Source organism: Streptomyces massasporeus (genome assembly GCF_014648995.1).
GTDB lineage: Bacteria > Actinomycetota > Actinomycetes > Streptomycetales > Streptomycetaceae > Streptomyces > Streptomyces massasporeus.
Genome location: NZ_BMSE01000007.1, coordinates 57,672 through 115,121, shown reverse-complemented (window position 1 = coordinate 115,121; position 57,450 = coordinate 57,672). Strand labels below are relative to the sequence as shown.

The following is a 57,450-nucleotide window of genomic DNA, read 5'->3' as shown; positions in this document are numbered from 1 at the left end:
ACCAGCTTCGACGCCGTCGGCTCCGGCACCCACGCGCCGTCGATCGACCCGGACTTGTAGGCGTCCGGGGTGACCTTGTTGTCGCTGCGGACGACCGTGACGTCACCCTTGCCGCTCTGCGGGTCGACCTTCCAGCCCTGCTCCGCGGCCCAGTTGAGGAACGCCACGTCCTGCGTGTTGCCGAGCTGCGGGGTCGCGATCCGCTTGCCCTTGACGTCCTTCAGCGACTTGATCTTGTCCGGGTTCACCACGAGCTTCACGCCGCCGGAGGCCGATCCGCCGATGATGCGCAGGTTCTTGCCGGCGGACTTGGTGTAGCCGTTGATGGCGGGGGAGGGGCCGATCCAGCCGATGTCGATGGACTTGGAGTTGAGCGCCTCGATCTCCGAGGGACCGGCGTTGAAGATGGCCGGCTTGACCTCGGTGGCGCCGAGCGCCTTCTGGAAGATGCCCTTCTGCACACCCACCAGCGCGGTGCCATGGGTCAGGTTGCCGAAGTAGCCGATCTTGACGGAGTCGAGTCCGTCGATCTTCTTCGCCCCGGCGGCGACCTTGGCGGCACCGTCGTCGTCCTTGGCCTCGGAGCCGTAACCGCAGGCGGCCAGCGTGAGCAGGGGAAGTGCGGCGATGACCGCGAGACTGCGGCGAAGAGCGGAGGAAGCAGGCACGGGAGGTGGTCCTCTCGGAGGCCCGGCGGTCACGGTCTCTCAGGTCGTGGCCGGGAGGTCGGCAGGTTTTCGTCTACGGCGGTGGGGGGTGAGGGCGCGCAGGCAGTGCGCGTACGTCAGCGCACACATCGCGCCACTCCGCCCTGCCCGCTGCCGAGAGCACCGCTGCCGACGCGGCCGCCCTCCTTGGCGAACATCGAGTAGAAGTCGGGGGAGTTCATGTCAGAAGTCCCACCCGTCGTCCTCGGACTCGTCCTTGACCGGCTCGGGGGCCGCGAAGGACTCGCCGACCATGCCGGCGGTGAGGGTGGTGCCGTCGTTCGGGTCGATCAGGATGAACGAGCCGGTGCGGCGGGAGTCGGCGTAGGAGTCGACCGGCAGCGGCTCGGCGGTACGGATCTTCACCCGGCCGATGTCGTTGGCGACGAGCTGTCCCGGGTGCGGGTGCAGGGACAGGTCGTCGAGCGTGAGGCGGGACGGGATGTCCTTGACGATCGCCTTGACCGTGCGGGTGCCGTGCTTGAGCAGCACCCGGTGCCCCACCGTCAGCGGGGCGTCGGCGACATGGCAGACGGTCGCCTCGATGTCCTGCGTGGTCGCGGGCGCGTCCTTGCTCGGCACGATCAGGTCGCCGCGCGAGATGTCGATGTCGTCCTCCAGCAGGAGGGTCACCGACTGCGTCGTCCAGGCGACGTCGACCGGCTCGCCCAGCAGGTCGATGCCGGAGATCTTCGAGGCCCGGCCCGACGGCAGCACCGTGACGGACTCGCCGACGTGGAAGGAACCCGCCGCGATCTGACCGGCGTAACCCCGGTAGTCCGGGTGGTCCGGGCCCTGGGGCCGGATCACGTACTGCACGGGCAGCCTTGCGTGGCAGTGGCGCAGATCGTGCGCGACCGGGACCGTCTCCAGGTGCTCCAGCACGGTCGGGCCGCCGTACCAGTCCATGTTGGCGGAGGGCTCCACCACGTTGTCGCCGACGAGCGCCGAGATCGGGATCGCGGTGACCTCGGGGACGCCCAGCTCGGTCGCGTACGCCGTGAACTCCTCGGCGATGGCGGCGAACACCTTCTCCTCGTAGCCGGCGAGGTCCATCTTGTTGACCGCGAGGACCACGTGCGGCACGCGCAGCAGGGCGGCGATGGCCGCGTGCCGGCGGGTCTGCTCGACCACGCCGTTGCGGGCGTCGACCAGGATCACCGTCAGCTCGGCGGTGGAGGCGCCGGTGACCATGTTCCGCGTGTACTGCACGTGGCCGGGGGTGTCGGCGAGGATGAACCGCCGCCGGGGCGTGGCGAAGTAGCGGTACGCCACGTCGATCGTGATGCCCTGCTCCCGCTCGGCCCGCAGGCCGTCCGTCAGCAGCGCGAGGTCCGGCGCCTCCTGGCCGCGGCTCGCCGAGACGCGCTCCACGGCCTCCAGCTGGTCGGTGAGGACCGACTTGGAGTCGTGCAGCAGCCGCCCGACGAGGGTGGACTTGCCGTCGTCGACGGAACCGGCGGTGGCGAACCGCAGAAGCGTCGTTTCCGCGAGTTCCTCGGTGGTGATGGTGCTCATCTCTAGAAGTACCCCTCGCGCTTGCGGTCTTCCATCGCGGCCTCGGACATCTTGTCGTCGGCGCGGGTGGCGCCGCGCTCGGTGAGCCGGGAGGCGGCGATCTCCACGATCACCTTCTCGATCGTGTCGGCGTCGGAGTCCACCGCGCCGGTGCAGGACATGTCACCCACGGTCCGGTACCGCACGAGCCGCTTCTCGACGGTCTCGCCGTCCTTCGGCCCGCCCCACTCGCCGGCGGTCAGCCACATGCCGCTGCGGGAGAAGACCTCGCGCTCGTGCGCGTAGTAGATCTGCGGCAGCTCGATGCCCTCGCGGGCGATGTACTGCCACACGTCCAGCTCGGTCCAGTTGGACAGCGGGAACACACGGACGTGCTCACCGGGCGCGTGCCGGCCGTTGTACAGGTTCCACAGCTCCGGGCGCTGCCGGCGCGGGTCCCACTGGGAGAACTCGTCGCGCAGGGAGAACACCCGCTCCTTGGCCCGGGCCTTCTCCTCGTCGCGGCGGCCGCCGCCGAAGACCGCGTCGAACCGCTCCTGCTGGATCTTCTCGGTCAACGGCAGCGTCTGCAGCGGGTTGCGGGTGCCGTCCGGGCGCTCCTTGAGCACCCCGCGGTCGATGTAGTCCTGCACGGAGGCGACGTGCAGCCGCAGCCCGTGCTTCTCGACCGTGCGGTCGCGGTAGTCGAGGACCTCGGGGAAGTTGTGCCCGGTGTCCACGTGCAGCAGCGAGAACGGCACCGACGCCGGCCGGAAGGCCTTCAGCGCCAGGTGCAGCATGACGATGGAGTCCTTGCCGCCGGAGAAGAGGATCACCGGCCGCTCGAACTCGCCCGCCACCTCGCGGAAGATGTGCACCGCCTCGGACTCGAGGGCGTCGAGGTGCGACAGCGCGTACGGGCTGCCGGTCTCCTCGGAAACGGTGGCGACGGTCGTCATGCCAGTCCCCTTTCGGTCAGCAGGGCGAACACGGAAGCCGCGGACTCCTGCACGGTCTGGTTCTGCGACTCGATGCGCAGATCGGGCGACTCGGGGGCCTCGTAGGGGTCGTCGACCCCGGTGAGCCCGGTGAGCTCACCGGCGGCCTGCTTGGCGTACAGACCCTTCACGTCCCGCTCGCTGCACACCTCGACGGGCGTCGCGACATGCACCTCGACGTACGCGGTGCCGTTCGCTTGGTGGCGCTTGCGCACCGCCTCCCGGCTGTCCTGGTAGGGCGCGATGACCGGGACGAGGGCCAGCACGCCGTTGCGTGCGAGCAGTTCGGCGACGAAGCCGATGCGCTGCACGTTGGTGTGCCGGTCCTCGCGGCTGAAGCCGAGGCCCGCCGAGAGGAACTCGCGGATCTCGTCGCCGTCGAGCACCTCGACCCGGTGGCCCTCCTCGCGGAGCCGGCCGGCCAGTTCGTGGGCGATCGTGGTCTTGCCGGCGCTCGGCAGACCCGTGAGCCAGACGGTGGCTCCGGTCGTCACGTCACTCTCCTGAATCGTCGTCGTCATCCGTGCAGTCCGCACTCGGTCTTGCTCCGGCCCGCCCAGCGCCCGGCGCGCGCGTCATCGCCCTCCAGGACGCGGCGGGTGCAGGGGGCGCAGCCGACGGACGCGTAGCCGTCCATCAGCAGCGGGTTCGTCAGGACGCCGTGCTCGGTGACGTACGCGTCCACGTCGTCCTGGGTCCAGCGGGCGATCGGCGAGATCTTGACCTTCTGCCGCTTCTCGTCCCAGCCGACCACCGGGGTGTTCGCCCGGGTCGGGGACTCGTCGCGCCGCAGACCGGTCGCCCAGGCCCGGTAGTCCTTCAGGCCCTGCTCCAGCGGCTGCACCTTGCGCAGCTTGCAGCACAGGTCGGGGTCGCGGTCGTGCAGTTTCGGTCCGTACTGCGCGTCCTGCTCGGCGACGCTCTGGCGCGGGGTGAGCGTGATGAGGTTGACGTCCATCACGGCCTCGACCGCGTCGCGGGTGCCGATGGTCTCCTCGAAGTGGTAGCCGGTGTCGAGGAAGACCACGTCGACGCCCGGCATGGCGCGGGCGGCGAGGTGGGCGACCACCGCGTCCTCCATCGAGGAGGTCACGCAGAACTGCTTGCCGAACGTCTTCGCCGCCCACTGGAGGATCTCCAGCGCGGAGGCGTCCTCGAGATCGCGGCCCGCCTGCTCGGCGAGCTGCTTCAGGTCCTCGGTGGTGCGCTCTTCCTGAGCGGTCGTCATATCTGTGCCCCTCCGGAATCGGATCGCTTCAGTCCCTGAGCCAGCAGCCCGAGGAACTTCAGCTGAAAGGCCCGGTTGCACGCCGCGCATTCCCACGCGCCGTGCCTGCCCTCCGCGGCCTCGCTCGGACGCAGGTCCTCGTCGCCGCAGTAGGGGCAGTAGAACGGTGCCGCGCGCTCGCTCACGACAGGGCCTCCTCGCCGGCCCGCGCCGCCCAGGTGGCGAACCGCTCGCCGTCCTCGCGCTCGGCCTGGAACCGCTTCAGGACGCGCTCGATGTAGTCCGGCAGTTCGTCGGAGGTGACCTTCAACCCGCGCACCTTGCGGCCGAAGCCGGCCTCCAGGCCCAGGGCGCCGCCCAGGTGCACCTGGTAGCCCTCGACCTGCTCACCCTGGTCGTTGAGCATGAGCTGGCCCTTGAGACCGATGTCCGCGACCTGGATACGGGCGCAGGCGTTCGGGCAGCCGTTGAGGTTGATGGTGAGCGGCTCGTCGAAGTCCGGCAGGCGGCGCTCCAGTTCGTCGATCAGCTGCGAACCGCGCTGCTTGGTCTCGACGATCGCCAGCTTGCAGAACTCGATGCCGGTGCAGGCCATGGTGCCGCGCCGGAACGAGGAGGGCCGGGCGGTCAGGTCGAGCGCCTCGAGGCCCTCGACGAGCGACTCGACCTGGTTCTCCTCGACGTCGAGGACGATCATCTTCTGCTCGACGGTGGTGCGCACCCGGCCCGAGCCGTGGGCCTCCGCGAGGTCGGCGATCTTCGTGATCGTCGCGCCGTCGACGCGTCCCACGCGCGGGGCGAAGCCGACGTAGAACCGGCCGTCCCTCTGCCGGTGCACACCGATGTGGTCGCGCCACAGCTGGGACGGCTGCTCGGGGGCCGGGCCGTCGGTCAGCTTGCGCTTCAGGTACTCGTCCTCCAGCACCTGCCGGAACTTCTCCGGGCCCCAGTCGGCGACGAGGAACTTCAGCCGGGCGCGGTTGCGCAGCCGGCGGTAGCCGTAGTCGCGGAAGATCGAGATGACGCCCTCGTAGACGTCCGGCACCTCGTCGATCGACACCCAGGTGCCCAGGCGTACGCCCAGCTTGGGGTTGGTGGACAGGCCGCCGCCGACCCACACGTCGAAGCCGGGACCGTGCTCGGGGTGGACGACACCGACGAACGCGACGTCGTTGATCTCGTGCACCACGTCCAGCACCGGCGAGCCCGAGATCGCGGTCTTGAACTTCCGGGGGAGGTTCGAGTACGCCGGGTTGTTCAGGACCCGGCGCTTCATCTCCTCCAGGGCCGGTGTGGCGTCGATGATCTCGTCCTCGGCGATGCCCGCCACCGGGGAGCCGATCATCACACGCGGGGTGTCGCCGCAGGCGGTGACCGTCGACAGGCCCACGCCCTCCAGCCGGTTCCAGATCTCGGGCACGTCCTCGATCCGGATCCAGTGGTACTGGACGTTCTGCCGGTCCGTGATGTCGGCGGTGCCGCGCGCGAACTCCTGCGAGATCTCACCGATGACCCGCAGCTGCCGCGTGGTCAGCGCCCCGCCGTCGATCCGGACGCGCAGCATGAAGTACTCGTCGTCCAGCTCCTCCGGCTCCAGGACGGCCGTCTTGCCGCCGTCGATACCGGGCTTGCGCTGGGTGTACAGACCCCACCAGCGCATGCGGCCACGCAGGTCGTTCGGGTCGATCGAGTCGAAGCCCCGCTTGGAGTAGATCGTCTCAATGCGTGTCCGCACATTGAGACCATCGTCGTCCTTCTTGAACTGCTCGTTGCCGTTCAGTGGGGTGTGGTGCCCCACGGCCCACTGACCCTCACCGCGGTGACGGCTCACCTTGCGGCGGGGAGTCGCGGCAGCAGGGTTCTGCGGGGTGGCGGCCATGGTTGATACGTCCTTCGGGACAGGCGAAAATGCGGCTCTGACCTGCGCATGCGTGCGCATGGGCATAGGGCGCGTCATTGCGCAGGGGTGAGGCAGGAAAGGAAGATGTCGGGCGTGGGCTGAGTACGCTCAGTGCGCCGGACAGATGGCGCTGGACATGCGGCCGAGGTCGACGTGCCGCCGACTCACCAAGGCAATTCCAGTTCCAGACATGACGGAAGCGTGTCACGGCGATCTGGACACAGTCCAGCTTCGTCCAAGATGCGGACACCCTTGTCTCGCAGAGCAAGACAAGGGTGTTGTTGGTCACATCACGTGCGTCCTAGGTGTCCGTCCAGGTCAGACGGGGAACGCCCCAGGCCACGGTCCCGGAGCGGCGGCGTCCGCCTCCTCCTCGACCTTGGTGTCGAACAGCTTGAAGCCCCGCCGCTGGTAGTTGTCCATCGCGTGCTCGCCGTCCTTGCTGCAGGTGTGCAGCCAGACCCGCTTCGTCGGGGTCAGCCCCGCCCACCGGTCGGCGAGGTCCCAGGCCCGGGCCGCGCCGTACGACAGCAGGTGCCCGCCGATGCGCCGGCCCCGGAAGGCGGGCAGCAGCCCGAAGTAGACGATCTCCACCACCGCGTCGTCCTGCGCCTCCAGCTCCACGTACCCGGCGGGCGTGCCCCGGTCGTACGCCACCCACGTCTCCACGCCGGGCCGCTCCAGGTGCTCCACCCACCGCGCGTACGACCAGCCGAGCCGGTCCGTCCAGCGGATGTCGCCGCCCACCGACGCGTACAGGAACCGGCTGAACTCGGGCGAGGGCACCTCGGAGCGCACGACCCGGACGTCCCCGTCCGGCGCGACGGCCGGCAGCAGGTCGGTCGGGGCGGTCTGCTCCAGGGACCAGGTGGTCACGGCGATGGTGGTCATACGGGCCAGAAAATCATCTGACCACCTGGTCTGTCGATCGGCCCCGGGCCGTGCGCGGGGCTCCGGTCAGTCCAGCGCCCGGTCGATCGACGTCAGCGGCAGCGCGAACAGCATCCGCCCCGACTGGGACCAGACCTCGCCGGTCGCCTCCCAGTAGGACAGGGAACCCGACCCGCCGCTCCAGCAGTGCCGTGTCCCGTCCGTGCCGCACTCCGTGGCCCCCGCGCCCTCGGTGTCCTGGCGCCACAGCGTCCCGTGCCCGCCCGGGCTGCCCGCCGCGCGGTCCAGGTACCAGCCCGAGCGGTGGGCCAGCACACCCCGCACGTCGGCCGTCTTCGTCTCGTAGGCCTCGACCGGCGCCGCCTCGCCGGAGAAGTCGGTGGTGAGCAGACCGGTCCGGGCCGGATCCCGGCTCAGCGCGTAACGCCACAGTCGGGTGTGCCGGTCACCGTCCGCGGGCACCCACTCGCTCGCGACCAGACTGTCGGGGGAGGTGCTGCGGTCCAGGGAGATGGTGGCCGGGCGGGACGTGTCGTCCCCGCGGGGCAGGGTGTACGAGCCGACGGCGGGCAGCACGAACCGGTGACCGTGCGCGGCCCAGCCGCCCCGGACCCGGCCGACCGCGTCGGACTCGACGGTGGCGCGCTGGATGCGGTCCATGTCGTACACGTACAACGCGTCCCGGTCGCCCTCGCGGGTCGTCACCAGCAGCTTGTCCTGGTACCAGACCATGCCGGACAGCGGGGAGACCAGCCCCCGGTAGTCCCGCCCGCCGTCCACCGGCACGGCCAGCAGGGCCCAGGTGTAGCGCAGCGCGCCGGGGTCGTTCGCGTCGACGAAGGCGACCTTGGCCAGCCCCTGCTCGGGGGCCGGGCCGTCCATGGAGCCGCCCGCGGCGCCCCGGGTCCAGCCGGAGAGGATCACGCGGTTGCCGCCCCAGAGGCCGTCGTCGTCCGCGTCGCCCGAGGTCGTGACCGCGCCGGCCCGCCAGCCCTGGGTGTCGGAGCCACCGAAGCAGTACGCGCGCGTGGCCGCCGGCTCCACCGGCAGGCTGTGCTTCTCCGCCGTCGAGCAGCCGCCCGCGTTCCGCAGCGGCAGATCGGCGCCCTCCAGGACCGCGCCGACGCCGACGGGGCGGCCCATCTTCGACGCGAGCCGGTCCAGCCACCGCCCGGGCACCCGGTGCTCGGCCAGCGGCAGCCGCCCCGCCTCGTCGGACGCGGCGACCGGCTTCAGAGCCCCGGGGGCGTCGGCGACGGTGGCCTGCGAGGCGCTGATCAGAGTGGCGGCGGCGGTGAGCGCGAGGGCCGTCCCGGCCAGGGTCGCGCGCAGCGCCCTGCCCCGCCTGCGCCGCCGGTGTCTGCCGCGATGCTTCATAACGTCCTCCCGAGACGGACCAACTGCTCCTGTTGATCCGCACGTTGACGGAGGAGCAGGTGGGGCGGTCCGTAGAGGGATGCTACGGCAGGCAAGGGGGTCGGCGGACGAAGACCCCGCAAATATGCGAAAGATGCACCCCTCGGGGCGGCTTGTACACCACGCGCCGTGAACCTCAGGGCGTTGCCGGGGACCTGCGCTGCCTGCTCACCGCCGGTGCGCTCGAGTGCGGCAGCAGATCCCGCGGGTCGTCCGGAAGCAGCACCTCGACCTCGGCCGCCTCGGCGAACCGGTACGGCCGGTGCTCCAGGAACGCCCCCAGATACCGCCGCACCCGCGACATCTCGGCACGCACCGTCACCGTGCGGGCCGGGTCGCCGAACACGTCCCCGGCCAGGCCCGAGGCGCTGCGGCCGGAGCGGTGGACCGCCAGGAGGTACAGCAACTCCGCGTGCCGGGGACTCAGTTCCCGGGTCCAGGAGCCCGCCCCGCCGAGCACCTCCACCGACCAGCGCCGCGCCTGCCTGAGGTCCAGCACGATCCTGGCCGGGCCGCGCCGGCCCGGCTCGTCGTCGGCCACCCGCAACAGCCAGCCCCCGGCCAGCGGCTCCACCGAGCACAGCCCGAGCGCCGGCAGCCATCTCGGCCCCGCCGACAGCGACTTCGGCAGCGCCACGCGCCGCGCGTACGGCATCCCGCCGACCGCGGCGGTCCAGCCGTCCGGGTCGACCACCAGGGCACGGCCGCCGAGCCGGGCCAGCACCGGCGCCGCCACCGCCCGCAGCCGCTCCAGCGACTCCGTGTGCATCTCCCGCAGCCGGGCCTCGGCGAGTTTGGCCACCGAACCGACCCAGGAGAGCGTGGCCGGGTGCATCGTCTCCAGCGGGCCGCTCACGTCCACCACGCCGAGCAGCCGGCCGTCCCGCGGATCCGTCAGCGGAGCGCCCGCACAGGTCCAGCCGGCCTGGGAGCGCACGAAGTGCTCGGAGGCGAAGACCTGCACGGGCCGGCGCACCACCGCCGGGGTGCCCAGACCGTTCGTGCCGACGACGTCCTCACGCCAGTCCGCGCCGAGTTCGAAGCCCAGCCCGTCCGCCCTGCGCAGCACCGGCGGACTGCCCTCGCGCCACAGCACCCGGCCGTCCTCGTCGGCCACGACCATGATGTGGTGCGCCACGTCCGCCGCCGCCAGCAGCCCCTCCCTCAGCACCGGCAGCACATGGCGCAATACCGACGTCTCGCGCCGCCGCTGCACCTCCTCGCGGGGGAGCGGATCCGCCCGGACGTCGTGGTCGGGATCGACACCGCTGCGCATCATCCGCTCCCAGGACCGCTCGATCACCGGACGCGGCGCCACCGGAGCGGGCTGCCCCGCCAGCCGGGCGGAACGGACCTGGCTGAGGACCCGGGCCGCACGCGTGCTGTCCACGGCGGCCAAGTGCGTGACGTCCATCCGCGTGCGCCCCCCGGAGTCGCTTTTGACTGTGCGTCTCATAGTGCCGTCTGCCCCGCCGGTGCGTGCACAGTCCGCACACAGTCAGCAGCAAGTTGCAACCCCCTGCAACCCTGGTGGACGGCCCGGCCGTGTCCGAAACTTGAGCGGCGCCGTCCCGAGCGGCGTTCAGTGGCTCGAACGGGCCAGTGCTGCGGGGGTGGTGCCGTGTCGGCGCAGCACCACCCTCGCTTTTCACGCACGCGGAACAGCGGACCGGTTCAGGACACCGGACGCGCCCGTTCCACCACCGACGCCAGGTCCAGCGTGTGCGGCAGCGTCCCGAACGCCGCGCCCGCGTCGCTGCCCAGCCGCCCCGCGCAGAACGCGTCGGCGACCTGCGGTGGCGCGAAACGCACCAGCAGCGAACCCTGGAGCACCAGCGCGAGCCGCTCCGTCAGCCGCCGCGCCCGCCCCTCCACACCCTCCAGGTCGGCCAGTTCGGTCAGGAGGTTCTTGATGGCCGCGTCGAGACGGTGATCGGCGCCGCGCGCCTGCCCGACCTCCCGCAGATACGCGTCCAGCGCGCCCGGCTCCCGCTGCAACGCCCGCAGCACGTCCAGCGCCTGCACATTGCCCGCGCCCTCCCAGACCGAGTTCAGCGGCGACTCGCGCACCAGCCGCGGCATCTGGGATTCCTCCACGTACCCGTTGCCGCCGAGACACTCCGCCGCCTCTACGGCAACGGGCGGGCACCGCTTGGTCACCCAGTACTTGGCGGCAGGCACCGCGATCCGCAGCAGCGCCCGCTCCTGCTCCCCGCCGTCGTCCCAGGCGGCTGCGAGCCGCAGCGCCAGGGTCGTCGCCGCCTCCGACTCCAGCGCCAGATCGGCCAGCACGTTGCGCATCAGTGGCTTGTCGACGAGCTTCCCGCCGAACGCCTCGCGGTACGTGCAGTGGTGCACCGCCTGCGCCACGGCCTGCCGCATCAGCCCGGCCGAGCCGAGCACGCAGTCGAGCCGGGTCGCCGCGACCATCTCGATGATGGTGCGCACCCCGCGCCCCTCCTCGCCGACCCGGCGCGCCCACGTCCCGTCGAACTCGACCTCGCTCGAGGCGTTCGACCGGTTGCCGAGCTTGTCCTTGAGCCGCTGGATCCGGAACACGTTGCGCGCGCCGTCCCCGAGCACCCGCGGCACCAGGAAGCAGGTCAGCCCGCCCGGAGCCTGCGCCAGCACCAGGAAACCGTCGGACATCGGCGCCGAGCAGAACCACTTGTGCCCGGTCAGCTCGTACGTCCCGTCCTCCGCGAGGGGCCGCGCCGCCGTGGTGTTCGCCCGGACGTCGCTGCCGCCCTGCTTCTCCGTCATGCCCATCCCGAACAGCGCCCCGGCCTTGAGGTGCGCGGGCCGCAGCTCACGGTCGTAGATCATGGACGTCAGCCGCGGCTCCCACTCGGCGGCCAGGTCCGGGTCGGTGCGCAGGGCGGGCACCGCCGCGTGCGTCATCGACAGCGGGCAGCCGTTGCCGGCCTCGACCTGTGTCCACACCAGGAAGGCGGCGGCCCGCCGCACATGCCCGGCCGGCCGGTCCCACGCGGCCGTCAGACCCGCCGAGACGCCCTTGCCGAGCAGCCGGTGCCAGGAGGGATGGAACTCGACCTCGTCCACGCGGTTGCCGTACCGGTCGTGCGTGAGCAGCCGCGGCGGGTTCTCGTTGGCCAGCCTCCCCCACTCCTGCACCTGCGCCGAGCCGGAGGTCCGGCCGAGTGCCGCCAGCTCGCCGAGGACCTCCTCGCGCAGGTCCGGTTCCAGATGCCGCTCGACCGCGGCGGCCAGGGCCCGGTCGGCGGAGAAGACGTCGTACCCGACCAGCGGCGGGACCTGGTTCGTCACGGTGTGGGTGCTGCCTGCCATGGTGCGAACGTACCCCGGGGTAGCACCTTGGCACCCGGTGAACCCGGACCGGTCCGCGAAGACCCGGCCTGTGGGTGAGTGGGGCAGGGCACGACGGATACCGTTAGGGGGTGCAGCCAGCAAGTGAAACCCCCGACACGCCCTCCGGGCGCCTCCACCGGGCGCGGGCCCTCTACCGGAACGTCTCCAAACGCAGGACCGCCTGGCTGTTGGTCAAGGACACCGTCAACTCCTGCGTCGAGTACCGCATCCTCGGCCTCGCGGCCGAGGCCGCGTTCTTCACTCTGCTGTCGGTTCCGCCGCTGCTGCTGAGCATGATCGGACTGCTCGGCTACGTCGACGCCTGGACCGGCGCCGACACCATCCAGAGCCTCCAGACCAACCTCCTGGAGGCCTCCCGCACGGTCCTGTCCGACCAGGGCGTCCGCGAGATCGCCCAGCCGATCCTGCACGACGTGATGAAGGGCGGCAGGCCCGACGTCATCTCCATCGGCTTCCTGTTCGCCCTGTGGTCGGGCTCCCGCGCGGTGAACGTCTTCATCGACACCATCACCGTGATGTACGGCCTGGACGGCGTCCGGGGCATCGTCAAGACCCGTCTGATGGCCTTCCTGCTGTTCATCGTGGCCCTGCTGATCGGCTCGGTCGCGCTGCCGCTGATGGTGGCGGGGCCGGACGCCGTGGTGCGGATCGTGCCGTGGTCGACGACGGTCGTCCAGGTCCTCTACTGGCCCACGGTGATCCTCCTGTCGATCGCCTTCCTGACGACGCTGTACCACGTGTCCGTGCCGGTCCGCTCCCCGTGGATCGAGGACGTGCCCGGCGCGCTGGTCGCCCTCGGCATGTGGGTGCTCGGCAGCTTCCTGCTGCGGATCTACCTGACCAGCACGGTCGAGGGCCCCACGATCTACGGCTCCCTCGCCGCGCCCGTCGCGGTGCTGCTGTGGATCGGTGTGTCCGCGTTCGCCGTGCTCGTCGGGGCCGCGGTGAACGCCGCCATCGACCGGGTCTGGCCGGCCGCCGCCACGGCCGCGGCCCGCGAGGCCAACGAGCGGCTGCGGCAGGCGCAGGTCGCCGAGTACGTGGCCCGCGCCACGGCCACGGGCGAAGGCGACCCGGACATGCCCTCCGAGTTCCCGGAACGCTGGTCCCGCTTCCTGCCGCCGGAGGACGTGTCGGCCCGCCTGCGCACCCACGTGAAGAGCACCCACGTCAAGAACAGCCACGTCAAGAACACCCACGTGAAGAGCACGCAGGTCAACGGGGAAGGGCAGCCCCCCGAGGAGAAGTGACGGACGCCGCGATCTCCCCTTTCAGGCCTTCCAGGTCCCCGCCGCGGCCTCCTCGCGCACGAAGTCGCCGAAGTCCCGGGGCGCACGGCCCAGGACCTCCCGCACGCCGTTCGACAGGTGCGCGTTGCGGCCGTCGAGGAGCGTGTCGAAGATCGCCGTCATGCCCGCCACCTCCTCCGGCGGCACACCGAAACCGACCAGCGCCTCTCCGTAGTCCCGCGTCGAGACGGCCCGGTACGCCAGCGGCCGCCCCGTCGCCCCGGCGATCTCCGCGACCGCCTCCCCGAAGGTCAGCAGCCGCGCCCCGGAGAGCGTGAGGGTCCGCCCCACGTACTGGTCGCCGGACGTCAGCGCGGCCACCACCACGTCCGCGATGTCCCGCACGTCGAGGAACGGCTCCCGCACCTCGTCGGCCGGGAAGACCAGCTCACCGCGCTCCCGCAGCTCCGCCACCAGCGGCCCCTCGCTGAAGTTCTGCGCGAACCACGCGGCCCGTACGACCGTCCAGTCCGACCCCGAGGCGTGCAGTGCCTCCTCGGTGGGCAGGGCCTGGTCCTCGCCCCGCGCGGACAGCAGCACCAGCCGCCGCACCCCGAGACCGACCGCCTCCCGCGCGAGCGCGCCGACCGCTTCGGCGGCGCCCGGGGCGCCGACGTCCGAGGGGTGGGCGAGATACGCCGCGTCGGCGCCGCGCAGGGTGTCCGCCCAGGTCGAGCGGTCCCACCAGTCGAAGCCCGTCGCCCGCGACGCCGCCCGCACCGTGAGCCCGGCCGCCTCCGCGGCCCGCGCCACCCGGCTCCCGGTACGCCCCGAGGCGCCCGTCACCACCACCGTCATGCCGCCCTGTGTGTTCCGTGCCGCGTTCTGTGTCGTGTTGTCCGCCGTGTTCGTCATGCCGTCGAGTCAACTGCCGTACGCCGCACGGAACCATCGCTGAACGGCTCATTCCCATACGATCGCGTCTACGCTGGCCGCATGGACCCGCCCCCACGCTCGAACACGCTCACGCGGGGGGACCCCCTTGCCGGTCTGCTGGAGGGGCCCCGCGCCCGGGGTGCGTTCATGATCAGGGCCTGCTTCGACCCGCCGTGGGCGGTCCGCATCGAGGACCGGGCCCCGCTCACCGTGATGCTCGTCGTCCGCGGCGAGGCCTGGATCGTGCCCGACCGGGGCGAGAGGGCGCGGCTCACGGTAGGAGACCTCGCCATCGCCCGCGGCCCGGACCCGTACACGTGCGCCGACGCCCCCGGCACGGAACCGCAGGCGGTGATCCTGCCGCACCAGGAGTGCCGCTACCCCGACGGACGGCCCCTCAACGGCTCCATGGACCTGGGGGTGCGCACCTGGGGCGACCGGCTCGACGGCGACACCGTGATGCTGATCGGCACCTACCCGATGCAGGGCGAGGTCGGCGGACGGCTGCTGGACGCCCTGCCGCCCCTGCTCACCCTCACGTCCGACGTGTGGGACTGCCCGCTCACGCCCTACCTCACCGAGGAGATCACCCGCGACCAGCCGGGGCAGGAGGTCGTCCTGGACCGGCTGCTGGACCTGCTGGTCATCGCGGCGCTGAGGGCCTGGTTCGCCCGCCCGGAGGCGGAGGCACCGGCCTGGTACCGGGCCCTGGCCGACCCCGTCGTCGGCGGTGTCCTGCGCCTGCTCCAGGACGACCCGGCCCACCCCTGGACCGTCGCCACGCTCGCCGCGAAGGCCGGAGTGTCCCGGGCGGCGCTGGCCCGCCGCTTCACCGGCCTGGTGGGCGAGCCCCCGATGAGCTACCTCACCGGCTGGCGCCTCGCCCTCGCCGCCGACCGCCTGCGCGACTCCACCGACACCCTCGACGCGGTGGCGCGCAGGGTGGGCTACGGCAGCGCGTTTGCCCTGTCGACGGCGTTCAAGCGGGTGTACGGGGTGAGCCCGGTGGAGTATCGGGGGCGGGTGGCGTAGGGGCGGGCACGGGGGCCCTTGCCTGGTGTGGGGTCGGCGCGAGTGCTTGGTGCTTGGTGCCTGGTGTCGGGTGCCTGGTGCCTGGTGCCTGGTGCCTGGGTGCCCAGTGCCTGTTGCCGGCCTGGTGCCCAGTGCCTGTTGCCGGCCTGGTGCCCAGTGCCTGTTGCCGGCCTGGTGCCTGTCGCCGGGGCGGTCCTCGTGCCTGCTGTCGGGCCGGCCGCCGGGCGGGCCCTCGTGCCTGCGCTGTCCGGCCGGCCCCGTGCCTGTCGCCCGCCCGCGGCGTAGCGTGGCCCACGTGTACGTGGAGCGGGCGTCACGGCTGCCCGGGGCGGTCGTGTGGACCAACACCCCGTCCCGGCCCGGGGTGGGGCGGGTCCTGCCCGACGGGTGCATGGATCTGCTCTGGCACGACGGGCGGCTGATGGTCGCCGGGCCCGACACCCGCGCGTACCTCCCGGGCGGGGGGAGCGGCCCCTGGGCCGGAGTCCGCTTCTACCCGGGCACGGCACCCGCGCTGCTGGGCGTGCCGGCGCACGAGCTGCGCGACCGGCGCGTCGAGCTCACGGACCTGTGGCCGGTCTCGCGGGTGCGGCGCCTGGCCGACCGGGTGAACGCGGCCCCCGACCCGGCGAGCGGCCTGGAGGAGCTGGCGCTGCGGCAGGCCGCCGGTGTCGAACCCCCGGATCCGCTGCTCCGGCAGGTCGTCACCGCCCTGGACGCCGGCCGTCCCGTCGCCGCCACCGCCGATGAACTCGGTCTCGGAGCACGCCAGTTGCACCGCCGCTCGCTGTCCGCCTTCGGCTACGGCCCCAAGACCCTGGCCCGCATCCTCCGGCTACGGCGCGCCCTCGAACTGGCCCGGGCCGGTGTGCCCTTCGCGCAGACGGCCACCCGGGCCGGTTATGCCGACCAGGCCCATCTGGCCCGCGACGTGAGGGAGTTGGCGGGGCTGCCGCTGGGGGAGCTACTCGGCGGTGGTGGCTAGCGGCGCGTACAGGTCCACTCCGTTGCCGTCCGGGTCGTGGACGACGGCGTACCGCTGCCCCCAGAAGGCGTCCCACGGCTTGAGCTCGCCGTGGTACCCCGAGCCGACCAGTTCCCCGTACAGCGCGTCCACCTCCTCCGGCCCGTCGCAGCGCAGGGCCAGCGAGGCCCGGCCCCCGCCCACGGGCGGCTGCCACTCGGGCAGGAAGGAGAGGACCGTCTCCTCGGTGTCGAACATCAGCCGCAGCCCGCCGGGCAGTCCGGCCTCGGTGTGCGGCTGGTCCTCGGCACCGTCCGGGAAGGCGAACCCGAGCCGGCGGTAGAACGTGACGGATGCGGCCATGTCGGAGACGACCAGGCCGATGGCATCGAATCGTGCAGTCATGGGGCCACCGTAGGCAGGCCCGCGACGCCCGGTCTTGAACGAATCGGACACCTGAGCCGGCGCCGAAGCGGACACCGAAGCGCACCCCCGGTCCGGACGCGACGGGCGAAATTTTCGGTCGCCGCAGCGGCATCCCCCACGGCCTCCCGTGTCCTGGGTTCGTATGCCATGGCACCTCGACTGCTCGTCCACACCCGCACCATCGGCTACCGGCGCGACTCCATCCCGGCCGGTATCGCCGCCCTGCGCACGCTCGGGGACTTCGAGGTCCACGCCACCGAGGACCCGGCGGCCCTCGAACAGTCCCTGGACGACCACGCGGCCGTGGTGTTCCTCTCCACCAGCGGCGAGATCCTCACCCCGGCCGGGAGGGAGCGGCTCGCCGCGTACGTGGAGGCGGGCGGCGGCTTCGTGGGCGTGCACGCGGCGGCCTGCACGGAGTACGACTGGCCGTACTACGGCGAACTGCTGGGCGCGCGGTTCGCCCGCCACCCGCTCCACCAGCCCGGCAAGGCCGTCGTCGAGGACCACGACCATCCGGCGACCCGACGCCTGCCCGCCGTCTGGGAGTTCACCGACGAGTGGTACGACTTCCACACCAACCCCCGCGGCAGCGTCCGTGTCCTGGCCACCGCCGACGAGTCCTCCTACGAGGGCGGTGGCATGGGCGCCGACCACCCCCTGGTCTGGTGCCGCGACCACGGCCGGGGCCGCGTTTACTGCACGGCCCTCGGCCACGCCCGCGAGGCCTACGAGGATCCGGCCTTCCGCGCCCACCTCCTGGGCGGCATCACCTGGGCCGCCCGGCTTCCGTCGGCCCGAGCCTCGCGCGGACACCCTCGCCGCGCCCACCACCGCCGGCCACCCGACCCGGGCGGGCCCCGGGCGACCCGCCCCCGGGTGGGACGCCCGCCGTCCCGCGCGTGAACCGACCCTGGGCGGTCCGGGTCCGCGGGCAGGGCTCGCCGGGAGTGCCGTCCGCCCATGACGCTGTGCGGGCCAGACGAGACGAGCCGCCCCAGGGGAAACCCGCCGGGGGACGGCGGTTCGGAAAGGACAACCGCATGAGCATGCGCAATCGGGCCGTGGCGATGGTGACGACGGCCGTGATGCTGGGGGCCGGGGGGACCGGCATCGCCCTGGCGCCGGCGGCGAGCGCCGCGCCCGCCTACTTCGGCATCGACGGCAAGGGCGCCGTCACCAACGACTGGGAGGACGAGGAGAACCTCGGCGTCGACGCCTACGCCAGGGGCAACGCCATCGCCCTGTGGGAGACGGTGCTGTGGGCCGACGGCGCCGAGTGGGAGGACGACGAGGGCGAGTGGCAGCCCTTCAGGAAGAGCCGGATCGACGGATCGTTCGGGCCGGAGACCGAGTCGGCGACGCAGTGGTGGCAGAGCCGGCACAACCTCCCCGAGACCGACGGCACCGTCGACAGCGAGAGCTGGGACTTCGCCCAGACCCGGCTGCAGAGCCTGCCGGGCAACATCGTCCAGTACAAGGGCCTCGTGCGGAACGTCAACTTCAAGCGCGTGGGCGGCAAGTACCAGGTGAAGCTGAAGAACGTGGGGCCGTGGAAGTACGCCCACTACCGCACGCTCGGCTGAGCGACACCGTCGCCGGGGAGCGGAGGGCCGTGGGCCGTCACGGTCACCCGCTCCCCACCGGCAGCACCCACAGCAACCCGGCCAGCAGCACCACGATGACCCCGAACGACACCAGGGCCGCCGCCCGCCAACGCCGGTACTCGGCACCGGGCGGCCGCTCGTCCGTCATCGGCTCCGCCGGCCCGGCCGCCACCGCCGCCCCGTTCGGCCATGCCTGGTCGGCCAGATCCCACAGCGCCAGCAGCCGGGCCTGCTCCGCCCCCGCCATCCGGCACAGCGCCTGCACCGCTCCCCGCGGCGGCTGCTTCGCCCCGCTGAGATACCGCTGCCACGACGACTTGCTGTAGGCGGTCCGCCGGGCCAGCTCGGCGAGGCTCAGACCCGTACGGTCCTTCAGCGCCCGCAGCTGCTCGACCAGGTGCCGCGCCTCCCTCGGCAGTACGTCCGGAAGCGGCCGCCAGCGTGTCATGGTCGTCCCCCCACTGCTCGCCGCCGCCCCGCCCCCGGGCACCGGCCCCTCTCCACCGCATCGTTCGACGCCGGCCCGTCCCGGCCAGTTCCCCCCAATGGCGGGCGCGCGGCGCGCACGAGGGGTGTGCGGCGGACACCCGCACGACCACGGACCGGCGCCCGCACGCCGGTTTCCGTTCACTGGGGGCGACTCGACGGGGGGAGGGCGACGCACTGACGGAGAGGGCGACTCGACGGGGGAGAGGGCCACGCACCGAGGGAGGGGGCAACCGCTGTGGCGTCGGCCGGGAGCACCCCCTGGGCGCTATGCGGGCGGCGGCGCCGTGCTCGCCCGCTCCACCAGCCGCGTCGACAGCTCCGTCCGCGTACTCTCCGGGTGATGGCCGTCCATCATGCGCAGCAGCGACCGCAGGGCCGTCGCGGCCATCTCGGACAGCGGCTGGCGCACGGTGGTCAGCGCGGGGGAGGCCCAGCGCGCCTCGGGCAGATCGTCGAAGCCCACCACACTGAAGTCGTCCGGAACCCTCAACCCCCTTTCGGCCAGGGTCTCGTAGACCCCCAGCGCCATCCGGTCCGAGCAGACGAAGACGGCGGTCGGCGGCTCGGGCAGATCGAGGAGCTCCAGCATGCGGCGGTGGGCCACGCTCTCGTCGAATCCGGCGTGCCGGACGTACTCGGCGCGGTGCCGGACCCCGGCCGACGCCAGCGCCGAGCGGTACCCGGCGACCCGGGCGCTGCTGCACATCGTGCGCCGGGGACCGGCGATGACGGCGACCCGCTCGTGGCCCAGGGACAGCAGGTGCTCCGTGGCCGTCAGCCCGCCCTGCCAGTTCGCCGCCCCCACCGAGACGACGCCCTCCGGCGGTTCCTGCACCGGGTCGATCATCACGAACGGGATGCGGTGCTGCTCCAGCCACGCGTACTGCGAGTCGCTCAGCTCGGCCAGGTTGAACAGGACCCCGGAGGAACCCCGGGCGACCAGCTTGTCCAGCCAGCCGCGTTCCGGGCGGCCGACCCGGGAGCGGATCAGCGCCGCCGACACCACGACCTCCAGGCCCGCGTCGTGCGCCGCCTCCTCCACACCGTGCAGCACCGCCCCCGACCAGGAGCTCTCCAGCGAATGCACGACCAGGTCGACCAGCCGGGGTGCCTTCGCCGCGTCGAACCGGGGTCTGCGCACGTACCCGAGCCGGTCGAGCGCCTCGGTCACGCGGCGGCGGGTCTCGGGTGCCACGTCCTCACGGCCGTTGACGACCTTCGACGCGGTCGGCACCGACACCCCCGCCTCGCGCGCCACGACCGCCAGTGTCGGACCGGCCGCCACGCTCGCACTCGCCGTACGGACCATCGGGGAACCCACCTCTCCGGCCCGCCCGTGGGCCGTGGAAAGTTTCGACCAGCGCTGCCCACGGCGGTCACGAGGTCCGGCCGGGCAGAAAGCGCTTCCTACTTTAGGTGCGGCGCAGGACGGCGGGAAGGGAAAGTGAATTCACCGCTTCACGCCGGTCAAAACTTTCGAAACCCCGAACAGTCGCCTCACCCGGGTGCGCAGGTCAGTCGAAACCCGGTGAAGTCCGCCGTGAACGCCGCGTCCACGAGGTCCCTGGCGTGGATCGCCGCCATCGCCCCGGTGAACCGCAGCCGGGAGCCGTGGTCGTCGGACAGCCGGCTGAAGTCCAGCGCCGGCCCGACCGCCGTCCGTACCCCCTCGTGCAGGTACCAGAAGCGGGCGTCGGCCCCTTCGGCCGTCACCCCCAGCGTCACCGGCCCGTCCACCGGCACGTCGACGACGGCGACCTGTCGCACGCCGTCCTCGTCGCGCTCGACGAGGCTGAACACCGTACGCCCGCCCGCGGTGCCTCCCCACTGCTGTCCGCGCTGCGGCTCGCCCTCCGGCTCCGCCCACGTCAGGTCCAGGGCGAGATACGCCTCCGGGTTGTACCAGAGCAGCAGCCCGGCCGCCTGTGTGAAGGTGACCGGCCGTGCCTCCACGGTGACTTCGGCCTCCGCGCGGTGCTCGGTGATGCGCTGGGCCAGCAGGCCGGCCGCCCAACGGGACTCCGGCCCGTGCCGGCCGCGCAGCCGGATCCACCCGGGCCGGGCCGTCGTATCGGCCCAGGACGGGCCAGGCGGCTCGCGCAGGGAGCTCCACGGCCAGGACAGATCCTCCGGCTGCGGTACGGCTGCCGGCGGGTGCGGGTGCGGGTGCGGGTGCGGGTGCGGGTGCGGGTGAGGATGCGGGTGGGGACGGGGATGCGGGTGGGAACGGGGGTGCGACCGCGTCGGTACGTCGACCTCGATCTCGGGGTGCCACCCGCCCTGCCGCAGCCGGGGCCAGCCCTCCGCATCCCAGACCACCGCCTGGATCGCTGTCTCCCGGCCGAGCGTGCAGCGCCGCCCCTTCGGCGTGTGAAGCGGACGGGCCGTCAGATGGCCGAGCAGCCATTGCCCTTCGGGCGTTTCCACCAGCTCGCCGTGCCCCGCCTTCTGCAACGGCACCGCCGGATCGTCCCGGGTCGTCAGCAGCGGCCGTTCGTCGAGTTCGTAGGGCCCCGTCAGCTCCTGGGCGCGAGCCACCCGTACCCCGTGCTCCCAGCCCGTGCCGCCCTCCGCGAGCACCAGGTAGTACCAGCCGTCGCGCCGCAGCAGTTTCGGCCCCTCGATCAGCCGGTCGTGCCGGAGCAACAGGTGCGTGTCGCCGACGGGTTCCAGCGTGTCCCGGTCCAGCTCCGTCACGACGATCCCCGCGAACCGCTCACCCCCCGGCCGGTGGTCGTTCTGCAGGTTCAGCAGCCACAGCCGGCCGTCCTCGTGGAAGAGGGCCGGGTCGAACCCGTGGCTCGCGACCCGGCGCGGGGCGCTCCACCCGCCCTCGACGGAGGCGGCCGTCGCGACGTACGTGTCGAGGTCGAAGTACGGCGTGCCGACCGAGCGCACGACGGTGTACGTCACCCAGAACCGTTCCCCGTCCCAGCTCAGCGACGGAGCCCAGATGCCGCCCGAGTCGGGCACCCCGGCCAGCGAGTTCCCGGGGGCCGCCCCCTGGACGTGGCCCGCGTACTCCCAGTGGGCCAGGTCCCGCGAGCGATGCAGCGGGATCGTCGGGAACCACTCGAAGGAACTGGTCGCCAAGTAGTACCAGTCGCCGACCCGGACCAGCGACGGGTCGGGCGCGAAGCCGCGGAGGACGGGGTTGTGCAGGACGGTCACGCGAGGGCTCCCGGAGCGTTGGTCACCTGGGAGCCGCGGGGAGTCAGGGTCACCTGCGGCCCCCAGGAATCAGGGGGTACGACGAAGGACGGCCACGAGGGCGCCGTACGCCGGATGAGTGGCGCCGAGCGCCACTTGAGGGCGCCCGTCACTTGAGGGCGCCGAGCGTCACGCCGGTCCGCCAGTAGCGGCGCATCGCGACCATCATGATCGCCATCGGGACGATGGACAGCAGGGCTCCGGTCAGCACCAGGCCCGTCAGGTCGATGCCGGACTCAAGCCGTGTGCCGGTCCAGTTGTAGAGGCCGAGGTTGAGTGTCCAGTTCTCCTTGCCGCGCAGCACGGTCAGCGGCAGGAAGAAGGCGTTCCAGGTGTTCACGAAGGCCAGCAGGAACACCGTCGCGCCCCCCGTCGTCATCATCCGCAGCACGATGCTGCAGAAGATCCGCAGCTCACCGGCACCGTCGATGCGTGCCGCCTCCAGCAGCTCGTAGGGGATCGTCGCCTCGGTGTACACCTTGGCCAGGTACACGCTGAAGGGGTTGATCAGGCAGGGGATCAGCATCGCCCACGGCGTGTCCACCATGCCGGTCGCGGAAAACAGCAGATACAGCGGCAGCGTCAGCAGCGCGATCGGAATCAGGAACGAGCCCACGACACACGCGAAGATCGCGTTACGGCCGGGGAAGTCGAACCGGGCCAGTCCGTAACCGGTGGCGAGCGCGATCAGCGTCCCGCCGAGGGAGCCGACGCCCGCGTACAGGAACGAGTTGGCCGTCCACCGCAGGAAAATGCCGTCTTGGTATGTGAACACCTGATGCAGGTTGTCCCAGAGATGCCAGCCCGAGAACCACAGGCCGTTGCTCTGGTACAGCGCCGTACGGTCCTTCGTCGCCGCGACGATCAGCCACCACACCGGGAACAGGCTGTAGGCACTGGCCAGCACCAGGCCGACCAGGAGGAAGCGCTGGCCGCCCCGCCCGCGGGAGGCCGGGTCGGGCTGGGACAGGCGCCGGACACCACGGACTTCGGGCCGCTCGGTGGTCCGCTCGGTCAGCGTCATCAGTCGGCCTCCTTCGAGGTGAGCCGGTAGAAGAGGAAGGAGGCGAGGCCCAGGATCAGGGCGAGCAGCACCGACAGGGCAGCCGCGTAGTTGTAGTTGCCCGCGTTGAACGCCTGGTTGTAGATGATCATGATCGGAGTGAAGCTGTCGCTCACCGTCTGAGGCGTGATGTTCCGGAACAGCGCCGGCTCATTGAAGATCTGCAGCATCTGGATGATCGACAGCAGACCCGTCAGGACCAGCGCCCCGCGCACGAACGGGATCTTGATGCTGCGCGCGATCCGCAGCTCGGAGGCGCCGTCCAGCCGGGCCGCCTCGAACAGCTCCCGCGGCACACCTTGCAGCGCCGAGTAGATGATCACCATGTTGTAGCCGATGCCGTGCCAGGTCAGTAGGTTGCCGATGGACGGCCACACCATCGACGGCGCGAAGAAGTTCCAGTCGAAACCGAGGGCCTTGCCGATCGCGGTGAGCGGGCCGACATCGGGGCTGTAGAGGTTGACCCACACGATCGCCGCGACCACGCCCGGGATCATGTACGGCACCAGCAGCACGATCCGGAACCGGCTCGCCACGCGGGACGTCAGCGCGTCCAGGAACAGCGCCAGCAACAGGCTGATCAGCAGCATCAGCGGGATCTGGACACAGGCGAAGAGCACCACCCGCAGGATGGAGTTCATGAACGCCGAGTCCGTCAGTCCCTGACCGTAGTTGTCCAGCCCGACGAACTCCGTCGTCGCGCCGCCGAGGCCGAGCCCGGACTGCCTCTCCGTGAACAGCGACTCGTAGACGGCGTAGCCGATCGGGAGCAGATACAGAAACACGAAGCCGAGCTGGAAGGGCACCGTGAAGGCGGCGCCCTTCCAGCGCATGGAGCGAATCATCGAATGCCTCAGCCCTTGACGCTGATACCGCGGGACTTCAGGTCCTTGACCGTCCACTCCTGCATGTGCGCGAGCAGGTCGGTGACCTTCTCCTGCTTGTTGACGACCTTGGCCCAACCCGCCTGCAACTCCGTGAACATCGCGGTCCAGTTCGGCCCGAAGGTCCAGTCCGTGGTCACCGTCCCCAGGCTGTCCGTCACGACCTTCTGCGCCGGCTGGTAGTTCTTCCCGAGCAGCTTCTGCGAGATCGACTCACCGACGTAGGAACCGCTGTCCTTCAGTGCCGGCATCACGCCGTTGCCGGTTTCCGGGCTCGCCATCGTTTTGACCGCGTCCTGGTCCGTCGACATCCACAGCGCCGCCTGAGCCGCCTGCTTCTGGTCCTTGCACTGCTTGGTCACCAGCGTCACGCTGCCGGTCAGGTTCGTGCCGGCCGGCGTCTTCGCCGCCTCGCCCTCATACGTCGGCCAGGGCGCCAGCGCCCAGTCGCCGAAGGACTTGGTGAAGTTCTGCACCATGCCCGCCATCTGCCAGGTGGAGATCTGCCGGGTCGCCGTGGCACCACCGTCGTAACTGCGCTGCACGGCCGCGTAGTCGGCGAAGGACAGCTTGGCGTTCAGGTCGTTGTCGATGATCTCCTGGATCACCTTCGCGGCCTTGAGGGTGCCCTCGTCCTGGAAGTCCACCTTCCAGGCATTGCCGTCGATGGCGTACCAGTGCGCCCCGGCCTGCATCGCGAGCACCTCCAGGGTGCTCGGGTCCTCACCGGCGTAGTTGGTGATCTTGATGTTGTGCTTCTTCAGCTCCTTGCCCGCCGTGATGAAGTCGTCCCAGGTGGCCGGGGCCGTCAGGCCGTACTTCTTGAAGATGTCCGTGCGGTAGATCGTGAACTGGGGCGCCGAGCTGGTGGGCACGCCGTAGAGCTTGCCCTGCACCTGCGCGCTCGCCCAGGCGCCGGTGTTGAACTCGCCCTTCTCACCCTCGACGTACTGCGTGATGTCGGCGAGCGCGCCCTGCGACACCCAGCTCGTCACGTACTCGGCGGTGTTCTGCACCAGGCAGGGGGCGTTGCCCGCCTTCACCGCGTTGGTCAGCTGCTTCTGCATGGTCAGCTGGTCAGTGACCTTCGTGTACTTCAGCTGGACGTCCTGGTGCGAGGCGTTGAACGCCTTGACGACCGCCTCCTGGCCGTTGGCCCAGCCCCAGAAGGGGAGCGTGACCGGGCCGGAGTCCGACGCGGCGTCGTCACCCGAGCCGGATCCGCCGCAGGCGGAGAGCAGACCTGTCAGCGCGATACCCGCGACAGCGGCGGAGGCGAACCTTCTCCGGGGGCTGGTGAAGTTCATCTGACCGTGATCCTTCGGAATAGGGCGTTCTCGGAACGACTCGAATGACACGAGTGACTCAAAACGAGAGGACGGGGGCGGCTCGGGGGGGCGTCGGCCAGGAACGGCGACCGGAAAGCGTCGGCTCGCGGTTGCGGGGGGTTCGGCCAAGCGGAAGCTGTAGTAAGCGGTTGCTGGGACGGTAGGCGGACGGGTCTGCTCATAGCAAGAGGTGTGCGGCGATTTGTTTCGGCGGATGGTCCGGTGGGTTAGCGCTGGGTGCACGGGGCGTGGTGCGGCCGTGCGTACGGATACCCGCAGGTCAGAGGAATCACCGGCGCGTCACGCCGAGGTTCGGCGGGCATGGCGATGAGGGCCGGGGTGGGCCGTAAAGTCTCGGGAAAACGGTTACGTAACGAACTCTCATGGCGACTGACCGCGCGATGCGGGCTGCCTGCGGTCCGGGTTGCCAGTCGCATGGTGCGGGTCACCCGCCATGCGGTGCGGGTTGCCAGCCGCATGGTGCGGGCTGCCTGTCACACGGTCCGGGCCGGTCCGGGTCACCTGTCACACGGTGCAGGTTCCCAGCCACACGGTGCGGGTCGCCCGCCACGCGGTGGGGTCGCCCGCCACGCGGTGGGGCCGCCTGCCGACCGTATGGTGCGGGCCGCCTGTCACACGGTCCAAGTCACTTGTCACGCGGTCCGGGCCGGTCCGGGTCACCTGTCGCATGGTGCGGGTCGCCCGCCGCGCGGTGCGGGTGGCCAACCACGCGGGGTATGCCGGGGGGTGCCTAACCGCGTGGCGCCGGTGGCTGGACCGAGTTGCGGACCACGACATGGGTGCCCAGCACCAGATGGTCGCCGTCGGCGCTCTTGCGGCCGCCCGAACCACCCTCGCGCCGGTCGGCCACGGCCCGCAGCGCGACCCGGCCCATCTCCTCGTACGGCACGTGCACGGTGGTGAGTTGGGGCGTGAGCTGCGAGGCCAGCGGGATGTCGTCGTAGCCGACGATCGACACGTCCTCGGGTACCCGCAGGCCCGCCGAGCGCAGCGCCTGCATGGCGCCCGCGGCGACCACGTCCGTCCCGGCGAGCACCGCGGTGAAGTCCGGCGTCTCGTGCAGGGCCGCCTCGACGGCCTCGTACCCGTGCTCGTAGTCGTACCGGCCGTGCCGCACCAGCCCCGGGTCGAACGGCATCCCGTACGCCTGGAAAGCCCGCTGGGCGCCCCGCAACCGGGCCTGGGCGGTGGTCAGTTCGGCATGACCCGGCAGGACGAGGACGCGGCGATGGCCGGCGGAGAGCAGATGGCTGGCCATCGCGTAGGCGCCGCCCTCGTTGTCGTAGTCGACGGTCGTCGCCGGGACGTCGCCCTCCAGCGGGGGCCGGCCCACCAGGACCAGGTGCGAGCCGGCCGCGTCCAGGGAACGGGCGAAGCGGGCCATGCGCAGCTGGTACTCGTCGTAGTCGTAGGCGCCGCCGAGCAGGATCACGGCGGCCACGCCCTGCTGGCGCATGAGGTTCACCAGCGCCAGTTCCCGCTCGGGGTCGTCGCCGGTCGTGCCGACCAGGGAGAGCCAGCCGCGCAGGGTGGCGGCGCCCTCGACGCCCTTCGCGACATGGGCGAAAGCAGCGCCGGTGATGTTGTTGATGAGGATCGCCACCGTCGGGGTGCCGCCGCCGGCCAGCGAACGAGCATGGGCGTTGGTGACGTAGTCCAGGTCCCGGACCACCTTCATCACCCGGCGGCGCAGTTCCTCCGACACCGGGTAGTTGCCGGACAGCACCCGCGAGACGCTGGCCACGGAGACGCCCGCGCGCTCCGCGACATCACGGATGGTCGCCCGGCCGGCGTCACTCGTCGTCGCCTTGCGCTGACTCACCCTTGCGGCTCCTTCATGTAGTGACCCGGTCCGCAGCGGCCCGCTGCGGTCGGTTGGTGCGGTCCGGCCGGGGGTGGGCCGGGGTGGGTGTGGGGTGTCCGGGTGCCGGGTGGTGCCGGGTGGTGCGGTCCGGCCGGTGGAGGTATGGACCCGGACCATGCGCACCGATCCGACGCGAACCGGCCCGCGGAGCCCATGGACCCTTCGGATCCACGGACCCGTCGAGTCAATGGATGCGTTCGAGCCGATGGACCCGCCGAACCGACAACTGCGTTCGAGCCGACGGACCCGTTCGAGCCGATCACACCGGCGGTCGAGGCCACCGGTGCGAAAACCGTATCCCATCGTTACGCCAGGCTGGAGGGCCTGTGGACAACCGTCCGGAGGGCCTGTGGACAACGGGCGCGCGGCCCACCGCCCCCGGGTCACGCCACCCGGGCCAGATCCGTGCGCCGCACCTCGTGGAGCGGCGGTGCGCCCGCCGCCAGGCGCTCGAGTTCCTCGACGACGATGCGGCCGAGCCGCTCCAGTTCGTTGCCGAGCGAGCCGGCGATGTGCGGGGTGAGGAACACGTTGGGCAGGTGGTACAGCGGCGATCCGGCGGGCAGCGGTTCCGGGTCGGTGACGTCCAGCACCGCGTTCAGCCGGCCGGACACGAGCTCGTCGGTGAGCGCCGCGTGGTCGACCAGGGCGCCGCGGGCGGTGTTGACGAGCACGCCGCCGTCCCGGACCAGGGCGAGCCGGTCGCGGTCGAGCATGTGATGGGTCGCGGGGATGTCGGGGGCGTGCAGGCTCACGATGTCGCTGTGTCTGAGCAGGTCCTCCAGCGACAGCGACTCGGCACCGAGGGCGGCTGCCTCGGCGGGGCTCACGTAGGGGTCGTGCAGCAGGACGGTGAGGTCGAACGGCCGTAGCAGCTCCAGCAGCCGGCGGCCCACGCGCGAGGCGCCGATGACGCCGACGCGACGGCCGAGGTTCCCGGTCGCCGCCGTGTCGGCGGGGCCGGGGTAGGTGTGGGTCCGGCGGAAGCGCTCGCGGTGGCCGAAGGTGTCCTTTCCCAGCAGCAGGATCATCGCGAGCGTGTACTCGGCGACCGGCAGGGCGTTGCCCGTCACTGCGCTGGACACCGTGACCCCGCGTTCCCACAGGGCCTCGCCGACCAGGGAACGGACGGAGCCGGCCGCGTGCAGCACGGCGTCGAGCTTCGGGGCGGCCGTGAGAGCACCGGCGTCGAGATGAGGGCAGCCCCAGCCGGTGATCAGCACGTCGGTGGAGGCCAGGGCGGCGGCGCCGGCCGGATCGGCGAAGTCCCGCACCACCAACCCGGGATCGATGTCGGCCGTGCGCCTCAGCCGCTCCATCAGCGGCGGAGGGAAGAGCAGCGGGAGGTGCACCGGGTCCATCGCGAACACGGCCCGCGGCAGCTGAGGGCTGGGCATGACTCTCCTGGAGCAGGGGATGGAAACAGTTTCAGAAAGCGCCTTCTACCGTAGATCCGTCGGGAAGCGATGGTCAATCGCCCGGTTGGTGCGAGCTTTTGAGGGGCCGGGCCACGGTGACTCCGGAGTGGTAGCCACGGTGTGCGTCTGTTTCCGGAAATCGATTACTACTGTTTCGGTGGCGAAGGGGCAGTCCCAGGTGGGCCGTCAGTGGTGCTACGCAGGGACAAAGGCCCTGGCAGCAACCGGTTCCCGACTCATACTCTTTTCGAAAATCGCCCAGGCCCTTGACGTGCCATCCCGGCCGGAAGAAGCTCTGCCCACGCACAACAACCGGTTGCTATGCGTTCCTCTTCGGTCGACTTCCCGACCCCTGACCGGTATTTCGAACGGCAAGAGCAGGAGGTGGTGCGTTCATGCACCCACGTGCTGGTACTTCCCTGGGCCGTGCTGGTGCTTCCCTGAGCCGCCGCCGATTCCTCGCCCTCTCGGCAGCCGGTGCCGCGACCGGCGCGGCGTCACTGAGCGGCTGCGCGATGCGCGTCTCCAGCGGTGTCAGCGGCGACGGCGAGACCGTCACGGTGATGGCCAAGCCCGATGACATCTCCCCGGAGCTGATCCGGCAGGCCCAGAAGGACATCGGCGTCAAGATCGTCACGGTGCGGTACGACATCACCAAACTCATCGGCATGATGACCAACGGCGCCCCGCCCGACCTGGTGCGCGGCGTCGGCGCCACCGACGCGCCCTACTTCGCGGCACGCGACGTGATGGAGGACCTGGACCCCTACTTCGCCCGCAGCGGCGTCCTCACCTCCAGCGACCTCGACCCGGTCAACGACCTGTGGCGCTACGACGGCCGGACCCAGGGCAAGGGCCCCCGCTACGGCATGGCGAAGGACTTCTCGCAGGACTCCATGTTCTGGTACAACACCGCCCTCTTCGACACGGCGGGCGTCGACTACCCGCCGGAGACCGAGCCGGTCACCTACGAGGAGTGGCTGGAGAGCGCCGAGCGGCTCACCCGGCGCAGGAACGGCCAGACGATCGTTTTCGGCGGCAGTTACCAGGGCGTGCTCACCCCCAACCTGCTGGCGAGCCTGACCGCGTCCGCCGGAGGCAGTCTCTTCAGCGACGACTTCTCCCGGATCGACTTCACCACCCCCGAGGCCCGCAAGGCCCTGGCTTGGTACGTCGAGTACGGCCGGAGCAGGGTCGGGCCGAGCATCGTCCAGCCCGACCCCAACGCCTGGGACGGCCCCACCTACCAGGCGCACCGGATGGCCATGTCCAACTCGGGCTACTGGCTCGGCGGCCTGATCAACACCGACAAGAAGCTGGCGCCCCTCTCGCGCCTCGCCCCGGCCCCGCTCTTCGCGGGCGGCCGCCGGGTCAGCCCCTGCCAGGCGGGCACCGGGTTCTGGATGCCGAAGAGGGCGCGGAACAAGGACGCCGCCTGGCGGGTCTTCGAATGGTTCTTCGGCGAGGGGCCGGCCAAGGCCCGCGCCTCCGGCGGCTGGGGCATCCCCACCCTGAAGTCCCTGCGCTCGCTGATGCCCGCCCAGGAGGACTACCAGAAGCGGGTGCTGAAGGTGCAGAACGCCGAGCTGAAGCACTTCTCGGTGATCGCCTTCACGCCCTACGCCTCGGCGGACTCGCTCTACGCCCTCTTCAACCAGGAGGCACCGGCCGCGATGAACGGCCACCTGTCCGTAGACACCCTCGCGGGCCGCCTGAACTCCGTCATGAACGAGCAGCTGAAGCGCGGTAAGGAGCAGGTGGGATGACGGTCGACCAGATATCCGTCACGGGCAGGCCCGGAACGGACGCGAGCACCGCCCGCACGACACCGGCCGCACGGCCCCGGATCTCCATGACCGGCCGCAGGCATCGCGCTTTCTACCTGTTCACTGCGCCGTGGATCACCGGCTTCCTGCTGCTGACCGTCGTGCCGATGGCGTACGCGCTGTGGCTGAGCTTCACCACGTACGACGGCATCTCGCCGCACTGGCGCTATGTCGGCCTCGGTAACTACAGCGAGCTGTTCTCCGATCCGCAGACCTGGAAGTCCCTGGGCCGTACGGGCCTGTTCGCGATCACCTCGGTGCCGTTGTCGATCCTCGCGGGGCTCGGACTGGCCGTCCTGGTCAACCGGCCGATCAAAGCGCGCGGGCTGTTCCGCACCCTGCTCTATCTGCCGGCTGTGGTGCCGCCGGTCGGCGCCGGCCTCACCTTCAAGGCGCTCTTCGACCAGAACTCCGGTGCCGCGAACGGTGCCCTCACCCTCTTCGGCTTCGACGCGCTCGGCTGGCTCGCCGACCCCTACGCCCGCTACGTGCTGCTGATGAGCGTGTTGTGGGCCGCCGGAAACGTCATGATCATCTCGCTGGCAGGGCTTCAGGACGTGCCTCGCGAACTGCACGAGGCCGCCCGGATCGACGGGGCGAGCGCCTGGCGGACCTTTCGCAGCATCACCGTGCCGCTGCTGTCGCCGGTGCTGCTCTTCCAGACGGTCACCGGTGTGATCGCGTCCGTGCAGACCATCATGCCGCTGCTGCTGACCCCGGACGGCACCACCGCGGGCGTCACCGCGCTGCCGCAGTCCAACTACCTCTACATGATGCACGTGTTCTCGCAGTACTTCGCGCTCGGCCGCTACGGCTACGCGTCCGCACTGCTGTGGGTGCTCTTCGTCCTGATCCTCATCGCCACCGGGCTCATCTTCAGGTTCACGTCCGGCGTGGTGTTCTACAACGTCGACCCGGAGGCGAAGAAGTGACCGCCACCAGAGTGACCCCCGAGCCCGCGCCCCGGGTGCGGATACGCGTCGACCGGCTGGTCCTCTACACGGTCCTCGTCGCCGTCACCGGCCTGTTCATCGGCCCCTTCGGCTGGCTGGTCCTCAGCGGCCTGAAGACCCCGGCGGAACTGGCCGCCTCACCCGTGCACTGGCTGCCCGCCCACGTCCAGTGGCACAACTTCGCGGACGCCTTCAACCTGATCGACTTCCTCGGCTACGCCCGCAACTCCCTGGTCATCGCTCTCATCTACGCCACCCTCGTCACCCTCAGCTCCGCCTGGGTCGGCTTCGGCTTCGCCCGGCTGGAGGCTCCCGGAAAGAAGACGCTGTTCGGCGTCCTCATCGGTTCGATGATGCTGCCGCAGATGATCACGCTGCTGCCGACCTACCTGATCTTCGCGAAGCTCGGCATGGTCGACACATACTGGCCGTGGGTGCTGTGGGGTCTGGCCGCAGCCCCCTATCTCGTCTTCCTCTTCCGTCAGTTCTTCGCCGGACTGCCCCGGGAGCTGGAGGAGGCCGCGATCGTCGACGGCTGCGGTTACGGCACCATTTTCTGGCGGATTTTCCTGCCCCAGTCCTGGCCGGTGCTGTCCGCGAGCTTCGTGATCGCCTTCACCTGGTCCTGGGGCGACTACATCGCCCCCCAGCTGCTGCTCTCCACCGACCGGTCCACCCTCGCGGTGGCGGTCATGTCCACCTACGTCACCTCCGCGGGCACCCCCGTGGCCAATCTCCAGGCCACCGCCTCCGTGATGTACGTCGTGCCGATCCTGCTGATCTTCCTGATCGCCCAGCGCGGCTTCGTCGCCGGGATGTCCACCTCCGGCCTCAAGTAGCCCTGCACTTCACCCTGTTCATTGCTCGCAAGGAGTCGCAGATGTCCCCGTCCCTGTCCCGCCGCAACGCCCTCCAGGCCGCCGGTGCCACCGTCCTCGCCGCCGGGCTCTCCAACCTGACGGCGACCGCCGCCCGGGCCGACGAGGCCGCCGTCGCCCCGAAGCTGGTGGCCTACCCCCGCCCGTCCGCCATGCCGACCAACACCAGCTTCAAGGTGCGGGTGCGCACCGCCCCCGACGGCGAGTGGCAGACGCTGGACATCTGGCGGCCCCAGCTCGGGGAGATCAACCCGACCACCGGCTCCAGCAAGATCTACAACTCGTCTCTGGCGTACTTCGACTTCCAGGGATCCGTCGAGGTCGAGGTCACCTACCTCAAGGGCGGCACCACCAAGGTCCGGGTGAGACCGGACTCCTACGGCATCAAGCCCGAAGTGGGGGGAGACACCCTGCGCTTCACGCTGGACCGGCCGCGCAACGTCGTCGTGCAGATCAACGACGACATCTTCGACTGTCTCCACCTGTTCGCCCGCGCGATCGAGAAGAAGAGGCCCGCGCAGGACGACCCGAACGTCCTCTACTACGGGCCGGGCGTCCACACCACCGCCGACGGCTATCTGAACGTCCCCTCGGGCAAGACCGTGTACCTCGACGGCGGCGCCGTCCTCAAGGCGACGGTCGTCTTCCGCAACGTGGAGCACGCGGGGATCGCCGGCCGTGGTGTGCTCGCCGGGACCGCGGCCGGCGGCGCCCTCGTCGAGAGCTCGCGGAACATCTCCATCGGCGCCGTCACCGTGCTCAACCCGAACGGCTACGCCGTCCAGCTCGGCGAGGCCACCGGCGTCACCATCAAGGGCCTCGGCTCCTTCAGCTCCAAGGGCTGGGGCGACGGCATCGACGTCTTCTGCTCCAGCAACGTCGTCATCGACGGCGTCTTCATGCGCAACTCCGACGACTGCATCGCCATCTACACCCACCGCTGGGAGTACTACGGCGACACCACGAACATCACCGTCCGCAACTCCACCCTGTGGGCGGACGTCGCGCACCCCATCAACGTCGGGACGCACGGCAACAGCGACAACCCCGAGGTGCTGAAGAACCTCACCTTCAAGAACCTCGACATCTGCGACCACCGCGAGCCCCAGATGGGCTACCAGGGCTGCATCGCCCTCAACCCGGGCGACAGCAACCTCATCAAGAACGTCAAGGTGGACGACGTCCGCGTCGAGGACTTCCGCTGGGGCCAGCTCATCCACATGCGGGTCATGTACAACACGAAGTACAACACCTCGGTCGGCCGCGGCATCCAGGGCGTCTACGTCAAGGACCTCTCCTACACGGGCAAGCCGCTCGCCACCTGCCTGCTGCTCGGCTATGACGCCAAGCACGCCATCAAGGACGTCACGTTCGAGAACCTCGTGGTCAACGGCACGGTCATCGCCGACTCGATGAAGAAGCCGACCTGGTACCTCACCACCGACACCATCCCGATGCACGCCAACGAGCACGTGCTGAACCTGAAGTTCCTCACCACCGCCGAGGCGGCCGCCGCGTCATGAGCACCGACCCCACGCACACGCACCCCGTGAGCACCAGCCTCATGAGACCCACCGCACCGAGCCGCCGCGGCTTCCTGGGCGGTGCCGCAGCCCTGCTGCTGGCGTCGGGCGCGAGCGGACTGCTCGTCCCCGGCACGGCCCGGGCCGTCGGCCGGGACGTCACGGCACCACGCGCCTTCACGCACCCCGGCCTGCTGCACAGCGCCGCCGACCTGGCCCGGATGAAGGCCGCCGTCGCCGCCAAGGAAACCCCGATCTACGACGGCTACCTCGCCCTGGCCGCCCACGCGCGCTCGAAGGCGACGTACACCGTCCAGAACACCGGCCAGATCACCACCTGGGGCCGCGGCCCCACCAACTTCCAGAACCAGGCCGTCGCCGACTCGGCCGCCGCCTACCAGACCGCGCTCATGTGGTGCATCACCGGCGAGCGCGTCTACGCGGACAAGTCCCGGGACATCCTCAACGCCTGGTCCGTCTCCCTCACCGCCATCACCGGAGCGGACGGGCCACTCGGCGCCGGACTGCAGGCCTTCAAGTTCGTCAACGCGGCCGAGTTGCTCCAGTACACCGGTTACGACGGCTGGGCGAAGGAGGACGTCGCGCGCTGCAAGGAATCGTTTCTGCGCGTCTGGTATCCCGCCATCTCCGGCTACATGCTCTACGCCAACGGCAACTGGGACCTGACCTCCGTCCAGACGATCCTCGCCATCGGCGTGTTCTGCGAGGAGCCCACCCTTTTCGAGGACGCGCTGCGCTTCGCCGCCGCCGGGGCCGGCAACGGCAGCGTCCCGCACCGCATCGTCACGGACGCCGGACAGGGGCAGGAGTCCGGGCGCGACCAGGGCCACGAGCAACTCGCGGTCGGCCTGCTCACGGACGCCGCGCAGGTCGCCTGGAACCAGGGCGTCGACCTGTACGCCTTCGACGGAAACCGGCTGCTGAAGAACATCGAGTACGCCGCCCGCTACAACCTCGGCGGCGACGTCCCCTTCGTGCCCGACCTGGACCGCACCGGCAAGTACATCAAGACGTACGTCTCGGCGGTCGGGCGCGGCACGCTGCCCCCGATCTACGAGATGGCGTACGCGCACTACGCGGGCGTGCGCGGCCTGGAAGCGCCGTACACCAAGGCGGCCGTCTTCCGCGGCAGCGGCGGCGCCCGCGTCGTGGAGGGCAGCAACGACGACCTGCCCAGCTGGGGCACCCTCACCTTCGCCGGTACGAGGGCCCCGTCGCCGTCCGTGCCCACGGCTCCGGCCGGCGTCACGGCGGTCGGCGGCGACAGGTCCGTCACGCTGGCCTGGCTGCCCTCGGCATGGGCCGATTCGTACACCGTCCTGCGGGCCGCCGGCGCCGACGGGCCGTACGAGAAGCTCGCGACCGGTGTCACCGAGCCGACGTACACCGACGACCGGGCCCGCTCCGGACGCACGTCCTACTACACGGTCGTAGCGAGCAACTCCCATGGCAAGAGCGAAAGTTCCGCCTGGGCGGCTGCGGTCCCGGGGCTTCCCGGCCCCTGGTCCACCCGGGACGTCGGTGACGTGAAGATCCCAGGCTCGGCCCTCTTCGACGGGGAGCGGTTCGTGCTGGAGGCGTCCGGCACTGCCGACACCCAGCGGCTGGTGCACCTGCCCCTGCGCGGCGACGGCACGGTCACGGCCCGGATCGTGTGGCCGCTCAGCTCCCAGTACTCCAAGATCGGTGTCACCGTGCGGGCCGCCCTGGACGCGGACGCCGCCCATGCGGCCATGCTGATCCAGGGTCTGCCGCCGCACACCTGGAGCGGGGTGTGGAGCGTACGGGCGAAGACCGGGGGAGCGGTCCGGGGCACCGGCAGCACCCCCGTGCCGCCGTCGCAGCAGCAGACCCTCACCACCGGCGCCGCCTTCCCGATCTCCTCCCTCGGCGGCCTCCCCGAATCGGCGACCCCGCTTCAGGCCCCGTACGTCGAGGGCGCGGGCGACGGTTACCGGCTGCGCATGCCCTACTGGGTCCGGGTGACCCGCCGGGGCGACCGCTGCACCGGGGCCATCTCCCCGGACGGCGTCCGCTGGACCGAAGTCGGCACCAGCAAGGTCGAGTTGGGAAGGACGGCCCACGTCGGTCTCACTCTCACCTCCTGCCTCGGCGTCGACGAGGACTACGCCGAGACCGGCACCGGCGCCTTCGACAACGTCAGCGTCATCTCCCGCACGGGCGGCGACATCTGGTCCGTGCCGCGCCCGGCCCGGGCCGCGACCGACCTGCGGGCCACTCAGGGCGCCGACGCCGTCGAGCTGGCCTGGACCGACCCGGACCTGTCGGCCCGCTACACGGTGCTGCGCTCCACCTCCGCGAAGGGGCCGTTCGCGACCCTCGCGACCGGCATCGGACCCGTGGGCTTCGGCACCCGCATCCGCTACGCCGACGCGACGGGCAGGCCCGGTACGACGTACCACTACGCCGTGGCGAAGACGAGCTGCGCCGGACGCGGCCCGCGGTCGGCTCCGGCGAAGGCGGCCATGCCGACGCCCGGCACGCCGCAACTCACCTCGCCCACCCTGGCGTTCGCGAACAGGGGCGCCCCCTTCCAGCACCTCCTGCGCGCCACGCACCAGCCCGTCCGCTTCACCGCCAAGGGGCTGCCCGACGGACTGCGCCTCGACCGGCGCACCGGCCTGATCTCCGGAAAACCCACCCGCACCGGCGAGTTCACCGTCACCACCACCGCGGGCAACGCCGCCGGAGACGCCACCGCCACGCTCACCCTCACGGTCGGCACCCCGCCGCCCGCGCCCTGGAGCCACGGCGACCTGGGCGACGTCATCCTCGACGACCGCGCCCACGGCACCCTCGGCGTGGTCGCCGTCCAGACCCCCGGCAGCACCGCCCACGCGGACGGGACCTTCGTGGTGCGGGGCGCCGGGACCGACCTCACCGTCAACAACCAGGGCATGACGGGTCAGTTCGTACGACGGCCCGTCAGCGGCGACTGCGAGGTCACCGCCCGCATGGTCTCCCGCGCCGGAGCCACCGGCGACCGGGTCGGCCTGCTCATGGCCAAGTCCCTGTCGCCGTTCGACCAGGCGGCCGGGGCGATCGTCACCGGCGGCACGGGCGCCCAGCTGATGCTGCGCCCGACCGTCGCCGGAAAGTCCACGTTCACCGGCAACGCGGCGGTCACCGCCCCCTGCCTGCTGCGGCTGAAGCGCACCGGGACGCACTTCACCGCATCCGCCTCGACCGACGACGGCGCCACCTGGACCCCCCTCGCCGAGGGAGACATCCCCGGCTTTGGTGACGCCCCCTATTACGTGGGCCTCGTGGTCTGCTCCCGCGACCCCCTGGCCCGCAGCACCACCGAGTTCGACGAGGTGAGCATCACCCCCGTGTAGTCCTCCACCGATGGGAGACCCCACCCATGAGCCGCACTTCCCCCCACACGCACCACGAGGGCGGCCAGGTGAGCCGCCGCGGTCTGCTCAAGACCGCCGGCGGCCTCACCGCGGCCCTCGCCCTCGGCGCCACGGCCACGGCCACCACGGCCGGTGCCGCACCTGCCACCTTCACCCACCCCGGCATGCTCCACAACGCCGGCGACATCAACCGCGCCAAGGTCAGGGTCGCCGCGGGCGACGACCCCTGGCTGTCCGGCTGGAACAAGCTGACCGCCAACTCCCACTCCCAGTCCACCTGGACACCCCGTGCCACGGCGACGATCATCCGCGGCGGCACCGGGGAGAACTACCCGCAGCTCTACAACGACATCGCGGCCGGCTACCAGAACGCGCTGCGCTGGCGGGTGGGCGGCACCGAGGTCAACGCCCAGTGCGCCGCCACCATCCTCAACGCCTGGTCACGCACCCTCACCACGGTCACCGGCAACGCCGACCGGTTCCTCGCCGCCGGCCTCTACGGCTGGCAGTTCGCGAACGCCTGCGAACTCATGCGGGGCTACCCCGGGTTCGACCTCGCCGCCGCCCAGGAGATGCTGGTCAGAGTCTTCTACCCGCTCAACAACCAGTTCCTCACCGGCCACAACGATGCCTGCATCACCAACTACTGGGCCAACTGGGACCTGTGCAACATGGCCTCGGTCATGGCCATCGGGATCCTCACCGACAACGCCGCCAAGTACGACCAGGCCGTCACCTACTTCAAGTCCGGTGCGGGAAACGGTTCCATCCAGCACGCCGTCCCGTTCCTGTACAGCAACGTCGAGGGCTACGACCTCGGGCAGTGGCAGGAGTCCGGCCGCGACCAGGGCCACACCGTCATGGGCATGGGCCAGATGGGCGCCCTCTGCGAGATGGCCTGGAACCAGGGCGACGACCTCTACTCGTACGACGGCCGCCGCTTCATGAAGGCCGCCCAGTACGTCGCCAAGTACAACCTGAACATGAACGTGCCGTTCACCACCTACACCTGGGGCACCGGCCAGAACTGCGCCCAGCAGTCGCAGACCGTGCCCGGCGCCACCTCCCGCGGCCAGGTACGCCCGGTGTGGGCGATGCTCCACTACCACTACGGGCGTCGGCTGCTCCTCGACGACAAGTACATCTCCCAGATGTGCTTCTCCGTCGCCCCCGAGGGCGGAGGAGGTGACTACGGCACCACCAGCGGCGGATTCGACCAGCTCGGGTTCGGCACGCTGATGTACGCGAAGTAACCGTGTACGTCGGGTAACTGAACACGGCGCGTGACTGTGCACGCAACGTAACCGCGTACCCCGAACGGCCCTCACATCCGCTCGTGCGCCGGAATACCGGAACACAATGAGTTGCTCTGATCTTCACGGTGCACGAGCGCGGTGAGGAGGCTGGTGGACGCATGACGGCAGACCAGGCAGACCCCGTGGTGAGCACGCCCCATGGTGCCCTCCGGGGCCGGTACGAGCGCGGTGTCGCGGTCTTCCGCGGCATCCCGTACGCGGCCCGGCCCTTCGGCCCCCGCCGCTTCCGCCCGCCCGTGCCCCTGCCGCCCTGGGACGGCGTCCGCGACGCCGGCACCTTCGGCCCCACCCCGCCGAAACCGCCGTACTCCGACGCCTTCGCCCACTACCTGTCCGACCCGGTCGTGCCCGGTGACGACTGCCTCAACCTCAACGTCTGGACCCCGCAGCCCGGCCCCGGAGCCCGTCTCCCCGTCCTCGTCTGGCTCCACGGCGGCGCCCTGACCAGGGGCTCTTCGGCCGTACCCGTGTACGACGGGCATGCCTTCGCCCGCGACGGCGTGGTCTGTGTATCCATCAACTACCGGTTGGGCGTCGAGGGCTACGGACTGTTCCCGGACACGCCCCCGAACCCCGGCCTGCGCGACCAGATCGCCGCCCTGACCTGGGTCCACGAGTCGATCGAGGCCTTCGGCGGCGACCCCGGCCGCATCACCCTCTTCGGCCAGTCCGCCGGGGCGATCAGCGTCGGCGCCCTCATCGCCGCACCGCAGACCCAGGGGCTGGTCCGCCGGGCCGTCCTGCAGAGCGGGCCGCCCGAGGCGTCCGAGCGGGCCAAGGTACGGCGCATGGTCCGCCGGATGGCCTCCCGGCTGAAGATCCCGGCCACCGCCGAGGCCTTCGCCGCCGTCGACCGCGACCTGCTGCTGCGCACCCAGGCCGAGGTCGGCAAGCTGAGCAGCCCGGTGGTCGGCGGTCCCGCGTTCGGCCTCGTCATCGACGGCGACGTCGTCCCCCGCGACCCGCTGGAGGCCCTCACGGACGGCGGCGCGGCCCCCGGCGTCGAACTGCTGCTGGGCTGGACCCGCGACGAGTACCGGCTCTGGCTGGTGCCGGGCGGACTACTGGAGCGCGTCGACCGCCTCGGAGCCGTCGCCCTCGCGGGAGCCATGGCCCGCTGCCACTGCGGCAGCGAGGTCCCGCGCGGCTACCGCACCCTGCACCCCGAGGCCGGTACCGCGGAGATCGTCGGACAGCTCGTCACCGACCACCTGCTCCGCATCCCCCTGCACCACCTGGCAGACGCCCGCACCGAACCGTCGTACGTCTACGAGTTCGCCTGGCCCTCGAACCTGCCCGACCTCGGCTCCTGCCACGCGCTGGAGCTGGGCTTCGTCTTCGACACCGGAGACGTCGCCGAGTCCCGGAAACTGGCGGGGGAGGGCGCGCCGCAGAAACTGGCGGACGCCATGCACAGGGCCTGGGTGCGGTTCGCCACGGACGGCGACCCGGGCTGGGAACGCTGGGACGACGCGCACCCGGTGCGGGTGTTCGGGGACCGCGCGCCGGACGCCGGGAACGGGGTCGCCTACACCGCCCACGGCCCCCGGGACCGCGAACTCGCCCTCTGGAAGGCCGACGCCCTCATGCCTCCGGACCCCGCACCCACGGTGGTCCCGGCCGACGTCTCGCCCACCCGCAGCGCCGAACTGCGGTCAGCCGTACGGCGACTCCGCCGCTCCGGCGCCCTGCGACGCCACTGACGGGACACGCACCGGTGGGGCCGCCGGGGTCGCACCAACGAGCTCGTGCACGGTAGGCGGTGAGACGTCGCGAGCTTCGGTGCGGCCCGGATTCACGTCTGCCGTGTCGGCTTCAGGTCCACGGTCTGCTGGTGGGACAGCAAGCCGGCGATTGCTTGGATGGTGTCGCTCATATGCTCGCGGCGGCCGAGGTGGCGGGCCAGGGCCCGCCAGTTCTTCAGATGGGCGATGCCGTGCTCGATCCGGATACGGCGTGTGGAGTGTGCCTTGCGCTGGCGCTCGTACATCTCCTTGTACCAGTCGGGGGCGTTCTTCTTGAACTTGCGGTGCGGTGGTGTCATCACCCGGCCGCCGGTCTGGGCGCCCAGGCCCTGGTAGCCGGCATCGGCGAGGATCTCGACTGCGGGCCCGTCGGCCAGGAGCCTGACCAGCCCTAACTGGCGGGCTTGGGTGATATCCGCGCAGCTTGCGGGCCGTGCTGGGCTGCACCACAGCACGCGGCCTTCGCCGTCCGTGACGACCATGGACTTGACGGCGTTCTGCTTGTTCTTGCCGGAGATGAACGTGTCCCGGTCCCTGCGTCCGGCGGCCGGGCGGCGAACCCGGATCTCGGTGCCGTCGACGATGCCGGTCGTTCCGCTCGGGCCGAGATGCTCGACGACCTCGGCCAGAGACCGCAGCCGCACGTCGGGGCTGACGGTGCATCCTCGCTCGGCGAGCAGGGGCCGCACCTCACCGACGGCCCGGGTGATGGTGGAGCGGTCCACTCCGAACCAGCAGGCCAGCACGTCATGGGTGACCCCGTGACGAAGATGGACGAGCGTGGCCAGGAGCCGGTCGACGAACACCAGCCGGTGCTTCGCGCCGGCGCCCACAGCCCGCTTCCGCGGTCGAGCGGCAAGCCTCGCTTGGTGACGCTCCTGCCACAACGGGCCGATCTCCTCGACGACTTCAGCAATCACTCCGGCAGTCAGGCCCGTGATCCGTCGATTGCTGATGATCACCGCACGAGTCGAGTTCCCCACCACCTGACCATGATCAACCATCCAGGCTCGGCGTCTCACCGCCTACCGTGCACGAGCTCGTTAGGGTCCGTCTTCAAACAGATCTTGCCCAAAGCAGGCACGAGGCCAGGGAGACCGCTGCTTCATAGAGCGACTCTGTCGGGAAGCTTGAGGTTCGGGGTCATTTGCCCTGCCTCCACCACAGAGGCCGGGGCAGTCCTCGTTTGTCGAGGTACTGCTGGAACGCCGTGGGCGGGCGCGGGGGCCGCCATTCGATCGCCGGGCACTGAGACGGCCATGGCCCACCACGGGCCGGGGGTGCTGGACTAGCACTTCCTGGTCGACGGGCGCGGCAGGTTCCGGCGCGCACCGAGCGCGATGGCCGGCCGCCGTCGCGGGTGCGGATCGAGGCCGCCCGCGCCAGTCAACCATTTCCATAACCTATGAATATAAAAATGCTATGCTTCGAGTGTGAGTCGTCAAGACACCGCTCCTGGCGTGTCCGCCGCCATCGGGGAAGCCCTCTACGGCCTGGCCACCAGGGCCGCGAGACGCCTGCCCCGGGACATGAGCCTGACGTCCGCCGCGACCCTGGCCACCCTGGACCGGACCGGCCCGCGGCGCATCACCGATCTGGCCGCGGTCGAGGGCGTCACTCAGCCAGCGATGACCGCCCTGGTCCGGGTGATGGAGGAGTCCGGCCTGGTCGAGCGGCGGGGCGCGTCCGACAAGCGGGTCACGCTGGTGTGCCTGACCGAGGTCGGCGCCTCCTATGTGCGGACGCGGCGCCAGGCGGGCGTCCACGCGTTCGAGCGGTTGATCGGCGAGCTCACCGGCGACGAGGTCGAGGCGCTGGTGGCAGCCCTTCCGGCGCTGAAGCATCTGGCAGAGCTCGAAAGCCAGGACCGCGAAGGGCCGAAGCAGTGACCGGGCAGCCGGTCGGCGGGGCCACGGTGAAGGCGTTCCCGGCGGCGCGTTCCGAGGCGCGGCTGCTGGTCCCCGCCCTGATGTTCATCGCTCTGGTCGTGGCGGCGGTCGCCAGCCTCGGAGCGCCGCTCATCACCAGCGTGGCGACCTCGTTCCACGTCTCGCTCGGCAGCGCGCAGTGGACGCTGACCGTCGCGCTGCTCAGCGGCGCCGTCGCCACGCCGGTCCTGGGCCGGCTCGGAGCCGGCCCGCACCGGCGGGCCACGATCCTCGCCACGCTGGCGGTCGTGGTCGCCGGCAGCGCGCTCACCGTGCTGCCGCTGCCGTTCGCGTGGCTGCTGGCCGGCAGGGCGGCCCAGGGCGTCGGGCTCGGGCTGACGGCGCTGATGATGGGCGTGGCCAGGGACCACCTCCCCGAGGAGCGCAGCGCGGCCGTGATCGCCCTGATCTCGGTGGTCTCGATCATCGGGGCCGGCGTCGGCTACCCGCTGGCCGCACTGCTCGCCGAGTTCGGCGGGGTACGGGCCGCCTACGGCCTCGGCCTGGTCGTCACCGCCGCCGCCCTCCTGACCGCGTGGCGCTCCATGCCCGAAGCCCCCGAAGGCCGCTCCGCCCACGTGGACGTGGCAGGCGCGGTCGTCCTGGCCGCTGCGCTGCTCCTGGTGCTGTTCCTCGCCGGCGAACGGAATCTGTGGAGCCGGCACCTCGCCGTGGCGGCGGGCCTCGCCGTCGTCGCGGTGGTGCTGCTCTGCGTCTGCGCCGTCATCGAGCTGCGCAGCACGACGCCCCTGGTCGATGTGCGGGCGGTGCGGCACCCGGCGGTCGCCGGGGCGAACCTCGCCATGTTCGTCGGCGGGATCGGCATGTACCTCCTGCTCACGCTCATCACCCGGTACGCGCAGACGCCGCATGGCGCCGGCTACGGCTTCGGGCTGACGACCTTCGTCGCCGGGCTGGTCCTCATCCCGTTCTCGGTGCTGGGGTTCATCGCCGGCAAGCTCACGCCGCGGGTCCGGACGCGGATCACCGACCCCCTGCTCCTGGCCGGCAGCGCCGTCGTGGTCGGCGGCGGGTTCGCCCTGTTCGCGGCGGCCCGGTCGGACCTGGCCGAACTCTTCGTGGCGATGGGCGTGCTCGGCTTCGGCGTCGGTGGCTTCTCGGCCGCGATGCCCGGCGTCATCCTGGCCGTCACCCCCAAGAGCGAGACGTCGAGCGCCATGAGCTTCAACTACGTCGTCCGCAGCGTCGGATACTCCCTGGGCAGCGCCATCGGCGGCCTGATCCTCGCCGCGGGCACCGACCCCGGCCACCTCTTCCCCGACGACAACGCCTACACCACCGCGGCGCTGGTCGGCATCGGCGCCATGGCGATCACGACGCTGACAAGCCTCGCTCTCGCGCGCCGACGCCCGTCCGAGACCAACCCGTAAGAGCTCGCGCAGATAGGTGGTATGGCGAGCTCTGCAGCAAGGCGGGCACCGGTCCCGATGAACATAGAGTCGCGACACTCTGTGACCACTGGAGAGACTGTGCCCGCCCTGCCGTCACGGCCGTCAGTCCGCCGCCTTGGGCCGCCAACCGGAGGCCCAATCATCGAGCTGGGCGAGGGATTCTCGAAGGGTCCTGCCCTGTTCAGTGAGCAGGTACCCCTCTCCGGCGTTCTCGACGAGGTCGGCCTGTCCAAGCTCGCGAAGCCTGTCTGCCAGGACGCTTGATGAGACGCCGCCGCATCGTTGCTGGAGCTGGCGGAAGGTCGGAGATGAGCCGTCTCGCAGCTCCCATAGGACCCGCAGCGCCCAGCGTCGGCCCAAGAGGTCCAGGAGCGCCATGATCGGGCGCCCCGTGTGCGAGCCGCGGACCCGGCGGCCTGGTAGTGGTGTTGGTCCTGTCATCTGCTTCCCTTTCCGAAGCGTCAATGTTAGCGTCTCGCTATGCCTCTGAAATCGAAGCAATCGCCGCATTGAACCGCTCTCGTCGCCCCATGGCGAGGGAGTCAGCGAGGCCCTTGAGCTCCTCGATCATTCACCCATCCGGCTGTTCCGGGTGTGGGCCCGCCGGCCCGAGCTCGCCCGCTCCATCGCGGGCTGGGGAAGTTACTACTTCTCTCGGCGCTCCGCTCGTGGGCCGTGCACGTCGCGTGCTTCGCCGAGAAGGCGGGACTCGACGCGGCGCAGCTCGCGTCCCTCGCGGATGGAAGGCCGACGGACGACTGCTGGCACACCACCGATCGTGCCGTGCTCGAAGCGGTCGACGAGCTCCATGCGACCTTTGACTTATCCGACGGCACCTGGGCGAACCTGGTCGCTGTCGCCGATGAAGATGCCGCACTCGATCTGGTCTTGGTCTGCGGTTGGCGCCACGCCATTTCGTTCGCCGTCAGGGTGCTCCGCCTGCCCCTTGAGCCCGGCACCGAGCCGATCTCCGCACATTTATCTAAGTCAGATGCACTCATCCCAACACTGGAGGTTCCCATGCCCAAGGGCTACTGGGTCAGCGTCTACCGCACCATTTCCGACCCTGAGAAGCTGGCTGCTTACAACAAGCTGGCCCGTCTGGCCGTCGAGCCCTGGGGTGGCCGGACCCTCGTCCGTGGCGGTCGGGTCGTGGCGTATGACGCCGGAATCGCCGAGCGCACCGTCCTGGTCGAGTTCGACAGCATCGAGCAGGCCGTCGCGGCGCGCGAGAGTCCGGCCTACCAGGAGGCGCTGGTCGCCCTCTCCGACGGCGTCGAGCGCGACTTCCGCATCGTCGAAGGCATCGACTGACCGAGGTCCAGTCGGATCTTCACTGAAGGCTCACAGAGCTCCATAAGGTTCGACTCGCCGAGGTGCTGTGCAACGGCAGCTACACCCTCACCCCGCTCGGCCACGACGTCCGCGAGGCCGGCGTTATGTCACCGAGTGGTCGCAGCGGTGGGCTGCCGAGCTTGCCGACGCCCCGCCCACTGCCGCCGAGGGTGCCAGCGCAACCGGTTCTGACAGCGGTCCGCGCGCGGGACACCTCAGATTTTCGGCCCTTAACCACAGGACTGGAGACCACGGACCATGACAAAGTTCCCCTCACAGGCGGCGCGAACCGCCGTCGCCGCTGCCCTGGCCGAGGATGAGTCGGGCCAGGACATCACCACCGCGTGGAGCGTTCCCGAAGGCATGGCGGCCGTGGCCGAGATCCGCGCCCGGCAATGCGGCATCGCCGGCGGTCTCCCCGTGGTCGCCGAGGTCTTCGCCCAGGTCGACCCCGAGGTCACAGTGGAAGCGCTCGTCCCCGACGGCGCCCGGCTGACCGGCGACGATGTCCTGGTGCGCCTGTCCGGCTCGGCGCGCAGCCTGATTACCGGGGAGCGTACGGCGCTGAACTTCCTGCAGCGCATGTGCGGCATCGCGACGCTCACCGACCGCTACGTCCAGGCCGTGGCCGGGACCGAGGCGCGCATCCTGGACACCCGCAAGACGGCGCCGGGCCTGCGCGCCCTGGACAAGTACGCGGTGACTGTCGGCGGCGGCCGCAACCACCGGCTCAACCTCGCGGCGTTGGTGCTGCTCAAGGAGAACCACATCGCCGCGGCAGGCGGCGTGCCCACCGCGATCGACGCGGTCCGGCGCGGGATGGCGCGCACCGGGCAGAAGGTGGAGACCGATGTGGAGGTGCAGACCGTGGCGCAGGCCGTTGAGGCCCTCGATGCCGGGGCCCGCTGGATCATGCTCGACAACATGCCGGTGGCCGACATCGAAATGGTCGTGAAAATCCGGGCCGAGCGTGCCGACGCCTCCCGGATCCTGCTGGAAGCCTCGGGCACCGTCCGTCTGGACAGCGTCCGCGCCATCGCCGAGACGGGAGTCGACCTCATCTCGGTCGGCGCGTTGACGCACAGCGCGCCCGCGCTGGACCTGACGATGCTGCTGACGACCGACCCGGTGCCATGCCCGAGGTAGTGGTCATCGACGCGTGTCAGCGGCAGGGCCGGGGCGGCAGCCCGACCGCTGTTCGCGACGAAGCGTCGTTCACCGACGAGGAGCGATGCCGCATTCCCGGGGAACTGGGCACTTCGCACGCCGTCTTCATCCGTGCCACCGGAGTTGAGCGCGGCCGTCCCTCGTACTCGCTCCGGTTCTTCACCGCCGAAGGCGAACTGCCTGCCTGCGGCCACGGCACCGTCGCGGCCCTGGCGCTGCTCGCCATACGCGAAGGCGGCAGCGACCACCACGCCGTGCTGTGTACGACGAGCCGCAGCTTCGAAGGCTGGGCGATCCGAAACCGCGACAGCGTCGTTCGACCCGGGCCCTGTGAAGCAGCACGTCGCCCAGGCACCCGAGCTAGGGGCGGTCACAGCCGGCCTCGTCCTGGCTGACGAAGCAGTCGTCGGCAACGCCTGCGTGGCCTCGAATGGGCGGCCGAGGCTTCTCCTGCCAGTCCGAACGCGCGCCGCGTCGTGCTGGCCGGCTGGTACCGCACCAATAGCTACCTGGCCAATGGACTCCTCCTGGAAGAGGAACTCTGGGGCGCCAGCTTCCCGGGCCGGTGACCGCACTCCGCACATGCTCGGCCGTTGACCAGTGTTCCGGGACAGCTTTTCGGACGGGCTGGAAACAGTGATCTCGAGGAAGGCATTCATGCGTGCCATGCGGTTCGGAAGGTTCGGTGGCCCGGAGGTCCTGGAGGAGGCCGATGTGCCCGATCCGTCGGCGGGGCCGGGCCAGACTCTGGTCCAGGTGGAGGCCGCAGGTGTCAACTTCGGCGACATCAAGCAGATCGCGGGCGAACACACCGACGGTCCGTACGCCCCCCAAGGTCCGCTGCCCCGTATTCCCGGCATGGAGGTTGTCGGCAGGACCGAAGCCGGCCAACGAGTCCTCGGCTACGTTCCGCAGGGCGGTTACGCCGCCAAGACGGTGGTCGCCGACCGTCACCTGGTCGCGTTGCCGCCGGGGGTGGGTGCGGGCGAGGCGTTGGCAGTTCTCGTACAGGGGCTGACGGCGTGGCATCTGCTGCGGTCGGTCGCGCGTATCAGGCCCGGTGAGAGCGTGGTGGTCCATGCCGCCGCGGGCGGGACGGGCAGTCTCCTGGTCCAGCTGGCCCGGGAGTTCGGGGCGGGACGGATCATCGCCACGGCGTCGTCCGACGAGAAGCGGGCCTTTGCTCTCGAACTCGGCGCGGACGCGGCGATCGACGGCGACGCAGCTGGCTATCGAGAGAGGGTCCTCGACGCCAACCACGGGCATCCGGTCGACATCGTCCTGGACGCCATCGGCGGCCCCGTCCTCGACGCCGCCCTGGACACACTCGGATACCTCGGCCGACTGGTGACCTACGGCGTCTCGTCCCGGCAGACAGCCTCAGCGATTGCGCCGAGCCGACTGGCGGTGGACAGCATCACTGCCGCCGGCTTCTGGGTCATCCCGCTCATCGTCAGGAACGGAGCCGGCGGTGCGGAGCTGGTGGAGCTGCTCGACCTCACGGCGCGGCACCGCCTGCGCCCCCTGGTCGGTGCGGAGTACGACCTGGCGCGGGCCCGTGACGCGCACGAGGACCTTCTTGGCCGCCGTACGAAGGGGAAGCTAATCCTCCGCCCTTGAAGATGAACGCCCGCCTTGCCACCGGACGGCCCCACGGTCGGCCCGCGCCGTCACTCGCTGGCGTCTCACCCGCCCCGACGCCTTGCAGCACTCCACCTCAAAGATCATCGGATGGTGAATCATGATGAGGTGATACGCCGTCATGAACTCACCGATCAGGAGTGGGAGTTACTCATTCCGCTGATACCACGGGCTGCCACGGGGCGTCCGCGCGTGGAGGACCGGCAGGTCATCAACGGGATGGTCTGCAAGATCCGGACCGGGATCTCCTGGCGTGACCTGCCGGAGTGTTACGGCCCGTGGAAGACGGTGTACACCCGCTTCCGCCGCTACGCCTTGGACGGCGTGTTCGTCCGAGCCTTGCAGCACATGCAGGCCGAGGCGGACGAGGCCGGCGATATCGACTGGCTAGTCCAGATCGACTCCACCATCGTCCGCGCTCACCAGCACGCCGCCGCCACGGGGCGGAAAAGGGGGCTGCACCATCAGGGCGAACCGGACGATCACGCCCTCGGCCGATCCCGCGGAGGACTGACCACCAAAGTCCACCTCGCCTGTGACGGCAAAGGCCGACCGCTCGCGATCCTGGTGACGCCAGGACAACGCCACGACGGCATCTGCGCACGTCCGCTCCTGGAACGCATCCGAGTTCCCCGGACCGGACCGGGCCGACCACGCTGCCGTCCCGACCAGGTCGTGGCCGACAAGGCCTACAGCTCCCGCGGCTTCCGTTCCTACCTGCGTAAACGCGGCATCGCATGCACCGTCCCGGAGAAGAACGACCAGCAACGTCACAGGTTGAGCCGCGGCCGCAACGGCGGCAGACCAACAGCATTCGACCGGGAGAACTACCGCCGACGCAACGTGATCGAACGCTGCTTCAACCGCCTCAAGAGCTTCCGAGGCATCGCCACCCGATACGAACCGCCGCCTCATACGAAGCGGCGGTCACACTCGCGTCATTCCTGCTCTGGGCAAGATCTGTTTGAAGACGGACCCTAGTGCGACCCCGGCGGCCCCACCGAGTCCCTCACCACCACATGCGTGCCCAGCAGCAGGTGTTCGTCCGGGGCGCCCGGGGTGCGTTCCAGGGCCGTGCGGACGGCGAGACGGCCGAGTTCCTCGTAGGGGACGTGGACGGTCGTCAGGGCGGGGTGCAGGTCGCGGGCGAACGGGATGTCGTCGTAGCCGGCGAGGGAGACGTCGCCGGGCACCGTCAGGCCCGCCTCGTGCAGCGCGGTGAGGGCGCCCGCCGCGACCATGTCCGTGGCCGCCACCACCGCGCTGAACTCCAGACCGTCCTCGATCGCCTGCCGCATCAGCCGGTGACCGGCGTCCCGGGTGAAGTCGCCGTGCAGGACGAGGGACGGGTCGGGGGTGAGGCCACGGGCCCGGTGTGCGGCGAGGTAACCGCGTTCACGGCCCAGGGCCGTGGTGTGGTCCGCCCGGCCGCCGAGGTACAGCACCCGCCGGTGGCCCTGCGCGAGCACATGCGCGACCAGGGTGTGGGCGCCGCCCTCGTTGTCGTACTCGATGACCGTCACCGGGGCGCCCGGGTCCAGCGGCGGCCGGCCGCAGAGGACCAGGCGGGAGCCGGCCGAGGCCAGGGAGTCGGCCATGCGGTGGGTGCGTTCGCGGTACTCGGGGGTGTCGGCCGTGCCGCCGACCAGGATCACCGCGGCCGCCCGCTGCGCCCGCATCATCTCGACGAACTCCAGCTCGTGGCGGACGTCGCCCTCCGTGCTGCACACCAGGCAGAGATGGCCGAGCCGGGTCGCCTCGCGCTCCACGCCGTGGGCCATGAGCGCGAACGACGGGCCGGTGATGTCCTCCAGGACGAACGCGAGGGTGGGCGTGCCGGCCCCGGCGATCGCCTTCGCCCGGGCATCGGCCACGTAGTCCAGGTCGCGGACCGCCCGCAGCACGCTCCCGCGGGTCGCCGCGCTCACCGGATACACCCCGCCCAGCACCCGGGACACCGTCGACGCGGAGACCCCCGCGCGCGCCGCCACGTCCCGGATGGTGCTGCGGCTCGCGTCCCCGCTCTTCCTCGTCATGCCTGCCTCGTCTCTCCGGGCGCCGGTCCGCGCCCACCCCCTCGGGAACTGCGGCAACGCCGTAGCAACCGGTTCCCATGACGGAGGCTAGCAGTGGAGAGGGGAGCGCAGGAGGGGTGTGCGCGCACTGCCGGGAAGGCTCGCGGTGTCCTGGGGTTACGCCGCTCCCAGGGCCCCCGCGATGCCCGCGATGCCGTCCGGCCCCACCCTGCAGCAACCGCCGATCAGCCGGGCCCCCGCCTGCTGCCAGCCCTTCACCTGGCCGGTGGTGAAGGTGGAGCGGCCGGCCCAGGCGCGCGCCTCGGCGTCCCAGGTCTCGCCGCTGTTGGGGTAGACGACGACCGGCTTGCCGGTGACGCGCGCAGCCGTCGCCGCCGCGGCCTCCACGTCCTGCGGCGCACAGCAGTTCACCCCGACCGCGATCACCTCGTCCGCCTCCGCGGCCAGGGCGAAGGCCTCCTCCAGCGGCTGCCCGGCCCGGGTGCGGTCACCGGCGACGGAGTACGTCAGCCAGGCCGGCACCCCGAGCCCGCGCACCGCCCGCAGCAGGGCCGCGGCCTCGTCGGCGTCCGGGACCGTCTCCAGCGCCAGGACGTCGGGCCGGGCCGCGGCCAGCACCTCCAGGCGCGGCCGGTGGAAACGTTCCAGCTCGTCCACGCTCAGCCCGTAGCGGCCCCGGTACTCCGAGCCGTCCGCGAGCATCGCCCCGTACGGACCGGCCGACGCCGCCACCCACAGGGGCCGCGAGACGCCCGCCCGCCGGGCCGCCTCCCGGGCCGACTCCACGCTCAGCGCCATGAGTTCGGCCGCCCGGTCGCGGCTGATCCCGCGCTTGGCGAACCCCTCGAACGTGGCCTGGTAACTGGCGGTGATCGCCACGTCCGCTCCCGCCCGGAAGTAGGCGAGGTGCGCCTCGGTCACCGCCTCCGGCTGTTCGGCGAGCAACCGCGCCGACCACAGCTCGTCGCTCAGGTCGTGCCCGGCCGACTCGAGCTGGTTGGACATGCCGCCGTCGAGGACGACCGTCCCGGCGGCGAGGGCTTCGGCGAGGGTGAGGGTGCTGGTCATGCCGACGACGGTAGTCGAGAACCGGCGGCGGACCCCAGCCGAGTGTGTCCAGTGTATGAACAGGTCGACCAACATATGGGACGGCGGGTTACGATCACGGCCCTCCCCTCCGCTCGTACAGGAACGCCCATGACCGTCCCCCGCCCCGCCGGAGCCGCCGAACCCACCGGCCCCGAGTCCTCCGAGCCGGCCACGGCCGCCGAACCCACCGGCCCCGAACTCTCCGAGCGGGCCACGGCCGCCGACACAGTCCCGGCCCCGGCCGTCGCCGCTGCCCCGGCCACGGCCGCCGACACAGTCCCGGCCCCGGCCGTCGCCGCTGCCCCGGCCGTCTCCGGAGCCCCGGCCCCCCGCCGCACCTTCGGTCTCGCCGCCGCCACGGCCCTCGTCATGGGCAACATCATCGGCGGCGGCATCTTCGCCCTGCCCGCCACCGTCGCCCCCTACGGCACGATCAGCCTGCTCGCCTTCCTCGTGCTCTCGGTCGGCGCCGTGCTGCTCGCGCTGCTCTTCGGCAAGCTCGCGCGGCGCAGCCCCGTCACCGGTGGCCTGTACGTCTACCCGCGGGACGCCTTCGGCGAGTTCGCCGGGTTCCTGTCGGCCTGGTCGTACTGGACGATGTGCTGGGTCAGCATCGCCGCCCTGGCCGTCGCGGTCGTCGGCTACGTCGACGTCCTGATACCCCTGCACGGCAACCACGTCCTCCAGGCCCTCGTCGCGATGGCCGCCCTCTGGCTGCCCGCCGCGGCGAACTTCGCGGGCACGCGCTGGGTCGGCGCGGTGCAGGTCGTCTCCACGATCCTGAAGTTCGTCCCGCTGCTCCTGCTCGCGACGATCGGCCTGTTCTTCGTCGACGCCGACAACTTCGGACCCTTCAACGCCTCCGGCCAGAGCGTCTCCGGCGCGCTCGCCGCCTCCGCCGCGCTGCTGCTGTACAGCTTCCTCGGCGTCGAGTCGGCCGCGGTCAGCGCGGGCGAGGTCCGCGACCCCGAGCGCACGGTCGGCCGGGCGAGCGTCCTCGGTACCCTGGCCTCCGCCCTCGTCTACGTCCTCGGCACCATCGCCGTCTTCGGGCTGGTCCCGCACGACCGGCTCGTCGACTCGGGCGCCCCCTTCGCCGACGCCGTGAACGCGATCACCGGCGGCGGCTGGGGCGGCACCGCCATCGCCCTGGTCGCGGTCGCCTCGATCACCGGCTGCCTCAACGGCTGGATCCTCATGGCCGCGCAGATGCCGTACGCCGCCGCTCGCGACGGCCTCTTCCCCGCGCCCTTCGCACGCCTCGGCAAGGGCGGCGTCCCCGGCTTCGGGGTGTGGGCCTGCGCGGTCCTCGGCAGCCTCCTCATCGCCCTCAACTACACGGCCGGCCCGGACACCACCTTCCGCGTCCTCGTCCTGATCACCACGTTCACCGGCTGCGTGCCGTACCTGCTGTCGGCGGCGGCCCAGCTGTACTGGCTGGCCCGTGGCACCCGCGAGGGCGTCCGCCCCGCGGGCCTCGCCCGGGACCTGACGGTCGCGGTCCTCTCGTTCGGCTTCTCGTTCTGGCTGATCGCCGGTGCCGGGTACGCGGCCGTGTACCAGGGCGTGCTGTTCCTGTTCGCCGGAATCCCGGTGTACGTGTGGCTGCGGGGACGCAAGGACACGGCTCAGGCGGCGGCATAGCATCGGGGGATGCCCGAGGTCGCTGCAGCGCATGCCGAAGTACGTGAGGTCCTGGGAGTTCCTGCGGACCGGGTGGTGTTCGAGCCGCTCACCCACAACCCGTGGAACGGCGTCACGGCCGGGGTGTGGCGGGTCACCGGCGGCGACCGCTCCGCCGTCCTGAAGGTCCTGACGCGGACGAAGGAGACCGCCGCCGGCTGGTCGGCGTCCAACGATCCGCGCCACTGGAACTTCTGGCGCCGCGAGGCGTACGTCTACCGGTCCGGCCTCGCCCAGGTCTGGCAGCGGCACGGCATCCGCGCACCCCGGCTGCTGGAGTGCGCCGAACGCCCCGACGGGGACGTGGCGTTGTGGCTGGAGGACGTGCCGGGCGAACCGGCGACCTCCTGGTCCCTGGCCCGCCATGCCGACCACGCCCACCGCTTGGGCATGGCACAGGGCGCCGTGGGCGCGGGGGAGGACACCCCGTGGCTCTCGCGGCGCTTCCTGCGGGACTACACAGCGGGGAAGACGACGGGCGAGGCCCTGCTCGACACCGACGAGGCGTGGCAACACCCCCTGATCCGAAGGCACTTCCCGCCCGGCCTGCGCGAGGACATGGTCCGCCTCCACCTCGACCGCGAGTGGTTCCTCACGGTCATGGAGTCGCTGCCCCGCGCCCTCTGCCACCTCGACCACTGGCCGGCGAACCTCCGCTCGGACGGTCCCGGCGACGGCGTCCTGCTCGACTGGGCGTTCACCGGCGACGGCGCCCTCGGCGAGGACCTCGGCAACTACCTCCCGGACTGCGTCTTCGACCTGTTCGTCCCCGCCGCCGACCTGCCGGGCCTGGCCAAAGCAGCCTACGACGCCTACGTGCAGGGCCTGCGCGAGAGCGGCTGGCGCGGCGACGAAGACCTCGTACGACTCGGCGTGTGCGCCTCCGCCGTCAAGTACGACTGGCTCACCGCGCTGATGCTGGCGCGGGCGGACGAAGAGCCGGTGGCCTACGGCGGCGAGGGCACCGTCTCGGCCGAACTCCGTTACCGGGAACGGGGACTGGCCCTGGCGTACCTGGCCGAATGGGCCGCCGAGGCACGGCTGCTGGCTCCCCGGCTCGGGTTTCCCGAAGCCCCCACCGGCCGCTGACCCGCTGATCGCTGAACCGCCGCACCCCGAACCCCTGCACCACCGTACGGAACGGAGGGTCATGGCCCGAGTCGTCGAGTTGTCGTACTACCCCGTCAAGGGCTGCGCCGGTACGTCGGTGCGCGAGGCGCTGCTGACCCCGGCGGGACTGGCGCACGACCGCAGCTTCATGGTGGTCGGCGAGGAGGGCGTGTACCGGACGCAGCGCCGGGATCCGCTGCTGGCCGTCATCCGACCCCTCGTCACCCCCGACGGCGGCCATCTCACGCTCACCGCGCCCGAGGCCAAGCCTCTCCACCTCCGGGTGGACACCTCCGGTACCCGGCAGAAAGTGGATTTGTTCGGAACCGCTTACCAGGGCATCGACCAGGGCGACGAGGCGGCGGACTGGCTCTCGGACGTGCTCGGCGTACCGAGCCGGCTGGTGCGGACCCCGCCGGAACACGACCGGGTGACCGACGGCCTGACACCCGGCACCTCCGGTTACGCCGACAGCTGTGCCCTGCACGTCCTCTCCCGTTCCACCCTCGACCTCCTCGACACCAGGATGACCGCCCGGGGCGCCCAGCCCCTCCCCGTCGACCGCTTCCGCCCCAACCTCGTCGTCGACGGCTGGGACGACCCCCACACGGAGGACCGCGCGCACCGCCTGCGCATCGGCACCACGGAACTGGGCTACGCCAAGCTCGCCATCCGCTGCGCGGTCACCCTGGTCGACCAGCACGCCGGCACCCGGGCGGGCCCGGAGCCCCTGCGCACCCTCGCCGGTTACCGCCGGGCCACCCAGGGCGGCGTCGCCTTCGGCACGAAGTACGCGGTACTCCGGCCCGGCAAGGTGGCGGTGGGGGACGAGGTGGAGGTCACGGTGTGGGGCGAGTCCGAGCTGTGAGGATCGGCCGGGTCACCGCCGCGCGCGGCCCGCATGCCGCCCGCCCCGCCGGTGGCCCCGGCCCCGTCGCGTCGCCACCGGTACCGCGAGGCTGATGACCAGGGCGGAGCCGAGGGCGTAGGGCCACCAGCCGAAGCCGAGGTGCTGGGCGGCGCCGGCGCTGCGGGGGGCCACGGCGGAGGGCGCGGAGGGGGTGGGGGACGGGCGGGGAGCGCGGGCGGCCGTCAGGACGACGTCGTTGCCGTCGCCGCCCCGGTAGGTGAGGCGGTAGGCGATGCCGGCCAGTTTCAGGCGGGCGCCCTCCTTCAGGCCGGTGAAGGTTCCCGACGTTCGGGCCCTGCCCCTGTGGTCCAGCACGGTGATCTCGGGGGTGCCCCGAGGCGCGGACGACACGTCGAGGTCCCCGGCCAGCCGGACGCGGCCCGTCACGGTCAGCGGCTCGTTCCGCAGGACCAGTGAGCCCTTCGGGCTCTGCGTGTAGGGGCCGTTGACGGTGAGGCCCGTTGTGACCGTGCCGTCGTTGGTGACCGCGCCGCTCACCGTGCCCTGGCCGGTCAGCGTCGTCGCCACCCGAAGACCCGTCCGGCCCGCGTCCAGCCTCGCGCCGGCCGAGGTGAGCCGGATCGTCCTGCTGTGGGTGAGGGTGGCTCCGCCGCGCAGCGCCAGCGTGCCCGTCGAGACCGTGGTCGGTCCGGTGTACGTCACCGCCCCGCCCGTCAGGGTCGCGGTGGCGGTGCCCGACTGGGTGAGGGAGCCGCTGCCGGCGACGCGGGAGAGGGTGACGGGCCTGTTGGTGTTGCGCAGGACGAGGGCGCCGTTGTTGACGAGCCGGTAGTGGCTGCCGCCCGTGTACAGGCCGCCGTCGCCGCCCCGCTTGCCGCTGCCGAGGCGCAGGACCGCGCCCTTCTCCACCGTCGTGGAGCCGTCGTAGTACTGGACGGCGGCGAAGGTCACGTCGTTGCCGGGTGTGCCCGCGATGACGACGTCGCCGGCGCCGGGGGCGGACAGGGTGTCGTGGAATCTGCCGCCGCCGATGGGGGCGCCGAGCGTCACCGGGCCGTTGTAGTCGAAGGTCAGCCGGGAACGCTCGCGGGCCGCCAGCAGGTTGATGTAAACGGTCTCCGCCGTACCCGGCATGAAGATCCGATCGGTCGTGCCGTCGCCCCACCGGACGTGGGCGCCCTTGATGTTGGTTCCCCGCTTGTTGACGTTCTTGTGGGCGGGCGTCCAGTTGAGGGCCGGGTCGCTGAGCGACGGGTCGGTGTCGCCGCCCCGGTCCGACCAGCTGTACTGGCCGGTCAGGACCACCTCGCCGCCCGGCCGGGACTGGACGTTGATGTCGCTGCCGTACGCGCGCTGGTAGAAGTCCATGCCCATCGTGACGGTCCGGCCCAGCGGGGTGTCCACCGTCCAGGTGCCCTGATTGAGGATCTTGCGGACGCGGGGCAGCGAGGTCGCGTACTCGGGGCGCCCGGCGTTCGCCTGCGTGCCGTTGTCGATCACCCCGGAGAAGGAGTGGGTGCCCGGCAGGTCCCACGTGCCCCACAGGAATCTGGGCTGTGTGATCAGGCCCGAGCCGCTGATGGTGCCCAGGGTGTAGGCGCTCCTGAGGGAGAGGCGGAGGGTGCCGTCGACCCGGATGTTGTCCTGGTTGAGGCGGAACGCCGGGGTGTCGTACGGGAAGTGGCCGATCAGGCCGGTCGTGCCGCCGTCGCCGTACTGGAGCGTCGCGCCGCGCTCGACGGTGACCGCCGGGGGGTCGGGACGGGTGACCGTGACGTAGGGGTGGTTGCCGCCCGCCGTCCGCACCCGTTGCCGCTGCCGGGCCCGGGGGAGCGTGAAGTCGCTGTCCCTGGTGAGGACGAGCGTCCCGTTGCCGCGCACCGTGAGCGTGCCCTCGCCGCGGAACACGCCGTCGTACGTCGTCGTCCCGGGCGGCACGGTGACGACCGTGTCGCCGCCGAGCGTCACGTCCCGGTCGGCCAGCACGTCGGCCGTGACGTCCCGGGCGCCGGCGGCCGCCGCCGGGGGAGCGGTGACCAGGGACGCGACCGCCGCGAGGACGCCCGCGGCCGCTGCAGTGGTGTGGATCAGGCTGCGCACATGTCCGGAGACGGCCCATGCCTGCGCCGATAACAGAAAAGTGGCGCTCGCTGTTTCCGATCGAGGCGAGCGCATTCGTCGCCGAGGCGTGCGCATCCGTCACCTAGCCCGGGCGGACTCGTCACCCAGCCGGGCGGACTCGTCGCCGAGCCCGGCGGATTCGTCACCGGGCCGGGCGGGTTCGTCCCGTCAGACCCGTTGACCTCCACGTGTCACCCCCTTACCTTTTCGGCGTTCGTAATGACAGATGGTGTTCGAGATGTCAGACGTCGCATCCGACGACGACACCGTGTGTCCTCCAGTGAGAGGCAGGCCCCACCGCATGAGCCGCGACCGCGACCACGCTCTGCCCGAACCCCCCAGCCGCAGAATGCTGTTGAAGGGCGCCGCAGCCGCCGGCGCCTTCGCCGCCGTCCCCGCCCTCCCCGGCGTCGCCGAGGCGGCGCCCCGGGGAGAAACCGCTGCCGCAACGACCGCCGGGCACCCGAAGCCGGCCCCCTTCGTGAACCCCCTCGTCCGCAACCGTGCCGATCCGCACATCAACCGGCACAAGGACGGTTTCTACTACTTCACCGCCACCGCCCCCGAGTACGACCGCATCATCCTGCGCCGCTCCCGCACCCTGCGCGGCCTCGGCACGGCGGACGAGTCCGTCATCTGGCGCGCCCACGCCACCGGCCCCATGGGCGCCCACATCTGGGCGCCCGAACTGCACCGCATCGGCGGCAAGTGGTACATCTACTTCGCCTCCGCCCCCGCCGAGGACGTCTGGGCGATCCGCATATGGGTGCTGGAGAACGCCCACCCCAACCCCTTCAAGGGCACCTGGGTGGAGAAGGGCCAGGTCAAAACGGCGTGGGAAACCTTCTCCCTGGACGCCACGACCTTCACCCACCGGGGCAAGCGCTACCTCGCCTGGGCCCAGCACGAGCCCGGACTGGACAACAACACCGGCATCTTCCTCTCGGAGATGGCCG

The 57,450-nt window shown here is 71.2% G+C and carries 48 protein-coding genes and 2 pseudogenes (2 of these 50 running past the window's edge); 23 read left to right on the top strand and 27 right to left on the bottom strand.

The window, feature by feature from the left end; all coding sequences use genetic code 11:
* The 12 genes from IE153_RS17935 to IE153_RS17880 all read right to left on the bottom strand — a co-directional run.
* Positions 1–668, bottom strand: the 5' portion of a protein-coding gene (locus IE153_RS17935) for an ABC transporter substrate-binding protein (RefSeq protein WP_189590688.1). 439 nt of this gene lie to the left of the window's left edge; the window shows 668 of its 1,107 coding nt (coding positions 1–668); its start codon is at positions 666–668; the stop codon falls past the left edge of the window.
* 222 nt (positions 669–890) lie between these two features.
* Positions 891–2,225, bottom strand: coding sequence for a sulfate adenylyltransferase subunit 1 (locus IE153_RS17925; protein ID WP_189590687.1), 1,335 nt, complete (start codon positions 2,223–2,225; stop codon positions 891–893).
* A gap of 2 nt (positions 2,226–2,227) precedes the next feature.
* Positions 2,228–3,163: a sulfate adenylyltransferase subunit CysD gene (gene cysD, locus IE153_RS17920; RefSeq protein ID WP_189590686.1), complete on the bottom strand. Its 936-nt coding sequence runs from the start codon at positions 3,161–3,163 to the stop codon at positions 2,228–2,230.
* Positions 3,160–3,696 (bottom strand): adenylyl-sulfate kinase, encoded by a 537-nt coding sequence (gene cysC, locus IE153_RS17915; protein WP_189590685.1) that lies wholly within the window; start codon positions 3,694–3,696, stop codon positions 3,160–3,162. The genes cysD and cysC overlap by 4 nt, the downstream gene beginning before the upstream one ends.
* 23 nt (positions 3,697–3,719) lie before the next feature.
* Entirely contained in the window at positions 3,720–4,430 is a 711-nt protein-coding gene (locus tag IE153_RS17910) for a phosphoadenylyl-sulfate reductase (protein ID WP_189590684.1), read from the bottom strand.
* Positions 4,427–4,615 carry a hypothetical protein gene (locus tag IE153_RS17905; protein ID WP_031107434.1) on the bottom strand — a complete coding sequence of 63 codons (189 nt, stop codon included), beginning with the start codon at positions 4,613–4,615 and terminating at the stop codon, positions 4,427–4,429. The genes IE153_RS17910 and IE153_RS17905 overlap by 4 nt, the downstream gene beginning before the upstream one ends.
* Positions 4,612–6,309 carry a nitrite/sulfite reductase gene (locus tag IE153_RS17900; RefSeq protein WP_189590683.1) on the bottom strand — a complete coding sequence of 566 codons (1,698 nt, stop codon included), beginning with the start codon at positions 6,307–6,309 and terminating at the stop codon, positions 4,612–4,614. The genes IE153_RS17905 and IE153_RS17900 overlap by 4 nt, the downstream gene beginning before the upstream one ends.
* Before the next feature lie 129 nt (positions 6,310–6,438).
* A complete protein-coding gene (locus tag IE153_RS42735; RefSeq protein ID WP_311241247.1) occupies positions 6,439–6,522 on the bottom strand; it encodes a putative leader peptide in 84 nt (27 codons plus the stop codon).
* A gap of 126 nt (positions 6,523–6,648) precedes the next feature.
* The gene (locus IE153_RS17895) at positions 6,649–7,221 is read right to left on the bottom strand and encodes a GNAT family N-acetyltransferase (RefSeq protein WP_189590682.1); all 573 of its coding nucleotides are present in this window, start codon (positions 7,219–7,221) and stop codon (positions 6,649–6,651) included.
* A gap of 66 nt (positions 7,222–7,287) precedes the next feature.
* Positions 7,288–8,598 (bottom strand): hypothetical protein, encoded by a 1,311-nt coding sequence (locus tag IE153_RS17890; protein WP_189590681.1) that lies wholly within the window; start codon positions 8,596–8,598, stop codon positions 7,288–7,290.
* Between the two features lie 175 nt (positions 8,599–8,773).
* Positions 8,774–10,051: a GAF domain-containing protein gene (locus IE153_RS17885; protein ID WP_189590680.1), complete on the bottom strand. Its 1,278-nt coding sequence runs from the start codon at positions 10,049–10,051 to the stop codon at positions 8,774–8,776.
* Positions 10,052–10,311: 260 nt separating this feature from the next.
* The gene (locus IE153_RS17880; RefSeq protein WP_189590679.1) at positions 10,312–11,946 is read right to left on the bottom strand and encodes an acyl-CoA dehydrogenase family protein; all 1,635 of its coding nucleotides are present in this window, start codon (positions 11,944–11,946) and stop codon (positions 10,312–10,314) included.
* A gap of 110 nt (positions 11,947–12,056) precedes the next feature.
* Between IE153_RS17880 and IE153_RS17875 the strand changes: the two genes are divergently transcribed.
* The gene (locus IE153_RS17875; RefSeq protein ID WP_189590678.1) at positions 12,057–13,238 is read left to right on the top strand and encodes a YihY/virulence factor BrkB family protein; all 1,182 of its coding nucleotides are present in this window, start codon (positions 12,057–12,059) and stop codon (positions 13,236–13,238) included.
* Positions 13,239–13,259: 21 nt separating this feature from the next.
* On the opposite strand, the gene IE153_RS17870 is transcribed toward IE153_RS17875, so the two are convergent.
* Positions 13,260–14,132, bottom strand: coding sequence for an NmrA family NAD(P)-binding protein (locus IE153_RS17870; protein ID WP_189590677.1), 873 nt, complete (start codon positions 14,130–14,132; stop codon positions 13,260–13,262).
* 81 nt (positions 14,133–14,213) lie between these two features.
* Here IE153_RS17870 and IE153_RS17865 point away from each other — a divergent pair, with 81 nt between their 5' ends.
* Positions 14,214–15,185: an AraC family transcriptional regulator gene (locus tag IE153_RS17865; protein WP_189590676.1), complete on the top strand. Its 972-nt coding sequence runs from the start codon at positions 14,214–14,216 to the stop codon at positions 15,183–15,185.
* A gap of 295 nt (positions 15,186–15,480) precedes the next feature.
* Positions 15,481–16,170: a helix-turn-helix domain-containing protein gene (locus tag IE153_RS17860; RefSeq protein WP_189590675.1), complete on the top strand. Its 690-nt coding sequence runs from the start codon at positions 15,481–15,483 to the stop codon at positions 16,168–16,170.
* Here the strand turns inward: IE153_RS17860 and IE153_RS17855 are convergent.
* On the bottom strand, positions 16,150–16,554 hold the full coding sequence (locus IE153_RS17855; protein WP_189590674.1) for a VOC family protein: 405 nt from the start codon (positions 16,552–16,554) through the stop codon (positions 16,150–16,152). The two genes, IE153_RS17860 and IE153_RS17855, sit on opposite strands and share 21 nt — an antisense overlap.
* A 168-nt stretch (positions 16,555–16,722) precedes the next feature.
* On the opposite strand from IE153_RS17855, the pseudogene IE153_RS17850 reads away from it, so the two are divergent.
* Positions 16,723–17,364: pseudogene (locus IE153_RS17850) on the top strand (ThuA domain-containing protein); the annotation flags it as partial.
* A gap of 254 nt (positions 17,365–17,618) precedes the next feature.
* Positions 17,619–18,161 (top strand): peptidoglycan-binding domain-containing protein, encoded by a 543-nt coding sequence (locus IE153_RS17845; protein ID WP_189590672.1) that lies wholly within the window; start codon positions 17,619–17,621, stop codon positions 18,159–18,161.
* Positions 18,162–18,204: 43 nt separating this feature from the next.
* On the opposite strand, the gene IE153_RS17840 is transcribed toward IE153_RS17845, so the two are convergent.
* The 8 genes from IE153_RS17840 to IE153_RS17805 form a co-directional block, all read right to left on the bottom strand.
* Positions 18,205–18,630, bottom strand: a complete 426-nt coding sequence (locus tag IE153_RS17840) for a helix-turn-helix domain-containing protein (RefSeq protein WP_189590671.1) — start codon at positions 18,628–18,630, stop codon at positions 18,205–18,207.
* A gap of 306 nt (positions 18,631–18,936) precedes the next feature.
* Positions 18,937–19,980 (bottom strand): LacI family DNA-binding transcriptional regulator, encoded by a 1,044-nt coding sequence (locus tag IE153_RS17835; protein WP_189590670.1) that lies wholly within the window; start codon positions 19,978–19,980, stop codon positions 18,937–18,939.
* 188 nt (positions 19,981–20,168) lie between these two features.
* Positions 20,169–21,842 (bottom strand): glycoside hydrolase family 43 protein, encoded by a 1,674-nt coding sequence (locus tag IE153_RS17830; RefSeq protein WP_189590669.1) that lies wholly within the window; start codon positions 21,840–21,842, stop codon positions 20,169–20,171.
* A gap of 148 nt (positions 21,843–21,990) precedes the next feature.
* Complete coding sequence (locus IE153_RS17825; protein ID WP_189590668.1) at positions 21,991–22,905, bottom strand: carbohydrate ABC transporter permease; 915 nt, start codon at positions 22,903–22,905, stop codon at positions 21,991–21,993.
* On the bottom strand, positions 22,905–23,789 hold the full coding sequence (locus IE153_RS17820) for a carbohydrate ABC transporter permease (protein ID WP_189590667.1): 885 nt from the start codon (positions 23,787–23,789) through the stop codon (positions 22,905–22,907). The genes IE153_RS17825 and IE153_RS17820 overlap by 1 nt, the downstream gene beginning before the upstream one ends.
* An 8-nt stretch (positions 23,790–23,797) precedes the next feature.
* Positions 23,798–25,135 (bottom strand): ABC transporter substrate-binding protein, encoded by a 1,338-nt coding sequence (locus IE153_RS17815; RefSeq protein ID WP_189590666.1) that lies wholly within the window; start codon positions 25,133–25,135, stop codon positions 23,798–23,800.
* 772 nt (positions 25,136–25,907) lie between these two features.
* Positions 25,908–26,999: a LacI family DNA-binding transcriptional regulator gene (locus IE153_RS17810; RefSeq protein ID WP_189590665.1), complete on the bottom strand. Its 1,092-nt coding sequence runs from the start codon at positions 26,997–26,999 to the stop codon at positions 25,908–25,910.
* Positions 27,000–27,424: 425 nt separating this feature from the next.
* Complete coding sequence (locus IE153_RS17805) at positions 27,425–28,438, bottom strand: hydroxyacid dehydrogenase (RefSeq protein WP_189590664.1); 1,014 nt, start codon at positions 28,436–28,438, stop codon at positions 27,425–27,427.
* A gap of 416 nt (positions 28,439–28,854) precedes the next feature.
* On the opposite strand from IE153_RS17805, the gene IE153_RS17800 reads away from it, so the two are divergent.
* From IE153_RS17800 to IE153_RS17770, 7 genes are all read left to right on the top strand, one after another.
* A complete protein-coding gene (locus IE153_RS17800) occupies positions 28,855–30,225 on the top strand; it encodes an extracellular solute-binding protein (RefSeq protein ID WP_189590663.1) in 1,371 nt (456 codons plus the stop codon).
* Entirely contained in the window at positions 30,222–31,217 is a 996-nt protein-coding gene (locus IE153_RS17795) for a carbohydrate ABC transporter permease (protein ID WP_189590662.1), read from the top strand. The genes IE153_RS17800 and IE153_RS17795 overlap by 4 nt, the downstream gene beginning before the upstream one ends.
* A complete protein-coding gene (locus IE153_RS17790; protein WP_189590661.1) occupies positions 31,214–32,077 on the top strand; it encodes a carbohydrate ABC transporter permease in 864 nt (287 codons plus the stop codon). The genes IE153_RS17795 and IE153_RS17790 overlap by 4 nt, the downstream gene beginning before the upstream one ends.
* A 41-nt stretch (positions 32,078–32,118) precedes the next feature.
* Entirely contained in the window at positions 32,119–33,639 is a 1,521-nt protein-coding gene (locus IE153_RS17785) for a glycosyl hydrolase family 28 protein (protein ID WP_189590660.1), read from the top strand.
* A gap of 41 nt (positions 33,640–33,680) precedes the next feature.
* Complete coding sequence (locus IE153_RS17780) at positions 33,681–37,019, top strand: alginate lyase family protein (RefSeq protein WP_189590659.1); 3,339 nt, start codon at positions 33,681–33,683, stop codon at positions 37,017–37,019.
* Between the two features lie 26 nt (positions 37,020–37,045).
* Positions 37,046–38,293 carry an alginate lyase family protein gene (locus IE153_RS17775; protein ID WP_189590658.1) on the top strand — a complete coding sequence of 416 codons (1,248 nt, stop codon included), beginning with the start codon at positions 37,046–37,048 and terminating at the stop codon, positions 38,291–38,293.
* A gap of 161 nt (positions 38,294–38,454) precedes the next feature.
* Positions 38,455–40,059 (top strand): carboxylesterase/lipase family protein, encoded by a 1,605-nt coding sequence (locus tag IE153_RS17770; protein WP_189590657.1) that lies wholly within the window; start codon positions 38,455–38,457, stop codon positions 40,057–40,059.
* A 92-nt stretch (positions 40,060–40,151) separates the two neighbouring features.
* On the opposite strand, the gene IE153_RS17765 is transcribed toward IE153_RS17770, so the two are convergent.
* Positions 40,152–40,934, bottom strand: coding sequence for a transposase family protein (locus IE153_RS17765; protein WP_229829034.1), 783 nt, complete (start codon positions 40,932–40,934; stop codon positions 40,152–40,154).
* Between the two features lie 696 nt (positions 40,935–41,630).
* Here IE153_RS17765 and IE153_RS17760 point away from each other — a divergent pair.
* Entirely contained in the window at positions 41,631–41,990 is a 360-nt protein-coding gene (locus tag IE153_RS17760; protein ID WP_189590834.1) for a MarR family winged helix-turn-helix transcriptional regulator, read from the top strand.
* A complete protein-coding gene (locus IE153_RS17755; protein ID WP_189590655.1) occupies positions 41,987–43,420 on the top strand; it encodes an MFS transporter in 1,434 nt (477 codons plus the stop codon). The genes IE153_RS17760 and IE153_RS17755 overlap by 4 nt, the downstream gene beginning before the upstream one ends.
* Positions 43,421–43,543: 123 nt before the next feature.
* On the opposite strand, the gene IE153_RS17750 is transcribed toward IE153_RS17755, so the two are convergent.
* Entirely contained in the window at positions 43,544–43,819 is a 276-nt protein-coding gene (locus IE153_RS17750) for a winged helix-turn-helix transcriptional regulator (protein ID WP_268251812.1), read from the bottom strand.
* Positions 43,820–44,461: 642 nt separating this feature from the next.
* Between IE153_RS17750 and IE153_RS17745 the strand changes: the two genes are divergently transcribed.
* The 5 genes and pseudogenes from IE153_RS17745 (at position 44,462) to IE153_RS17725 (ending at position 48,552) form a co-directional block, all read left to right on the top strand.
* Positions 44,462–44,755 carry a DUF1330 domain-containing protein gene (locus IE153_RS17745; protein WP_189590833.1) on the top strand — a complete coding sequence of 98 codons (294 nt, stop codon included), beginning with the start codon at positions 44,462–44,464 and terminating at the stop codon, positions 44,753–44,755.
* A 279-nt stretch (positions 44,756–45,034) separates the two neighbouring features.
* Positions 45,035–45,922, top strand: coding sequence for a carboxylating nicotinate-nucleotide diphosphorylase (gene nadC / locus IE153_RS17740; RefSeq protein WP_189590653.1), 888 nt, complete (start codon positions 45,035–45,037; stop codon positions 45,920–45,922).
* Positions 45,910–46,338 (top strand): PhzF family phenazine biosynthesis protein, encoded by a 429-nt coding sequence (locus tag IE153_RS17735; RefSeq protein ID WP_189590652.1) that lies wholly within the window; start codon positions 45,910–45,912, stop codon positions 46,336–46,338. The genes nadC and IE153_RS17735 overlap by 13 nt, the downstream gene beginning before the upstream one ends.
* A gap of 262 nt (positions 46,339–46,600) precedes the next feature.
* Entirely contained in the window at positions 46,601–47,563 is a 963-nt protein-coding gene (locus IE153_RS17730; RefSeq protein ID WP_189590651.1) for a quinone oxidoreductase family protein, read from the top strand.
* 111 nt (positions 47,564–47,674) lie between these two features.
* Positions 47,675–48,552, top strand: a pseudogene (locus tag IE153_RS17725) (IS5 family transposase).
* A 9-nt stretch (positions 48,553–48,561) separates the two neighbouring features.
* On the opposite strand, the gene IE153_RS17720 reads toward IE153_RS17725, so the two are convergent.
* Positions 48,562–49,620 carry a LacI family DNA-binding transcriptional regulator gene (locus tag IE153_RS17720; RefSeq protein ID WP_189590650.1) on the bottom strand — a complete coding sequence of 353 codons (1,059 nt, stop codon included), beginning with the start codon at positions 49,618–49,620 and terminating at the stop codon, positions 48,562–48,564.
* Between the two features lie 156 nt (positions 49,621–49,776).
* Entirely contained in the window at positions 49,777–50,688 is a 912-nt protein-coding gene (gene mmuM / locus IE153_RS17715; RefSeq protein ID WP_189590649.1) for a homocysteine S-methyltransferase, read from the bottom strand.
* Positions 50,689–50,817: 129 nt separating this feature from the next.
* Between mmuM and IE153_RS17710 the strand changes: the two genes are divergently transcribed.
* The 3 genes from IE153_RS17710 (at position 50,818) to IE153_RS17700 (ending at position 54,370) form a co-directional block, all read left to right on the top strand.
* Complete coding sequence (locus IE153_RS17710; RefSeq protein WP_268251811.1) at positions 50,818–52,353, top strand: amino acid permease; 1,536 nt, start codon at positions 50,818–50,820, stop codon at positions 52,351–52,353.
* Positions 52,354–52,362: 9 nt separating this feature from the next.
* Positions 52,363–53,481 carry an aminoglycoside phosphotransferase family protein gene (locus IE153_RS17705; protein ID WP_189590648.1) on the top strand — a complete coding sequence of 373 codons (1,119 nt, stop codon included), beginning with the start codon at positions 52,363–52,365 and terminating at the stop codon, positions 53,479–53,481.
* A gap of 61 nt (positions 53,482–53,542) precedes the next feature.
* Positions 53,543–54,370: an MOSC domain-containing protein gene (locus tag IE153_RS17700; protein WP_189590647.1), complete on the top strand. Its 828-nt coding sequence runs from the start codon at positions 53,543–53,545 to the stop codon at positions 54,368–54,370.
* A 12-nt stretch (positions 54,371–54,382) separates the two neighbouring features.
* Here IE153_RS17700 and IE153_RS17695 read toward each other — a convergent pair whose 3' ends face one another.
* Complete coding sequence (locus IE153_RS17695) at positions 54,383–56,473, bottom strand: autotransporter (protein ID WP_189590646.1); 2,091 nt, start codon at positions 56,471–56,473, stop codon at positions 54,383–54,385.
* A gap of 322 nt (positions 56,474–56,795) precedes the next feature.
* On the opposite strand from IE153_RS17695, the gene IE153_RS17690 reads away from it, so the two are divergent.
* Positions 56,796–57,450, top strand: partial view of a glycoside hydrolase family 43 protein gene (locus tag IE153_RS17690; RefSeq protein WP_189590645.1) — the 5' portion only. 467 nt of this gene lie beyond the right edge of the window; only the first 655 of its 1,122 coding nucleotides appear in the window; it begins with the start codon at positions 56,796–56,798; the stop codon falls past the right edge of the window.

What these genes read in the sequence shown, in the direction of transcription:
- IE153_RS17870 (WP_189590677.1), bottom strand. Translation starts at nt 14,132, where the DNA reads ATGACGAACACGGCGGACAACACGACACAGAACGCGGCACGGAACACA.
- IE153_RS17805 (WP_189590664.1), bottom strand. Translation starts at nt 28,438, where the DNA reads ATGCCCAGCCCTCAGCTGCCGCGGGCCGTGTTCGCGATGGACCCGGTG.
- IE153_RS17840 (WP_189590671.1), bottom strand. Translation starts at nt 18,630, where the DNA reads ATGACACGCTGGCGGCCGCTTCCGGACGTACTGCCGAGGGAGGCGCGG.
- IE153_RS17780 (WP_189590659.1), top strand. Translation starts at nt 33,681, where the DNA reads ATGAGACCCACCGCACCGAGCCGCCGCGGCTTCCTGGGCGGTGCCGCA.
- IE153_RS17730 (WP_189590651.1), top strand. Translation starts at nt 46,601, where the DNA reads ATGCGTGCCATGCGGTTCGGAAGGTTCGGTGGCCCGGAGGTCCTGGAG.
- IE153_RS17815 (WP_189590666.1), bottom strand. Translation starts at nt 25,135, where the DNA reads ATGAACTTCACCAGCCCCCGGAGAAGGTTCGCCTCCGCCGCTGTCGCG.
- IE153_RS17925 (WP_189590687.1), bottom strand. Translation starts at nt 2,225, where the DNA reads ATGAGCACCATCACCACCGAGGAACTCGCGGAAACGACGCTTCTGCGG.
- IE153_RS17760 (WP_189590834.1), top strand. Translation starts at nt 41,631, where the DNA reads ATGAGCCTGACGTCCGCCGCGACCCTGGCCACCCTGGACCGGACCGGC.
- IE153_RS17845 (WP_189590672.1), top strand. Translation starts at nt 17,619, where the DNA reads ATGAGCATGCGCAATCGGGCCGTGGCGATGGTGACGACGGCCGTGATG.
- IE153_RS17880 (WP_189590679.1), bottom strand. Translation starts at nt 11,946, where the DNA reads ATGGCAGGCAGCACCCACACCGTGACGAACCAGGTCCCGCCGCTGGTC.
- IE153_RS17910 (WP_189590684.1), bottom strand. Translation starts at nt 4,430, where the DNA reads ATGACGACCGCTCAGGAAGAGCGCACCACCGAGGACCTGAAGCAGCTC.
- cysD (WP_189590686.1), bottom strand. Translation starts at nt 3,163, where the DNA reads ATGACGACCGTCGCCACCGTTTCCGAGGAGACCGGCAGCCCGTACGCG.
- IE153_RS17855 (WP_189590674.1), bottom strand. Translation starts at nt 16,554, where the DNA reads ATGACTGCACGATTCGATGCCATCGGCCTGGTCGTCTCCGACATGGCC.
- mmuM (WP_189590649.1), bottom strand. Translation starts at nt 50,688, where the DNA reads ATGACCAGCACCCTCACCCTCGCCGAAGCCCTCGCCGCCGGGACGGTC.
- nadC (WP_189590653.1), top strand. Translation starts at nt 45,035, where the DNA reads ATGACAAAGTTCCCCTCACAGGCGGCGCGAACCGCCGTCGCCGCTGCC.
- IE153_RS17770 (WP_189590657.1), top strand. Translation starts at nt 38,455, where the DNA reads ATGACGGCAGACCAGGCAGACCCCGTGGTGAGCACGCCCCATGGTGCC.
- IE153_RS17900 (WP_189590683.1), bottom strand. Translation starts at nt 6,309, where the DNA reads ATGGCCGCCACCCCGCAGAACCCTGCTGCCGCGACTCCCCGCCGCAAG.
- IE153_RS17825 (WP_189590668.1), bottom strand. Translation starts at nt 22,905, where the DNA reads ATGACGCTGACCGAGCGGACCACCGAGCGGCCCGAAGTCCGTGGTGTC.
- IE153_RS17800 (WP_189590663.1), top strand. Translation starts at nt 28,855, where the DNA reads ATGCACCCACGTGCTGGTACTTCCCTGGGCCGTGCTGGTGCTTCCCTG.
- IE153_RS17785 (WP_189590660.1), top strand. Translation starts at nt 32,119, where the DNA reads ATGTCCCCGTCCCTGTCCCGCCGCAACGCCCTCCAGGCCGCCGGTGCC.
- IE153_RS17700 (WP_189590647.1), top strand. Translation starts at nt 53,543, where the DNA reads ATGGCCCGAGTCGTCGAGTTGTCGTACTACCCCGTCAAGGGCTGCGCC.
- IE153_RS17705 (WP_189590648.1), top strand. Translation starts at nt 52,363, where the DNA reads ATGCCCGAGGTCGCTGCAGCGCATGCCGAAGTACGTGAGGTCCTGGGA.
- IE153_RS17895 (WP_189590682.1), bottom strand. Translation starts at nt 7,221, where the DNA reads ATGACCACCATCGCCGTGACCACCTGGTCCCTGGAGCAGACCGCCCCG.
- IE153_RS17720 (WP_189590650.1), bottom strand. Translation starts at nt 49,620, where the DNA reads ATGACGAGGAAGAGCGGGGACGCGAGCCGCAGCACCATCCGGGACGTG.
- IE153_RS17885 (WP_189590680.1), bottom strand. Translation starts at nt 10,051, where the DNA reads ATGGACGTCACGCACTTGGCCGCCGTGGACAGCACGCGTGCGGCCCGG.
- IE153_RS17775 (WP_189590658.1), top strand. Translation starts at nt 37,046, where the DNA reads ATGAGCCGCACTTCCCCCCACACGCACCACGAGGGCGGCCAGGTGAGC.
- IE153_RS42735 (WP_311241247.1), bottom strand. Translation starts at nt 6,522, where the DNA reads ATGTCTGGAACTGGAATTGCCTTGGTGAGTCGGCGGCACGTCGACCTC.
- IE153_RS17710 (WP_268251811.1), top strand. Translation starts at nt 50,818, where the DNA reads ATGACCGTCCCCCGCCCCGCCGGAGCCGCCGAACCCACCGGCCCCGAG.
- IE153_RS17735 (WP_189590652.1), top strand. Translation starts at nt 45,910, where the DNA reads ATGCCCGAGGTAGTGGTCATCGACGCGTGTCAGCGGCAGGGCCGGGGC.
- IE153_RS17745 (WP_189590833.1), top strand. Translation starts at nt 44,462, where the DNA reads ATGCCCAAGGGCTACTGGGTCAGCGTCTACCGCACCATTTCCGACCCT.
- IE153_RS17795 (WP_189590662.1), top strand. Translation starts at nt 30,222, where the DNA reads ATGACGGTCGACCAGATATCCGTCACGGGCAGGCCCGGAACGGACGCG.
- IE153_RS17750 (WP_268251812.1), bottom strand. Translation starts at nt 43,819, where the DNA reads ATGGCGCTCCTGGACCTCTTGGGCCGACGCTGGGCGCTGCGGGTCCTA.
- IE153_RS17890 (WP_189590681.1), bottom strand. Translation starts at nt 8,598, where the DNA reads ATGAAGCATCGCGGCAGACACCGGCGGCGCAGGCGGGGCAGGGCGCTG.
- IE153_RS17820 (WP_189590667.1), bottom strand. Translation starts at nt 23,789, where the DNA reads ATGATTCGCTCCATGCGCTGGAAGGGCGCCGCCTTCACGGTGCCCTTC.
- IE153_RS17835 (WP_189590670.1), bottom strand. Translation starts at nt 19,980, where the DNA reads ATGGTCCGTACGGCGAGTGCGAGCGTGGCGGCCGGTCCGACACTGGCG.
- IE153_RS17865 (WP_189590676.1), top strand. Translation starts at nt 14,214, where the DNA reads ATGGACCCGCCCCCACGCTCGAACACGCTCACGCGGGGGGACCCCCTT.